This is a genomic window from Sinomonas susongensis, from assembly GCF_005877005.1.
GTDB lineage: Bacteria > Actinomycetota > Actinomycetes > Actinomycetales > Micrococcaceae > Sinomonas > Sinomonas susongensis.
Window position 1 is genome coordinate 127412 of the sequence record NZ_SSNH01000009.1, and the last position, 54055, is coordinate 181466.

Genomic DNA, 54055 nt, shown 5'->3' on the forward strand with positions numbered 1-54055 from the left:
CTCGGCATCGACTTCTCGGACCCCGAATCCCGGCTCGCGCTCCATCTGGCGTGCAGAGCCCTGCTCAGATGACGCCCTGCGGCTCTCATCCGCCCGTCTGATTCCCCCAGGAAGCCGGGGGCAATCGGACGCAGCCGAGGCGCTAGGACCGCGCCCCGCGGAATCTTGAGACGACGCTGCGGGCTGCGCGCCGCAGGGGGTCCGGACTTGAAGGAGACGCGCCGGCGGCATTGTCGCGTTCGGCCCGCAGTTCGCCTTGGAGCCAGTCGACGTGCTGGAGGAGGTTTCCGATGGCGAGCTCATTGCCTGCGTTCAATGGCCCAGCCCAGCCTTCCGAACCAGCGGCCAGCACACCGGACCCGTCCTGCCAGATCGGAGCCTCGGGCAGAGCGGTAGGGCTCGCCGGCTGCCCTCGGAGGGCCGAGGCCGCGGCGTCCCACCAGCGGCCGTGGGCCTCGGCCATCTTCGGGTGCAGTCCGTCGAGGTGGCTGGCGAGCCTCCCCCGGGTCTGGAGAGCCGCCTCGGTCCAGGCATCTTCCTCAGATCCCCCGAGCTGGCGCAGGGAGCGGAGGAGACCCCGGGCGCCCCAGTTCTCGAGCGCGCCGCCGATCCTGACTTCACCGTAGAGGTCCACAGCCACCGGCATGACCGGCACACCGGCCCCCAGGGCGAAGACCACGGGGTGGTACCTCGTCGAGAGGACGAGGGAGGCGTCGACGGTGGCCTGCGAGGTCTCCAGGGCGTTCTTCTGCGACAGGACCTCTGCTTCGACGCCGTCGAGCAGCGCGGCCACGGCCCTGTGGACCTCCGTATCGCCGTCGTCCTGGCCGAAGGTCGAAACGTGCGGGACGAAGAGGGCCGGGAGCCCGGATGCCCGGGCGGCCCGCGTGACGAGCCGCGCCATGGTCTCTATGTAGTCGCTGCGGCCCATGGCTCCGCTCCCGGGGGCCAGGGTGACAGCCAGGTAGCCCCCGTCTTCCGAGCGCTGAGTCAGGAAGGACGCGTCGTCGAGGACCCAGGCCGAGGGCACGCCGAGGTCGTCCAGCAGCTCCTTCGACTCTCGTTCGCGTGCACCCACGAGCCGGGCGTCGGCGAGGACGGGACCAAGATGGGCGGCGTCCGGGGCGGTCAGGACCGGACCCACGGTCTGCCCCGACACCACGACACGTATCCCCTGCTGGGCAGCGAGGTGCATGAAGGCCATCCGCTCGAAGAGCAGTCCTCCGTACTGGGAGGTCAGATTGCCTCCCCCCGCAAGGAGGAGTGCCTCGCACCCTTCGAGGGCTCCGAGGATCGCGGCGCGCAGTGCGCGGGTTCCTTCCGAGGCGCTCCGGCCGGAGGGGTCGAGCAGCTCTTCGAAGGCCCGATGGCGCTCGAACGCGTTCCAGGGGACCTGGGGCCTCAACCGGGCGGGCTTCCCGTATTCACGTTCGGATTCGCTCGGATCCCGGGTCAGGATGACCAGGTCTTCGATTCCGCGGGCCTCGAGCTCGCGGGCTGCTGCGTGCGCCATGGCTTCATCGCCCACGTGGTACTGGGTCTGGCCGACGTCGCCGAGCACTGCCGTCTTCATGCGTTCCTCCCCCGATCAGAGGCCGGAAGGGCGGCTTTCAGGCGGGCTGCCAGGCTGCGGACGGCGCGGTGGCCCCGGCGGAGGCGCCACGTGCCAGGAAGAGTGGACTCCCGGACCATGTCCTTGAGGTCATGCAGCTCTCGCTCGACTCGATCAAGGTGCTCGTGCAGCCGATGCATCTCGAAGCCAAGGAGCTCCCTCTCGTACAGGAGTGGGCCGAGCCCGTTGGCCTGGGCGTGCTCGCGCAGGAGCCGGTCGCGGACCTGGAGCGAGAACGCATGGTGGTCGGCGAGTCCTGCGATCATGCTGTTCGCTTCCGAACCGCTCGCGTCACGGCGCTGGTTCCAGAAGGCGAGGGGCCTTCCCTTGATGAAGCCGACGCGGTGCTGGACGACGAAGCGGAGGTGGAATTCCCAGTCGCCGACGACGGGAAGGCTCTCGTCGAAGCCGCCGAGAGCCTCGTACGCCTCCCGCCGGAACAGGAAGGAGATCGGGACGAACCTGTTGTAGTGCAGCAGGTCCACCAGCGTGATCGCCTGCATGTTCGGCTCCAGCGGGACCCGTTCCTGGACTTCGCGTCCGTTCTCCGTGAGCTGCTCGAAGACGATCTCGGTCTGAACGGTCACCCCGCCGTCCTCGGGGTGGGCGTCGAGATAGGCGACTGTCTCGGCCAGGAACTCCGGCGCCCACTCGTCGTCGTCGTCATGGATGGCGACGTACGCGCCCTCCGAGGCTCGGATTCCCTGATTAGATGCTGCTTCCATGCCGCTGCTGTCCTGATTGTGCAGCACGCGCACCCGCCCGGCGAGCCTGTCCGCGTGCTCGGCGAGGACCTCCTCGACCTTGTTCGGATCACCGCCGTCGTTGACGACGACGAGCGCCCAGTCCCGGAACTCCTGGGCCAGAATGCTTCTGAGCGCGCGCTGCAGCAGGCGCGGCCGGTCTTTCGTCCGGGTGATGATCGCGACGCGCGGCTGACTCTCAGAAGACAAACTTCGACCTCGTAAATGGCAGGGTGAGCGCCCCTCAGAACCAGGGCGCATGACGTGACTGGACCGCCCGAACAGCGGCCAGCTGCTCAGCCATTCTATCGGGACCGGCCCCGGGCTTTTCGGCTACATGGATACCTGCCTGCACCGCCCCATTCTGGCGCGCGCGGCTTTGACGGATCCGTCATGTTTCAGACTGGGGGATGAAAGGGTATGACTGGAAACGGGTTGTCCTGTCAGACTTCAGGAAAGACTGTTCGTGCTCCAGGAAAGTCTGTTCGTGCCGCAGGAAAGCCGCCTCCGCGGTGATTGGCATGCATCAGGAAGAAGGAATGCCGTTGAAGTCCTCTCGTCTGCTCACTTTGCTGCTCGCGAGCGCACTCTTCGTCCTCGGCGCCGTCCCCGCTCCCGCCTCGGCTGCGGAGGTCCCAACGGCGGCGGGGGCAGCAGTTCCAGCCAGCCACGTCGCGACCGGCAAGTCTCCGAATCCCCACGGCGCCCAGGTCCCGGACCAGCTGAAGGGCCATCGGCATGCCAAGGTCTGCCAAGCCCCGAAACCCGGCCGCATGGCCTGCAATGCGGTGGCCGACCTGGACGTCAGCGGACAGGTCGCTCCGAACGCGCTCCCCTACGGCTACTCCCCCGCTGACCTGCAGTCGGCCTATCAGCTGCCCGGGGGCAGCGCTGGTACGGGGCGCACCATAGCGATCGTGGATGCCTACGACCAGCCCAACGCGGAATCAGACCTTGCCACCTACCGGAGCAAGTACGGCCTCCCACCCTGCACCTCGTCGAGCGGCTGCTTCACCAAGCTAGACCAGCGCGGAGGAGCAAAGTTCCCTGCCGCGGACGCGGGCTGGGCTCAGGAGATCTCGCTGGACATGGAGATGGCCGCAGCAGGGTGTCCGAACTGCAGGATCCTGCTCGTCGAGGCGGACAGCGCTTCGATCGACGATCTGGGGACCGCAGTGAACACCGCAGTCGCCCACGGCGCGGACGCGGTGTCCAACAGCTACGGCGCCCCCGAGTTCAGCGGCCAGAACACCTACGACAGCGCGTACTTCGACCATCCTGGGGTCGCTGTCACTGCCAGCAGCGGCGATCAGGGCTACGGCACGGAATACCCGGCGGCCTCGCCGAAGACCATAGCCGTGGGAGGAACGAGCCTGCTACAGGACGCCGCAACCGGCGCGTGGAGCGAGTCGGCCTGGCAGTACGGCGGAAGCGGCTGCTCAGGCTATGAGGGAAAGCCTGCGTGGCAGAAGGACAACGGCTGCGGCGCACGGACAGAGGCGGACCTTGCCGCGGTCGCAGACCCCTCCACCGGAGTAGCTGTCTACGACAGCGTCCCGGGCCCCAACGGCCTGAGCGGCTGGCTCGTCATGGGCGGCACCAGCGCCGCGGCACCTCTCGTCGCCGCCGCCTACGCAATGGCGGGCAAGCCCACCACCGACTATCCCGGCAGCCTCCCCTACTCGGCCCCCACCGGGCTCTTCGACCCTGCTTCGGGGAGCAACGGCACCTGCAGCGTGGCGTACCTCTGCTCGAGCCTGCCGGGCTATGACGCACCCACCGGCAATGGGACCCTCCGGGGGCTCAGGGCCATCGCCCCGCGCCAGTGCGGGTTCACCGATGTCCTGACCGTGGACCAGTTCGCCTCCGATATGTGCTGGATGGCATCGGCAGCAATCTCCACCGGCTACCCCGACGGCACGTACCGGGCCACTGCCCCCGTGACCCGCGACGCCATGGCGGCCTTCCTCTACCGGCTCAAGCACTCCCCCGCGTTCACGCCTCCTGGCACGTCCCCGTTCACGGACATCAGCCCGTCCACCCAGTTCTACAAGGAGATCACCTGGCTGGCCTCGACCGGCATCACCACCGGCTACCCGGACGGGACGTACAGGCCCCTCGCCTCGGTCAACCGTGACGCGATGGCGGCCTTCCTCTACCGTGCCGCCGGATCCCCTGCCTTCACGCCGCCCGCCACGTCTCCGTTCACGGACATCACGCCGTCCACCCAGTTCTACAAGGAGATCACCTGGCTGGCCTCGACCGGCATCTCCACCGGCTACCCGGACGGCACCTTCCGGCCGGGAGCCGCCGTCACCCGTGACGCGATGGCGGCGTTCATGCACCGCTATTCGACTTACCTTGGCTGAGGTCCAACTGCCATGGCTGGGGGCAGACGTCGAAGCCTTCTGTTGCCCGAAACGACTGGCGCTGGCTAGGGTTCAAGAGCCGGTGCCTGAGTGCCGGTTCTCTGGGCGGGTCTTTCCGTCCAACGAGCGGAAGGGCCCGGTGCGATGCTCCGTGGTGTGGTGGCGCGTGTCCTAGTCTGCGCGGCCGTGGTGGTGGCTGGCGTGTTGGGCACCCCCTCGGGCGCCCTGGCCGCAACGCCGGCTGGATCGGCGTCGTCCGTGGCCCGGGCGCTTGCAGTGCCGGCGACGACGCCCACATCGTCCGGCTCCTTCGCGGACGTGCCGTCGGGGTCGCAGTTCTCCACAGAGATCCAGTGGCTTGCGGATCAGGGGATCTCCACCGGCTGGATCATGCCCGACGGCACGAGACAGTATCGGCCGCTGCTGCCGGTGGCCAGGGATGCGATGGCAGCGTTCATGTACCGCCTCGCCGGGTCCCCGGCCTTCACCCCGCCGGCAGATTCCCCGTTCACGGACATCACCCCGAGCGCGCAGTTCTACAAGGAGATCACCTGGCTGGATGCCCAAGGCATCAGCACTGGGTGGCAGATGCCCGACGGGACCAGGCAGTACCGTCCGCTGGAGCCGGTGGGACGGGACGCGATGGCCGCCTTCATGTACCGCCTCGACGCCTCCCCGGCCTTCACCCCGCCAGCAGATTCCCCGTTCGCAGACATCACGCCTGGCACCCAGTTCTACAAGGAGATCACCTGGCTGGCCACCAACGGGATCAGCACCGGATGGACGGAAGCAGACGGGTCCAAGACCTACCGGCCGCTGGACGCCGTGGCGCGGGACGCGATGGCTGCGTTCATGTACCGGTTCTATCAACTCACCCACCCGCAGGCGGCCGTCGTCGGCAACGACGTGTCCTGGCCGCAGTGCGGTGCCACCATGCCGAGCGGACAGGCGTTCGCCGTCGTCGGCGTCAACAATGGCACGGCCTCCAGCACCAACCCGTGCCTGGCCTCAGAGCTGTCCTGGGCGTCCACCTCGGCAGGGGGCACGAGCCAGCCTCGGGTGGCCCTTTACGTGAACACCGCCAATCCGGGCACGGCGGGCTCATGGTGGCCGTCGAGCAACACCTACGCCGGGACCCCTGTGTCCAATCCCTACGGCCTGTGCGCCGGCTTGGAGGACGCGGCCTGCTCCTACATGTACGGCTACGCCAAGGCGTACGACGACGTGACGAGCCGCGGAGTGAGCAGCCCTGCCTCCTACACGTGGTGGCTCGACGTCGAGACCAGCAACAGCTGGTCGACCGACCCTGCGGCGAACACGGCCGACCTCGAAGGCATGGCCTACTACTTCAACAGTATTGGGGCCCGGATCGGGATCTACTCCTCGAGCGCCCAGTGGGCGCAGATCGTCGGGACTGTGCCGTCGACCAGCAGCCTCTACTCCCTCAGCAGCTGGCTCGCAGGGGCATCGACCCCGGCAGCCGCGCAGGCGGGCTGCTCCGCCACCCCGCTCACGGGCGGCGGCAAGGTCGCCCTCACGCAGTACATCTCCGGCGCCTACGACTACGACCACTCCTGCGTCTGAGCCCGCGAGAGGCGAGGCACCGACGAGCGGCGCCGGATGGCCCAGGGCAAAGCCCGATTGCGCGAAATTGCTCGATGCTGTCAAGACAGGACAGCCCCTCGGGATCGAGTTACCGGTAACCTAGAGGGGGCAGACAGTCGAGTCAGGTCAGGGAGAGCATGAGCAATGAGTCGAAGGGCCGACCGCCGACCATCTATGACGTCGCCGCCCTTGCAGGCGTCTCCCATCAGACCGTGTCGCGATTCGTCAAAGGCCATACGAACATTCGCCCGGAAATAAGAGACCGGGTTGAGTCTGCCGTGAAGGCTCTCGACTACAAGCCGAACGGTGCCGCTCGAGCCCTGGCGACGAGCCGGGGAAATCGCATCGGTGCGCTTGTGTACGAACTGATGGAGGTCGGACCGAACAAGATCATCCACGGGGCGAGCATCCGGGCCCGAGAGGCTGGATACCTGTTGGACATCGTGAGCCTAGACCCAAATGACGACGCTGCCATCGTCCAGGCAATAGGCCTGATCAACCAGCACGACCTCGCAGGAGTGATGGTGTTCGCACCCACGGACCGGGTCATTGACGCCGTCGGCAGAGTGCGATTCACCGTTCCCGTGCACGTTGAGTCAGACATGCCGCCGCAAGGTTCCGCGACCCCCGCGGCCAACGAGGTGGGGGCTGGCATGCTGATGGACCACTTGGCAGCACTGGGCCACCGCAGGTTCTTCCAGATCGCCGGCCCCCCGGACTGGCCTTCGGCCCGCGCTCGGGCCGCCGCTTACGACTCGGCACTTGAAAACCTCGCGGACACCACCACCTCCGCAGGTACCGTCCACGGCGACTGGACGGCGGCATCCGGATACCGGGCAGCGATGGAGATGCCCTTGGATGCCGGGGTGACGGCGCTTGTTGTTGGGAACGACCAGATGGCTCTGGGCGCATTGGCTGCTCTCGGCGAACGAGGCGTCCGGGTCCCGAATGAGGTGAGCGTTGTGGGCTTCGACGGCATCCCCGAGTCGGAGTTCTACCGACCCTCCCTCACCACCATCCGCCTAGATCTCGAAGGCCTGGGCGCCTCGGCGATCGACCGTCTCCTCTCCATGGGAGTGGAGGCGGCAGCACCAACGCCCGCTGTGCCCGCTCCTCCTCGGCTGATTGTGGGTCATTCCACGGCAGCCCCGGGAGCCTAGGCCTCCAGAGGCAAAGAAGTCCGCCCCAGACTCTTGTTACCGCTAACACAGAGGCGTAGGGTGATGCCAGCGTTCAAGTTAGCGCTAACACAGACGGCCTCCTGCAGCCCCCGATGGGCAGCCGAGGGGCGGGGCACGGAACTTCGCGGCGGCCGCCTAGTTCTCCACCCGCGCCGGGGCGGGAGTGATCGTCACATCGGAGTGACCGACCATAAGGAAGACCGTTGAAGAGAAATCGACTTGCCTCCGCATCAGCACTGGGCGCGGGGATGCTTGCAGGGGCCATGGTTCTGACAGGCTGCGGAGCGGGAGCGTCGCCTTCGTCGTCCCCGTCAGCCTCTGCCGTGTCACAGGCGGATATCGACAAGGCCATGCAGACCCCCACCACCCTCACTTTCTGGTCATGGACACCGAAGATGCAGGACGAGGTAGACCTGTTCGAGAAGAAGTACCCCGCCATCAAGGTGAACCTGCAGAACGTCGGGCAGGGCGCCCCGCACTACGCCAAGATCCGGACTGCGCTGAAGGCTGGTCAGGGAGCGCCGGATGTGGTGCAAATGGAGTATCAGGAGACGTCGTCCTTCGCCCTGACCGACAGCCTGTTGGACCTGGCCCCGTATGGCGCCGGAGATCTCAAGGGAGACTACGTCCCGTGGGTGTGGAATCAGGTCGACCAGGGCGGGAAGGTCTACGGCATTCCTCAGGATTCGGGCCCCATGGGGAACCTCTACCGCACTGACCTCTTCGCCAAGTCAGGGATTACGAACGCTCCCGCGACCTGGGACGAGTACGCCAAGGACGCGCAGGCCGTGAAGTCCTCCACCGGTGCCTACATGTCAAATCTCGCCCCGAATGACCCCGGGCAGCTGATGGGACTGTTCTGGCAGGCCGGGCTGAAACCATTCGGCTACGACGGGAACAAGACAGTCACAGTCAACGTAGCCAGCCCGCAGGCGAAGAACGTCGCAGCGTACTGGCAGAAACTCATCCAAGGTGGCCTCGTGTCAGTCGACCCCGACTTCACGGACCAGTGGTACCAAGGCTTGGCCAACGGAAAGTACGCAGGATGGCTAACTGCAGCCTGGGGGCCGGTTTTCCTTCAGGGTACAGCCGCCTCGACGGCCGGGAAGTGGAATGCCGCCCAGCTGCCCCAGCAGAACGCCGGCGAGCAGAAGGCGGGCAACTGGGGAGGTTCGGCGGACGCCGTCCTGAAGACGACCAAGAACCCGATCGCGGCGTATGAATTGGCCAAATTCATCAACAACGACGCGACCTCGACAAACCAGCTGGCCACGAAGCAGTTCCTCTTCCCAACGGACACGACCGTGCTGAAGGACCCCTCCTTCGTCGACCAGAAGTCTGACTTCTACGGCGGACAACAGGTCAACAAGCTCTTCGCCGGCATCTCGAACAACGTCGACACGACCTTCCAATGGCTGCCTTACATGGACTACGCCTACTCCAGCTTCAACGACACGGTCGGCAAAGCGATCGCGGACAAGTCGGACATCTCCGCGAGTTTGGACGCGTGGCAGAAAGAGCTGAAGGACTACGGCACCCAGCAGGGATTCACCGTCCAGTAAGACCCCCCAATCCAAACCGGTCCTTGGGAGGGACCCACGGTCCCCCCAAGGGCCCTCACAAGTCCGCCCAGATGCGGGAGCATCACAAGGAGTTGTTATGGCCAGCACGATCGCAGCCCGTCCCCGGTCCAGGACAGGCGACAAGCACCGTCTCCGGCCTGGAAGCACCAGACGCCGACAGCACGCGGCCGCCTACCTGTTCGTCCTTCCCTTCTTCGCCGTGTTCGTGGCCATGCTGATCGTGCCCCTCTTCTACTCGGGCTATCTCAGCTTCTTTCAGACCAGACTCGTGGGCGGGGTCAGCTTCGTCGGATTCGCCAACTACCTCCACGCGTTCACCGACACGGCGTTCTTGGGAGGAGTTGCGAGAATGGCGCTCTTCCTCGTGATCCAAGTCCCGGTCATGCTCGCGCTGGCCCTGTTCTGCGCCCTCGCGCTCGACAGCGGCTGGGTCCGTGGGAGCAAGGTGCTCCGGCTCCTGATGTTCATCCCGTACGCCGTCCCGGGCGTTGTAGCAACGTTGATGTGGGGCTACCTCTACGGCAACGATTTCGGACCCATCGCGCAGACCCTCCGGGCCATCGGGCTAGGCGCCCCGGATCTGCTCTCACCCGAAAACGTCCTCGGTTCCCTGATGAATATCGTCACCTGGGAGTTTGCGGGCTACAACATGATCATCATGTACTCGGCCCTTCGGTCGATCCCCGGGGAGCTCTACGAGGCGGCGGAGATTGACGGCGCCAGCCAATGGCGCATCGCCTGGAGCATCAAAATCCCTGCAATCCGCCCCGCGATCCTCCTGACCATCATCTTCTCGGTCATCGGAACCTTCCAGCTGTTCAACGAGCCGAGCCTGCTCCACAATCTGGCACCCAACGCGATAAGCAACTCCTTCACCCCCAATTTCTACGCGTACAACCTCGCCTTCGTCGACCAAAACGTCAACTACGCCGCCGCAGTGGCGTTCATCCTCGGCATTGTCATCATGATCGTGTCCTACGTGGTGCAGCTGAGCACCCAGAAGCGGGAGAAGAACGCATGAGCGCCATCCCAGCTACCCGCACTCGTGCCGAGCGGCGCACAACGCCCGGTGTCCGAATCGGGAGGCGCAGGAAAGGACGCGAGGAGCGCCGGAGCAGTCTGCTGACGCTCCTGCTGTGGGTTTGCGGCCTCTACTTCGCCTTCCCGCTGGTGTGGCTCGTGGTCGCGTCCACCAAGGACAACGCTGACCTGTTCACAAGCTTCGGACTTTGGTTCGGGAAGAGGTTCAGTCTCTTCGACAACCTCGCCACCGTCTTCAGCACCCAGAACGGCATCTACCTCCACTGGGCGCTCAACACCGTCCTCTACGCAGGAGTCAGCGCAGTCGGCGCGTCCCTGCTGGCCACCATGGCCGGCTACGCCTTCGCCAAATACGACTTTCCGGGAGGGAGGGCGCTCTTCAGCGTGACCCTGGGCGCCATCATGATCCCGCTCACTGCCCTTGCCATCCCCACCTATCTGCTCTTCAGCTCGGCAGGGTTGACGAACACTCCCTCGGCCATAATCCTCCCTTCGCTCGTGAGCCCGTTCGGCGTCTTCCTGATGAGGGTCTACGCCGCGGACGCGATCCCGGACTCGCTCATCGAAGCGGCGAGAATGGACGGAGCTGGCGAGTGGCGAATCTTCTGGCAGGTGGGCCTGCGTCTGCTTGGGCCTGGCGTGGTCACAGTCTTCCTCTTCGCACTGGTGGCGACCTGGAGCAACTATTTCCTTCCCCTGATCATGCTCAACAGCTCGGGCCTCTATCCCCTGACGGTGGGGCTTGCCCAACAGCAGGCGGCCAGTGCTGCCGGTGGCGGAGCCCAAGCCCTGTTCTCCACCGTAATCACGGGATCGGTCGTCTCCGTCGTGCCGCTCATCCTGTGTTTCCTCTACCTCCAGCGCTACTGGCAGACCGGTCTCGCAACCGGCAGCACCAAGGGCTGAGCCGCACCCTCCGTCTCCTGTGCGGATCGATCTCCGCATGCTCCCATCTGAAAGAAGACCATGTCTGCAAGCCCACGCAAAGTACTCTTCGGCGCCGCGTATTACCACGAATACCAGCCTTCGCCCCGGCTCGAGGAAGACCTCGACCTCATGGTCGCGGCCCACATGACCGTCATCCGGGTGGGCGAATCGACTTGGTCCCAGTGGGAGCCCGAAGACGGCCGGTTCGACCTCGAATGGATGACGCCGGTCCTCGACGGCGCCCACCGGCGCGGTATCTCTGTAGTCCTCGGCACCCCAACCTATGCGGTCCCCATGTGGCTGGCCCGCCGCTATCCGGAGATCGCGGCTGAGACCCGCACCGGCAAGCCACTCGGGTGGGGGGCCCGCCAGGAGGTCGACTACACCCATCCAGCCTTCAAATTCCACGCCGAGCGGGCCATTCGCACGATCGTAGGCCGTTTCGCCGGACATCCCGCGGTCATCGGCTTTCAGGTCGACAACGAACCGGGCCTGCTCAGCTTTCACAATCGCGGGGTCTTCGAGCGTTTCAAGGACGAACTGCGCCACCAGTACGGAACCGTCGAGAACCTGAACAAAGAATGGGGCCTGGTCTACTGGTCACACCAGCTTTCCACGTGGGCAGACCTGTGGACTCCAGACAATAACGCCCAGCCCCAGTACGATCTGGCCTGGCGGCGCTTCCAGGCACGCCTCACCACGGAATACCTGGCTTGGCAGACGGCCATCGTGAAGGAATACGCGTCTCCCGAACAATTCGTCACCACGTGCATCGCCTACGACCGCCCCTCTCAGCACGACGAAGAGCTGACTCGCGCATTCGACATCACCGCCGGGAACCCGTACTACGCCATGCAGGAAGCATTTGCAGCGGGCAGGGCGACCACCGAACCACAGGGCTGGGCCACCGCAGGGGCTTGGACGCTCTTCCAGAGCGGGGACAGGATGTACTCCTCCAAGCAGGCTCCCTTCCTGGTCACCGAGACCAACGCCGGGGCGATCGGCGGATCGGCGATGCATTATCCCGCCTTCGACGGGCAATGGCGGCAAGCCGCGTACGCCCTTATTTCCCGTGGAGCCGAGATGATCGAGTACTGGCACTGGGCCACGAACCACTATGGCGCGGAGACCTACTGGGTGGGGGTCCTCCCCCACGATCAGAAGCCCGGACGCGTCTACCGCGAGCTCGCCCGCATCGGCAAGGAACTGGACACGGCTGGCAGCGTCCTGACCGGGCTAGTTCCGGATGCCAGCATCGGGATGGTCTACTCCAACGAGTCGAAATGGGGCCTCGCCTGCCAACCCTGCTTCCACGTCGAGCACCAGCCCATGGAGGGAGACGAGCGCTCCTACCAGAAGATCTTCGAGGCCTTCTACCGCGGGGCCCACAAAGCGGGGGTCCCGGTCAGGATCCTCCACGACACCCAGATCACTTCCCCGGAAGGCGGTCTCGACCCGCAGCAGGTGGCGGAGGAGCTTCCCGTGCTAATCGTGGCCGGCCTCTACATTGCCGACGACGGGCTCCTTGACTGGCTTCAGGCGTACGCCCAAGCGGGCGGTCATCTCGTCTTGGGCATGCGCTCGGCTTACGCTGACCACGAAGCCCGTGCCCGAAGGGAGACCAAGCCGGCTAGGCTCCACGCCGCAGCGGGAATGAGCTACCAGGAGTTCTCCCAGCTCGATGCTCCGCTGGAACTCGTGGCCACCGGGAGCCTCACGCTGTCCGAAAAGGCCCGCGCCACCCGCTGGGCGGAGTACGTCGAACCCGGAGAAGCAACTGTCCTGGCACGCTACGTGCACCCCCAGTTCGGGAGCTATGCCGCTATCACCACGGTCGAGGCGGGCCGCGGACGGATTACGGCGGTTGGGACGCTGCCCGATGACGCCCTTGCCGAGGACATCGTCCGTTGGCTCGTGCCCCCGACCCCAAGCCAGTGGCGGGAACTGCCCAATGCTGTGACCGTATACTCGGCGACGGGCGCCGATGGGACCCGCGTTCATTTCGTGCACAACTGGTCTTGGGAACCTGCCACCGTCGCGGCCCCCGGCCAGATGCGCGACCTCCTCGAACCGACGCATCAGGTGCTCGAAAAGATAGAACTCGGCGCTTGGGACGTCCGCGTCCTCGCCGAAGACCCAGCGAACCTCTAGGACTGCGACGCTGCGACGGCCTCTTGTGGGCCACGCTGGCCCTCCGTCGCCTAGGTTTTCCACGACTCGAAGAACTACAGGCCATATGCGAAAGGGAGGGTCCGGTTTCCCGGACCCTCCCTACCCCAATGAAGCACTCCCGCTCCCCAGCGGGACAAACCGCAGGGCCCCTGACCGGCCCACTCTTCCGATACCCGGCTCTCCCTATCCCAAACTCGCTTCGAAGGAGCTCACGGGCAGTGCGTCAGCCGGAGCGGACACAACCGGCTCCCCTTGGGCCTCCTCGCCCGAAGCCGACGTCTCATCCGTGAGCTCGCATTTTCTCAGCGCTTGACCCAGGAGCTTCGCGGCTTCTGCGGCCACGTGAGGCCGCAGGAGGCCCCTGCCCTGATGGACTTCGCGAAGCAGCGGGATCGATTCCGCCGGACTGCCGGTTGCGCAGAGCCAACGGGCGCGCAGGAGCGCGAGTTCGAGCTGGTCGGCCCGGGGGCAGCCGATGACGGAGAAGCCCATTTCTGCGCGCTTGAGCGCGTCGAGCGTGTCCTGGTCGAGGTTCCCTCCCGCGAGGCGCGTGGACGCGATTTCCTGGTTGAACCGGGACCAGAGCTCTAGGTCGTTGGCGGACGACAGGAACCGCGCAGCTCGCCGGTGCCGCTCGGCGCCCTCGGTGTGGTCTCCCCGGATGAAGGCGACATTGCCGATGGTCCATTCGCTCTCGCCCGTGCTCACCGGGGCAGTCTCGGTCTCGGCCATCAGGTCCGACAGGGAACGGCAGCGTTCCCAAGCCTCATCGAGCCTGCCGCTGTCCGCGAGGGCACGGATGAGCCTTCGGAGTGCCCCGAAGAGGACCTCGGACCTGCCGGGCATCTCGGCGGCAAGACGGACGGCTTCGTGGGCGTGCTCGAGTGCTGCCGCCGTCCTGCCGAGGCCGGTGAAGCTGAGGGAGAGCATTTCGTGGGCTCGGGAGGCCAGCGCTGGCGATTCCGAGAGCGGGTGGGAGAGAAGCCTCCTGACGAGGACGACGCAGTCCTCGAACTTCCTCAGCTTCACGAGGCATTCAGCCCGCAGGCAGGCCATGTCCCACCAGCTGCTGGCCTTCCCCGCCGTCTGGGCGGCTGCGGCGGCGGTCTCGGCGTGCCCGGCCGCGTGCTCGTATTCGCGGAGGTCCCACGCCTGCCGCGCCGCCAAGGCGGACGCGAGGTAAGCGCCGTCGCCGGCTGCGGTCTGCCCACTCCCTCCTTGAAGCCCCCGCGGTGGGTCTTGGAGCCGTCGAGCGAGCTCTCGGACCACGGCGGGACCGGGTTCGCGCCGGCCCGCCTCTATCAGCGAGATGTAGCTGGCGGGGAAGGCCCCCTCCCCCAGCTCGTCCAGCGTGAGTCCCCTGGCCAGCCGTTGGGTGCGCAGGTGCTGGCCGAATCGGATTCCCATTTTCCCTTTCCTTTCCTCGAGCCTTTCCTCGAGCTCCTCGGGCTTGATGAGGCCCGTGACGGTTCAGCCAGTGGTGATAGTTCAGTAGACGAAGTCCTCGTCGATGCGGCGGACCGTGATCTCACCCGCAGCCTCGAGCGCGCGGATCTGCCGGACGATCTGGGCCCGGGCGTCCTGCACCTCGGACGCCCGAACCGGGCCGAGGGCGGCGCTCTCCGCATCCACGAGCTCCCGGTTGCGCTCCGAGATGTTCTCGTGGATCGCTGCGACTACGGGCTGCGGGGCGCCCTTCATGGCAGTGGCCAGCAGCGCTGGGTTCAGCCCGCGCAGGATGTGCTGGATGTCGCGGCGCTCGAACTTGACGATGTCGGCGAAGGTGAGCATCTTGGCTCTGACCTCTTCCGCGAGCGCCGGGTCGAGTTCGTCGAGGCCGTCGAGCACGTCCTGTTCGGTGATCGCGTCCGAGCGGTTGATGATGTCCACGAGCGGTTGTACACCTCCGAGGACCTCGGCCTGCTTCCGCGTTCCGGCTGCGGGCGCGCCCAGACGTGTCCGGAGACCGTCGGCGAGCAGGCCGATTGTCTCCGGTGCGGTGGGGCCCATGGTGGCCAATGCATGGGCGACGTCGGTTGCATGCGGCTGCCCGAGGCCGGCGAGGATCTGGGAAGCCTTCTCCGGGCGCAGGTGTGCCAGGACGACGGCGATGGTCTCGGGCAGTTCGCCGTCGAGGACGGTCAGCAGATGGGCGGGGTCGATGGTCTCCAGGAACTCGAGGGCGTTCCCGGCCATGCTGGCGTTCAGGCGCCCCATGACTCCCTCGGCCCGCTCTGCGCCGAGCGAGGCCTCGAGAAGGCCGGCGGCCAGGGCGCGGCCTCCGCGGACATGACGCCGGCCGTTGACCACGATGTCATGGAATTCGGCAAGCACCCGCTCCGAAACCGCCGGTTCCACCCGGCTCAACCGAACGATCTCGGCGGCGATCGCCTCGGCCTCTGGTTCGCTGAACTGGGCCATGACCTTCACGGCGGCCTCGTTGCTCATCTGCATGAGCACGATGGCGGCCTTCTGGGTGCCGGTCAGGCCCATGGGGCCGGGTGCCGTCGCCGTCACAGCTGATCACCAGGCCGTACCCCTGCATCCTGTGCTGGCGATGCCATCCGCTGGGTGGATGCTGCGCCGCCCATCGGTCGGGGGTCTTCTGATGGGTCGCCCAATTCGGTCATGATCTCCTTCTCTCGAGTGGCGTCGGGCTCTCCTGCTGCGTCGGGATTCGGCGCGGCCGTCGATCCCTCTCCGAAGCGCCCGGGGTCGGGGACGCATCCCCGGTAGCGGTATGTGATCGCCTCGTCCTGGACCACGTAGGTCGTCACCCCGGCCCGGGTCCAGTGCAGGACGAGCAGCCCGTACCGCTCGGCCAGCTTGGCCAATGTGAGGAACGAGGTGACGTCCACGATCGCCCGTCCGGGAGGTGAGGTGAGCGGGTGGACGCGCACCAGCAGGGGGCCGTATCGCCTCCGGATCGCCTCGTCAGGGTCGGCAGGGCGGGCACTTGGGCGCCCCAGCAGGAATGCGACGGCGGCGGCGGCCACGCCCGCCAAGAGCGCGGCGACCACGGCGATCCGAGCGGTGCCGACTGGGAGACGCATCCCCAGGAGGCTGACCGTGTCGCTCTGCCCGGGAGAGGGCTGGCTGGCGGTTGGTGCCGTAGCGGTGAGCGCCTTGGCGTCTCCGTCGAGGGCAAGCTGCTGGGGTGTGAGCCGGAGCTTCAGAGCGGGGGCGAAGTCCTCTCCCGATGTCCTGTGGATGACGGCGGTGAGGGTCACCTCGACCGGGTTTGCCGGCGTTCCCGTCGCGGCTGCGCCAGCCTGGGCTCTGGCGTCGAGTGTGTCCAGGTCCAAGGCGACGGTGCTCTCGTGCCGAGTGCCGGAGAACTGTGCAGGGGCGGAGAGGGGAAGCGTGGTGTGCCAGCCGCCCGAGTTGGACAGCTCGGCCGTGACCGCGATCGTCCCGGGCTGACCGCTGTAGTCCATCCGTACCTCGACGGTGTTGGCCACCTTGCGGAAGATCGGGTCCGGGGAGCTGGCCGTTGGGCCGTCGTAGGCGGGTGTCCGCCCCACGGCGGCGCTGTAGGAGAACTGCATCACGGCACCCTGAAGCGCGCCCGGAGTGGCCGGCTGGGCAACGGGTGTCCACGCTGTCGCTGCCGCGGCTGCCCCGCCGACGAGGAGGATGGCCGCGAGGCCGCCGGCTGCCAGTGATGCTCGGGGGATGTGCCACAGCCCGGTTTTCGGGGAGGTGAGGTGGCGGGACACGGCGGTGCTCCTTCGTGCTCGACGGCGGCGTCGACGGGTCATCGCACCGGTTCCCCCGCCCGCCACGAGGGCGAAGGCGACCAGTGCCAGGACCCAGGGGCTGGTGATGGTGTTGAGGACCGCTCCCCCGTGGGGGATGTGGAGGACGGCGTGGCCGAGGATCTGCTGCGGGGTGGGTTTGACGACGTCGGTGGACTGGTTGTTGTCGCCCTTGATGATGAAGCCGGATTCGGCGTTCCCGCCGATGATCCGGTGCAGGACGACAGTGCCGGAGCCCGGCACTCGGTAGGCGACGATCTCACCGACGCTGTACGCGGGTGCTCGCTGGACGATGACGAGGTCGCCCTGGTAGTACACGGGGTTCATGCTCACCCCGTGGGTGGAGACGGCCGAGAACTGCCCGCTCAGCAGGGCCGCCGCCGCGAGTGCTACGACGGACGCGGCCAGGCCCAGCAGGGCGAGGCCGAAGCGACGGGCGAGGGTCATTCCAGGGCTCCAGAGGGAATGGGGTCAGGAGGGTGGGCGGGCCGCAGCGGTGTCGGCGGCGGCCCGCCACAGCTTCAGGGGATGGCTCTGCTGGGGATCTTCCGGCTAGCTGACCGTCACCGCGACGCTGCTGAGGCCGGTCTGGCTCTGGCCGCTGGCGGGCGTGCAGGTGGACTGGAACGTCGTGCCGTCGATGGCGGTGCAGGTGAAGGCGGTGCCGGTGCCGTTGTTCAGGGAGATCGTGGGGGTCTTTCCGCCCGTGGCATCGGCGAAGTGCAGGGTGACCTCGTTCACGGCCGTGTCGGACGCGTCGGTGAAGCCGTAGCCGATGCTCGAGAGGGTCGCACCGGTCACGGACTGGCTGACCGTACCTCCCAGGAACTGGGTGCTGCCTGCACTGTTGGTCACACCTGTGCCGGTGAAGGCCGAACCGGCCGCGAGGGCAAGGCCGGCTGCGCCGAGGCCGGTGAGGATCTTGACGGATGTACGCATCGAGTGTCTCTTTCGTTTCTCTGGAGCCGCGGGCCGCTGGCCCGCTGCTCGGAGCTTCTTCCGGCCGAAGCCGAGGGCTGAAGATCAGCCACGAAACAACTCAATCGCATTTGTATTTGCTTGATGATCTATCTATCCAAATCTTGCGCTAATCCTTGGACAAGCTACTCGTCATGCAAGCTTTAAGCAGGCCGGAAACGGACAGGTTCGCCAGTTACGATTCTGGAACGGTACAAGATGCTCCGAGCAGATGGGACGACGGCTGGATGACTGCCCAACGGGCAAGTGACGCGCTTCCTTTCATGGACGCCACCCGTGGCCTCCGCCACCTGATCCACATAGGGGAAGACTTCCGGAGGACCAGCGCCAAGCGACTGGGGATCGCGAGCAGCGACTTCGTCGCGCTGGGTCACGTGTACTGGGAAGGGCCGGCCCTTCCCAGGGAGCTGGGTGCTCTGCTCGACATGGGCTCCGGGACGGTGACGGCTGTGCTCGACAGGCTCGAGAAGCGGGGCTACATCACCCGCACCGCCCATCCGACCGACCGGCGCAGCCTGCTGATCGTCATCACCCGAAAGGGCCGCGAGGCGATGGACGTGGTCTACGGCGAGTTCGACGTGGCATTGCGGCAGGCACTGGAAGGCGTCGGTGGCGAGGAGGACGCCGCTGCTCTGGGAAACATGCTCGAACGACTCTCTGACGCCGCCGCCGAAGCTATCGCCGCCAACCTCGCCCCGCGATCAGAGGGGCCGGGCCAAGCAGCCCAGGAGCGTCGGTAAGACTTTTTAATGCCGGTGAGGGCGCTCGCTACCTGGCTGCGGGGCGGTCGTCCGGGTGGACGACGCGTTCGCGGGAGGGGCGGAACCCGTGCTCCAGCGCCCAGAGGATCGCGTTGGAGCGATTCGTCACTCCGATGCGACGGTAGCAGCTTCGGATGTAGGTCTTGACCGAGTTGATCGACAGAAGCGTGCGCTCTGCGAGCTCGGCGTTGCTCAAGCCTTGGGCGATCAGGGCCAGGACTTCGGCTTCACGCTGCGTGAGGCCTTCTTCCCTGCCGGGCCAGTCGCCGCCGACCACTGTCGTGGCGCCCTTGCCCCGAGGGCCCTCGGGCCGGTCGCCACGGTGTACTGCCTGCAGGGCTGCGACCAGCTGCCCAGCCGGCAGCGCCTTGGACAGGTACGCGCTCGCCCCGTTCGCGGTGGCCGCGGAGATCAGGGCCGGGTCGAGGTTCCACGAATAGACGACGACCTTCCCCGCCAAGGGATCCTGGGAGAGCTGATGCACGGCTTCGCTGTCGCCCTGAGTCGCGGCGAAGGTGTCGTACAGGGTGATGTCCACCGGCTCCGCCGGATTCCGGCCCACGTCCAGCTCGACGATCTCCACCTGGTCCCGATAGGAGCGAAGCATCGCGGCCACTCCATGGACCACGATCTCGTAGTCGTTGACCAAGGCGACGCGCATAGGAGACATCTTCGCACCTTTTGGTGCCCCTCTTCACACCCGCAGGGGTGAATACAGCCCTCCCCTGCGCCGGTAGCGTCTTATGTGTGGCCAACCGCGCTGATCTGAAGCACGAGAGAGTCCGGAAGCTGAGCCAGCAGCTGGCCGGCGTCCGTGACGCCTCGCGCTCGGCACCGGCCTGCTGCCCCGATTCGCCGCGGCATGGGGAACGGTGAGCCCTTCGAGCCCGCAGATGCCAGCCCCGAACACAGCCGTAGTTTCGGCTGAGCTCAGTGGACCGCAGAAGGTCATCGCGAGGGGGGTCGGAGGCGAAATCCACGGGTACGCGGTCGAAGCCGACGGCGAGCGGGTTCTCGTGGTGTGGCAGGTGGCATCGGGACGACTCCGGCGACGGCGCGTCCAGGCCAAGGACGTCTTCCTGCCCAGCATCGCTCGTCCCTGGTCGGGACTGGCGATCAGTCTCGACCAGCTCCGCGCCCATTCCCTGGGCCCAGGTTGAGCTTTCGGCACCTCGCGACGGTCAGGACCCCCGGTTGCTGCCCGTTCCTACGGCCTTCTCCCTGGAGCTCCTGTCCCCAGAGACCGGGCCTCCCCAGCCCCCAGCAGAGAGACCTGCCATGAACACCACCGATCCGCCCCCCGCACAAGCCGCCGCAAGCGACGACCGTCAGCTCGGCCGCGTTGCCGATGCCAGCCGTGGTGGCCCCACCATTTCCGAGGAGCTCCGGCAGGCTTCCGAGGAGCTCCGGCAGACGGCCAGCCTCGCTCTGGCCAAGGCGTTACGGAACTACCGGAAATCGGCCGCTCCCGCCCTCACCCTTCGGCCGTCGGCCACCCTCCTCGGGGGTTTCGGGCGGTTCTTCAGTCGCCGGCCTGACGGACGGCCCGTGGCGCAGGAAGCCGAGGACCTCAGTCGAAACGCACTGCGTTCCACTCCAGGATCCGCGGTTCAGCAAATCTCCCGGCAGCGAACGGATCACCTGCAATAAGGCGCTCGGCATCCTCGTGGGAGGAGAAGATCCCGTAGGCCTTGTGCTTTACGCCGACTTCTCGAGGTACTCCTTCGCCTTCGACAGAGCCCCGACCTCGGCGTCCATCGTCTTCTGGACGGGGCCCGACATCACGAGCGACTTCAGCCCGGAGAGCTGGGCGGCGAGGCTGAAGGTGACCCTCGTGCCGCCGTCGACCGTCTCGAAGCGGTACTCGCCCTCGGGACGGACCGGGCCCGATGTGGCCTCGAACGCTACCCGCCTCTCCGGCTCGAACGCCGTGACGCGGACGTTGGCCGAGACACCGCGGCCGCCCGGGCCGGCCACGGTCTGCTCATACTCGGTGCCGACCCCGAGTTCGCCCCGACGACGGATCGATTTCACCCCCGACCGCCACATCGGATCGTTCTCTGCATCCGCGAAGAACCCGAATACTTCGCTGATCGGACGGGCAATCACGACGCTGCCCGCGGCCGCTACACGCTTCGCCATGGCGCACATACTGTCACAGGAAGCTCCAGCAAGCAGCTGTGGACCGGGAAACCAGCGCGGCACCCCGCTCATCCGAAGGTGAACGAGTAGAGCTCGAGTCCGGGACTTGCGGTGACTTCGAGGGTTCCGGCCTGCTCGGCTGCCGTGCTCTCGAGAACGTAGGAGCGGGGCGCGCCCGTCACGTTGAGCGTCTTCTCCCCCTCGGGTCCGCGAACTGTGATTGTCCCGTTTCCGCCGAGCACAGCCTGGACCTCACGTGCGTGGTACTCCAAGCGCACTCGAGAGGCCGGCGCGGGTGAGCCGGGCGAGCCGGCGGGCGTGATGCTCTGGGTGTCGACCTTCCACGGTCCTGCGAGCGCGAAGGAGTCAGGCCGCTGGGCAGGGGGATAGGAGAACGTGGCCGTGCCCGGCGAGTACGGCTGGGCACCGGCGTAGTTCACCTGCTTGGTGACGCCGAGGAAGGTTTCGGGCGTCGTGCTCCCAGGGGTGGGGGCGGTGTCCTTGCCCTCGACCGGCTGCGGGAGCGACAGGTCGGGGTGGGCCTGTCCGAGCAGCTGCCGCAGAAGCGATTCGGTGGTCTGGTAGCCGCCCTCGCCCTGCTGGACGTGCCGCACCGTGCCGTTGGCATCGATGAGGTACTGGGCTGGCCAGAACCTGTTCCGGTACGCGGTCCATGTCCCGTAGGAGTTGTCCATCGCGACCGGATAGTCGATGCCGTGCTCGGCGATCCCCGACTGGACGTTGCGCTGCTCGCGTTCGAATGCGTACTCGGGCGTGTGCACCCCGACGACGACGAGGCCGTCGGACCGGTACGTGTCGTTGAGCTGGATGATGTGGGGCAGGGACCGCTGACAGTTGATGCACGAGTAGGCCCAGAAGTCGATCAGCACGACCTTCCCGCGGAGTTGGGCCAGAGTCAGCGGTTGCGTGCCGAGCCAGGCGGAGACGTCGTGGAAGTCGGGTGCTGGGCCGCAGTCCTGAAGGACGGTGGCGTTTTGAGTGCAGTGGTCGAGGCCGCGATTCTCGTCGGTGACTAGGCCGCCGAGGTTCAGAGGGCTGCCGGCCGAGGGTGCGAGCCTGTCCTGCAGGCCGGCTGTGTAGTCGGGAATGAGGCGCTGTACCGCCGCGGGAAGGTCGAGCGCGAGGCCTGCGGCGAGGGCGATCATGAGCACCCCAGCAGTGATCCGGATGGGGCGCTGGCGGCGCCGGAACGATTTGAGGCGCTCGGCGAGGCGGCGGCCGGCGAGGGCGAAGAACAGGAGTGGGGCCGAGACACCGAACGCGAACGCGAGCGTCAGCGCGATCGTCTCGGGTCCGATCCTCCCTGTGGCCCCCGAGACGGTGATGGCCGCCAGCACGGGCCCGGCGCACGGAACGAACACGGCCCCGAGCGCGAGCCCCAGGCCCAGGCCGCCGCGCCGGGAGTCGACCCGGCGGGCCGGGATCCACGAGAACGGCTTCTCCAGCAGCTCCTCGATCCGCGGGACCATGAGACCGAGCCCGACGGCGGCGAGGACACCGATCCCGGCCCAGCGGAAGAAGTCCTGCGGCAGGCCCAGAATGCCGAGTACGAGTGAGCCGAGCAGGGTGAAGGCGCTGAAGCTCAGCACGAGACCGGCGATCACCTGGTAAGGCCTCCACTTCGAGGTCTTGCGGGTCGGGGCGGACGACGGCGCCCCCTGACGCGCGCTGTCGAGCCCGCCGGAGACGAAGATCACCGGCAGGACAGGCAGGATGCACGGCGAGATGCCGGTGATGAGGCCCCCGAGGAAGCCGATGAGGATGTCTGCGCTCATGCCTCCCCTTCGAAGCGGTCGCGCGGCGCGGATTGGTCGCGGGGCGTTCCAATCCGTTTCCGTACCGGCTCCGAACACTCGGCAATCCCGGCCCCACCGGCGGGGACACCGTTGAACAGGAGTGAAGCCATGAAGAGCATCCAGCGCACCTCGGCCGTCGTCGGCCTCGCCGCCTTCGCAGCCTTGGGCCTTGCCGCCTGCGGAGCGTCCACCGCTTCGGGCGGCTCGTCGTCGTCGGCCATGAGTTCGCCCGCAATGAGTTCGCCAGCGATGAGCAGCCCGACGTCGGCGATGGCCTCCCCGTCGGCCACCACGGACCCGGCGGCCAACCTCGTCGGGCCCGGGTGCGCCGCCTACGCGCAGTCGAACCCGAGCGGACCGGGCTCGGTGCAGGGGATGGCAGCCGACCCTGTGGCAGTCGCCGCTTCGAACAACCCCATGCTGACCACGCTGGTCTCGGCCGTGTCGGGCAAGCTCAACCCGAAGGTCAACCTCGTCGACACGCTCGATTCGAGCCAGTTCACCGTCTTCGCCCCCGTCGACTCCGCCTTCGCCAAGATCGATGCGAGCACCCTCAGCAGCCTCAAGACCGATGATGCGACCCTGAAGAAGATCCTCACGTATCACGTTGTCCCCGGGCAGATCGAGCCCTCGGCGATCAGTGGCGACCACACCACGGTCGAGGGCCAGAAGCTGACGGTCACCGGCTCGGGCAGCAGCCTCAAGGTCAACGGGGCCAACGTGATCTGCGGCGGCGTGCACACGGCAAACGCCACGGTGTACCTCGTCGACTCGGTCCTGATGCCCCCGGCAAACTGACCGACGACAACCCCCGGCCCGGGGGCCGCCCGGACCGGAACCGGGCGGCCCCCGCGCCTGAACCCGGCCGTCCATGGGAGCGCCAGTGACCAGACGTGAGACAGTTGTCTACATGCCGCACCGAGACGCGGGCAGCGTCCCTTCCCCGGACATCGACGCGCTCATGGCACAAGTCGCCCAAGGCGACCAGGAGGCCTTCGGGAGCCTCTACGACTCGCTCGCCCCGCTCGTCCACGGGCTCGTGCTGCGCGTGGTGCGGGACCCTGCGCAGAGCGAAGAGGTCACGCAGGAGATCTTCCTCGAGGTCTGGCAGCAGGCCAAACGCTTCGATGCCGATCGCGGCCACGCCCGGGCCTGGATCACGGTCATGGCCCACCGCCGGGCAGTGGACCGCGTCCGCGCCGCGCAGGCCGCCTCCGATCGGGACCTCCGCGAGGGAGCCAAGGACTTCAAGGAGAGCTACGACGACGTCGAGCACCGCGTCGAGGTGGCCCTCGAGAGCGAGCGGGTGAACAAGGCGCTCGAGTCCCTCACGGAGGTCCAGCGGCAGGCGATCCGCCTCGCCTACTACGGCGGCTACACCTACGGCGAAGTCGCCGACGCCCTGGGGCTGCCCCTGGGCACAGTGAAGACCCGAATCCGTGACGGAATGATCCGTCTGAGAGACCTGTTGGGAGTGAGCCATGGATGACCAGCTGCACCTGCTGACCGGCGTCTATGCGCTCAACGCGCTCGACGGCGCCGAGCGGAGCCGCTTCGAGAGCGGCCTTCCGTTCGGGCATCCCACCGCGCAGGAGGCGCGTGAGCTGAGCGAGACCGCAGCACTGCTGGCCGCGGGGACGACGCCGGTCGCCCCTCCGCCTGCGCTCAAGGCGCGGCTCATGGCCCAGATCGCGGTCACCCCGCAGGCCGAAGTGGCACCGGCTGACGGTGCGCCGGCTGAAGTTGCACCGTCCGACACAGCAGGCGCCGACGCGGCACCGACCGAGGTCGCGCATCCGGCCGCGCGTCCGGCCCCCTCCCAGAGCCCGGAACCGCAGGAGGCGACCGTCGAGCCCTTCGCGGAGCGCCGCCGTCGTGCATTCCCCACAAGCGCTCGGTGGCTCGCCGCCGCTGCAGCCGTGCTCCTCGTCGCGGCAGGAGGCGCAGGGCTATGGGGGTTCGAGCAGCAGCAGCAGCGGGATCAGGCGGTCCGCGCCCTCGCCGCTGAGCAGGGCTCGCGTTCCGCAGTCATGGACCGGATCCTCTCTGCGCCGGACGCCAGGCTGCAGGAAGTTGCGGCGCCCGGGGGCGCGACAATGCTCATCGCGCATTCGAAGGACGCCGCGCTCGCCGGCGTCGTCACGATCGGGATGGCGGCCCCTGCCCCGGGGAAGTCCTATGAGCTCTGGCTCATCGACGCGGCCGGCTCGGCGAAGCCGGCGGGACTTGTCCAGGCTGGCGACGGGTCCACGTGGAATGAACTCCCCGGCGGCCTCGGCAATGCTGCCTATCTGGGGCTGACAATCGAACCTGCTGGAGGCTCACCCCATCCGACCACCAAGCCGATCCTCCTCCAGACCCTCGCGTGACCATAGCCTTCCGTAAGACTCGTGGGCAGCCGCGGCGATTGCAGGGTTAGATTGGGCACCGGGGAGCGACGGCCGGTGCCGCCGTTCCAGCTTGACACCAAGAAGGATCCCGGCCGCGAGGAGGCCTGTGCGTGAGCGATGAAACCCGTCGACGGGAGCTCGGCAGCAACGACGCTCCCGTAGAAGAGGAAATCGAGGAGTCCTTCGACCGGATCGTGGGGGAAGGGGCGCAGCGCCTCCACCGAACGTGGCGATCGGTGCTGATCACCGGCTTCTTCGGAGGTGTCGAAGTCGGCCTCGGCGTCATGGCCTATCTCGCCGTCGAGCACTCCACCGGAAGCAAGCTGCTCGCCGGGCTCGCATTCGGCATCGGGTTCATCGCCCTCCTGCTGGCCAAGAGCGAATTGTTCACGGAGGGCTTCCTGGTGCCGATCGCCGCAGTAGCAGCGCGCCAGGCGCGCGTCCGGCACCTCATCAAACTATGGCTGGGCACCCTCGCGGCAAATCTCGTTGGCGGCTGGTGCTTCATGTGGCTGGTCATGCAGGCCTTTCCCGAATGGGCCCCTACCGTCATCGACTCCGCCCGGCATTTCACCGAGGCGCCGCCGAACCTCCAGTCCCTCTGCCTGGCCACGCTGGGCGGCAGCACCATCACGCTGATGACGCGGATGCAGCAGGGCACGGATTCGGTTCCGGCCAGGATCGTCGCCGCCGTCGCGGGCGGCTTCCTGCTCTCGGGCCTTCCGCTGTTCCACTCGGTGCTCGACTCCCTGCTGATCTTCGGGGCCCTGCATGCTGGGGCACCCTTCGGCTACGGGCAGTGGCTCGGCTGGTTCGCCTACACCGCCGTTTTCAACGTCCTGGGCGGGTTGCTGCTCGTGACTGCGCTCCGGCTCCTTCGCAGCAAGGAGCTGCTGAGCGAACGGCGAGCCGCCTCCTCCTGACCGGGGCCGGGGATGTGTGGCCCTACGGCCGCGGCGGCCTCTGCACCCGCCTGGGCCTTTCAGGAGTCCCGTGACTCCAGGATTGCCCGGAGCCGCCTGAGCTCCCCCGCCGTGGTGCGGCGGACCATGAGTCCCATGAGCGGATCGGCGAGCGCAGCAATTCCCTTCGGGCCGCCCTCGTTCCTCAGGGTCATGAGAGTCCCGCCGCCGGTGTCGAACCACTCGTAGGTAGTGCGCATCGGAAACGGCCCCTCTGCCGTAGCCATGACGAGTCGCTTGCCGGGGACGTACTCCTCGACACGGTAGGTGTAGTTCAAAATCCGCCCCACGAACTTCGCCGTGAAGTCGATCTCGCTGCCCACCGCGAGTTCCGAGGCAGTCCTGCTCGTCGCCCCGATGATGTTCTGGTACCACTCCGGCGCCGTGCGCGGGTCCGATGCGTAGGCCGCAACCTCTGCACGTGGCCGCCGGATGACACAGGCAACAGTCACGTCAACCATGTGCCCAGACTACCGGTGGGTCCGTTCTGCGACCGAAGGGCTGGCTCCGGCCAGGCGAACCGCAGCGGGGTCAGCGCTCTTCCTCGGCGCCGCCGCTGTTCCTCGTGAGTTCAACGGCGCATCACAGGTTCTTCACAGGGACGTAAGGCAATGCCGGAAGGCTTTGAGGGCCGGGATCCGGCCCTCAAAGATCTGACTCCTCTCAAGCCGCTCGACGAGAGCCACCCCGGATTTCAACGCGGAAATATCGCCCGTCGGTGCCAAGGTGCTGCGGGCTGAGAAGAGGAGAACCGCAATGGCCGAACCATCAGAATCCACCCGAAGACTCCCCAAGGCGCTGCATCCCGCCTTCTGGGGCCTGCACCGTCCTTCGGCACCCGAAGACCGCCGGAAGCCGCTGTCGATCGCCGCCGCGAGCTGCGCGCTCCTCCTCGCGGGGGGCGGCATCGCCGCGGCGTCGACCATCCCGCTCGGACAGCAGCAGGTCGGAAGCCAGTACGAGAACGGGGAGCAGATCTCCTCGAACCAGGTCATCAAGCCCATCGGGGACCGCCTGATGACGCCCTTCGGCAAGATCATGGGCTCGACCATCAGCCCGGACGGCCGCTACCTCGTCGGGACCAGCGCCGACCGCTCGGTCGATCTGCAGGTCTTCGATCTCAAGACCTACAAGCCGGTCGCCGCGGCAGGGACTCTTGCGGCGACGTCGTTCGCGGCGGCCGCAAGCAACGCGGGCTACATGAACATGGCCTACCAGCACATCACCGACGGCTCGGTCGGCCAGGAAGGCCCGGTCTTCTCCCCCGACGGCAAGTTCCTCTACGCGCCGGTGGCCACCGGGGTAGTCCGCTATCCGTTCAACGCGGACGGCTCCCTCGGGGCCGGTACGAAGATCAGCATCCCGACGGCCGGCGGCAAGCAGGCCCTGACGGCCGGCATGGCCTTCTCCCCCGACGGTTCGACGCTGTACGCGGCCGTGAACGGCCAGAACACCGTCGTCGCGGTCGACCCCGCTGCAGGCACGGTGAAGCAGACCTTCAGTACCGGCATCGCCCCGCGCCAGCTGAGGTTCGTCGGCACCAAGCTGTACGTCTCCGACGAGGGAGGCCGCCAGGCCGTCGCCGGCGACGCGACAATGGGTTCGTACGGGACGCAGGTCCCCGCCGACACCAATCTCGGCACCTCCACGACCGGCACGCTGAGCGTCATCGACACGGCGAACGCCTCCGCCGCAGTGGCCTCGGTCGACGTCCAGCTGCACCCGACGGCGATGTACCTCGATGGATCCACCCTGTATGTGGCGAACACCAACAGCGACACCGTCTCGGTCGTGGACACCGCGAGCAACAAGGTTGTGCAGACCATCGCGACCCAGCCGTGGGCCTCGTCCCAGGTGGGCTACGAGCCGACGGCGGTGACGATGCAGGGTGACCACCTGCTGGTCTCGCTCGGGCGCGCCAACGCCATCGCGGTCTACAAGGTCAACAAGCTGGACCCGAGGGACCCGGCCAGCTACATCGGCCTCCTGCCGACCGACTACTACCCGGGCAATGTCTCGGCGGTGAACGGCCAGATCGTGGTGACCAACATCCGCGGCATCGACGCTCGCGGCCCCGAGCTGAGCTTCAACAAGGGCCCGGGGACGACCGTTGCGACGGGCCACGGCACGCACTCCACCACGGCCTCGCTCACCAGGTTCACCCTGCCGAGCGACGACCAGATCCAGCAGTACACCGCGACCGTCTTCCAGCAGAACGGCTGGGACGGAAGCTCTGTCAAGCAGGCGACGGCCGCCGATGCGGCCAAGATCCCCGCGGTGGCCGTGCCCAAGCGGATCGGCGACCTGTCGACGATCAAGCACGTGTTCCTGATCGTCAAGGAGAACCGTACCTACGACCAGGTCTACGGCGATATGAAGCAGGGCAACGGGGACGCGTCGCTCGCGCAGTTCGGCGCCAAGGTCACGCCGAACCAGCACGCGCTGGCCACCCAGTTCGGCCTGTACGACAACACGTACGACATCGGCACGAACTCGGCCGAAGGCCACAACTGGATGATGCAGGGCGACAACCCGGCGTACACCGAGACGAGCGCCGGAGAGTACACGCGCTCCTACGACACCGAGGAAGACGTCCTGGGCCACCAGCGCTCAGGCTTCCTCTGGACCTCGGTGCAGTCCGCGGGCAACACGGCGAGGAACTACGGCGAGTTCGAATACCAGGAGGGCAAGCCGGCTGGCGCGACGTGGCAGCAGTACTACTGCGCGGCCACGAGCACGATGAACGGCGGCGACCCCTCGCAGCTCTTCACCCCGGCACTCCAGATGCACGCGGGCTCGGCCATCCCCTCGCTCAACGCGATCGCGGACCCGAACGCGGCGCCCTTCGACACGTCGGTGCCGGACATCTACCGCTACGAGACCTGGAAGCAGGACTTCGAGAAGAACGGCCCGAAGAACTTCCAGATGATGTGGCTCTCGAGCGACCACACTGGTGGCACCGCCGACCCGGAGGCCCAGGTCGCCGACAACGACCTCGCCGTGGGCAAGATCGTCGACGAGATCTCCCACTCGCAGTACTGGAAGGACTCCGCGATCTTCATCGCGGAGGACGACAGCCAGGACGGCGCCGACCACGTCGACGGCCACCGCGCCCCGGTCCAGGTCATCAGCCCGTATGCGGTGCACGGCCAGACTGTCAGCACGTTCTATTCGCAGATCAACATGGTCCGGACCATCCAGCAGATACTCGGTGCCCAGCCGCTGAACCAGAAGGTCGCGGCGGCGACCCCCATGTTCGACGCCTTCACCAACAAGGCCGACATGACGCCGTACACCGCGGTTCCGAACCAGGTGCCGCTGACCGAAGGGGTGAAGACGGCCCCGTCCTGTGGCCTCGATACCCTTGGCCAGAGCGGTTCAGCTGCTGCGGCGGTGAACACTGCCGCTGCCCAGAAGGCGGCCGTCCCGCCCTCGATGCAGGACATCGCCGAACAGTGGGACAACTGGTCGGAGCAGCAGCACCTGACCGGCAACGGTGCGAAGGAAGACTTCGCGAACCCTTACCTGTTCAACCGCTGGACCTGGTACCAGACCCACAACTGGCAGAGCCCGTACCCGGGCGATGCCAAGATCTACGGTCCGAACGACGTGCCCGGCATCCCTGCGGGCTCGACCAACCACGAGGACGGCTGATCGCCCTCTGACCGCCGGTCCGTTTCACCCATAGGGGGTGACGACTGATGGCCCCCTCCCGCCGGAGGGGGCCATCAGTCGCTGCCGAGCCACGCGGACGCACCGACCACGAGGGCTGCCGTCCCGGTGGAGAGGGTCGGCTGGACCACGGGGGCGAAGAGCGGCGAGTGGTTCGCAGGGATGCTGCTCACCGCACCGGCCTCCTCCGCCTTCGCGTAGGTGTCCGGGTCGGTGCCGCCGACGCCCCAATACGTGTACGGGGCCCCCAGCGCGGTCGGCACGTCGCTGAAGTCCTCGCTCGCCGTCTGCCTCCCGTAGTCGCCTACCGCCCCAGCCGGGAAGTGGTCCTCGAACGCGGCCGTGACCGTCGCCGTGGCGCCGGCGTCGTTGTCAGTGAGCGGGTAGCTTCCGTAGACCTCGATGTCTGGTTCCTCGGGGGATCCCGACGCCGCGGTCTCAGCCTTCGCGACCCGTTCGATAGCCGCGAGGAGCTGGTCCCGGATGGCCTTGCTGTAGGTGCGGATGTTGAGCTCGAGGACGGCGTGGTCGTCGATGATGTTGCTCTTGGCGCCCACGGCGATCCTGCCTACCGTGAGGACGGCGAACTCCCCCGGCTGCACTTCCCGCGCGACGATGCCCTGCAGGCGCACGACCACCATCGAGGCGAGGACGGCCGGATCGATCGAGAGGTGCGGCATCGACCCGTGGCTCCCGCGCCCGTAGAGCGTGATACGGACGCTGTCGGCCATCGACAGGAACGGGCCCGGGTGCGTCCCGACGGTGCCGGCGGGGTGGGCGAGCACGTGCTGGCCGAGCACGACGTCGGGCTGCGGCACCACGGCTGCCAAGCCGTCGTCGACCATTCCCCGTGCGCCGTCGCCGAGCTCCTCCGCGGGCTGGAACAGCGCCACGAGTGTGCCGGTCCATGCAGCGCGCTGCTCCGAGAACAGCCTGGCCGCGCCCAGGAGGCAGCTGACGTGGACATCGTGCCCGCACGCGTGCATGACGGGTGTCTGCTTCCCCTCGCCATCGGTGGCGACAGCGGTGCTCGCGTAGTCCAGGCCCGTCGCCTCCTTGACAGGCAGCGCGTCCATGTCTGCGCGGAGCAGGACGGTGGGGCCCTCGCCGTTGGCGAGCACGCCGACGACGCCGGTGCCGCCGATCCGCTGATGGACGTCGTAGCCGAGCCCCCCGAGCTGTTCCGCGACGATCCCGGCCGTGCGCATTTCCTCGTGGCTGAGCTCCGGGTTGAGGTGGAAGTCCCTGTAGAGGGACTCCTGCCAGTCCCTGATGGTCTCCTGGCCCGAGAGGATCCTTCGGGCGGCTTCAGTGGATGCCCTGGTCACCAATCCAGTATTCCTCGGCCAGCGCATTGGCTTAAGCCCGCGTGGAGCGGTTGACCCTCTTCCGGGGGCCGTTGCCGACGTGGGCGTGAGCGGCGTAGTCTCGATTCACCCGGCTGGCTTCATCCGCATGGCCCCTTTGCAGCCGGGCGTGTGACGACCGTGCTATGACCCCCTCCGGGGTGGTCTTCTGTCTAGATCCCGCGCGTGAAGGAGTGCTCATGGTCAATGGAGACCGCCACCTCTCTGTCCGTCGTCCGATCAGGGAAGATCCTTCGCTGGACTTCCAGGACGGCCCGGAGGAGAAGTTCTGGGACGAAGAGGAAGAGGACGGCCTCTTCGACGGCGAGGAGATCGTCGTCTCCTGAAGCTGGTTCCGTCATCTAGTTCGGCTTCCTGGCCTGCTCCTCTATGCGGTGGCGCTCCCGCTCGAGTTCCTTCTCGCCTTCCTCTTCCGCCTCATAGAGCTTGGCGTTACTGATCTGGAGCTCGCGCATTACGGCGTCGAGCTTCAGATGCAGCGCGGCGGTGTCCCGGTTCTGAGTGTTCTGAATGATGAAGACCATGAGGAACGTGACGATCGTCGTGCTGGTGTTGATGACCAGCTGCCATGTGTCTGAGAAACCCAAGAGCGGACCGCTGAGCCCCCAGATGACCAGGACAGCGACAGCCGCGGCGAAGACCCAAGCGTGACCCAGCACCTTTGCCGTCTTGGTGGTGAAGCGAGTGAAGAAATCCTGATTGCCCTTGCTTCGTTCGTTGCTCATACGCAACTATTGCCCGATAGGTCCTCTCATCCAAACCTCGGAATGACGGGAAGCTGCGGGAGTGTGTCCCAGCCCCGGGGTGCGGCGTACCCTAATCGCACACGCAATCGAACAGGAGGCCCCCATGGGGACGACGAAATCTGATGGCAAGGCAACTTTGTCGTCGGCCGAAGCCGCGATCAGGCGCTCGGTCGAGAGGATCGAGTCGAGCCTGGACAGGGTCACGCCGCAGATCAGAGGTCGGCTCGACGAAGTTCTCGACGGACTCCGCCACCGGCTCGAGTCCCTTCCCCCTGTGGGAGAGAGCGTGGGCCAAGCAGCCACGAAGGGCACCCGGAGGGCGGAGACAGCGGCAAGGGCAGCGGCCGCCCGACTGGCCGAGGCCGCCGAGCACTTGGCGGATGCGGTGTCCGACGCCCCCGTGCCAGCTGGCAGGAAGGCTGTCAAGGCCGGGCAGAACGCCATCGCCGTCAGGTCCGCCTCGGGGGAACTCCGGCACGCCTCCGGCAGTGGTCGCCAAGCGGGCACCGTGATCGTCCTCTTCGCCGGAGTCGTCGCAGCCCTGCTGCTCCGACGCGCCATCAAGCGGTCCTGAGCCTTCCAGACCCCGGGCCTTCCAGAGCCACGCGGCTAGGGCACGCGGGGCTTGGAGCCGTTTACCTCGACCTTGCATCCGAAGAACACGAGGTCGTTCCAGCGACTCGGGATCGGCTGCACCGGCTGCACGCCGAGGGCTCCGAGCCATTCGGCCAGTTGACTCGGGTAATCCAGCTCGAAGACCGCGCTTCCATACGTGGCCAGCTCTGACTCCACCGCCTCGGTCCGGCAGACCGCTGCCTTCCATCGCGCTCGGCCTGCACGCCTGACACGTCGAACCTCAAACCAAAGACGCTCATCGGGTTCCAGATCCCCGGCTGCCGCCTCGAGGCGGGCCCGCAGCTCGTCGGCCTTGCGCTTGTCGATCACTGACATCCCCCAACCGCCCTACTCGGCTTCCCCCTCCACCCGTGGTGGGTTCAAGTCCGACGCAGCCCATCGTTGTCTCTGCACAATGAATGCCCCGCACCTGCTGCCCTGAACCGCTCACATGACACTAGGGCCGCGGGAGCCGACGAACGCTGGGACTCCGAACTACGTCGGAGTGACGAAGACAGCCTCGAGGCTCACGCTTGGCCTCCCTGCAGGTTCGCGATTTCAGCCCGGGCCGCGTCGACGAGTTCCGTGTTCGTGTGGGCCCTCCCCCACAGGCCCCAGCCGCCGTCGACCGCCTCGGTGAGAAGAACCCACGTACGGGCCTTGAAGCCTTCATCGCCCGCGGCCTCGGCGATGAGCTGGGTGAACTGCTCGACTACAGCCTGCTGCTTGTCGCGGTCGAGGGCGCCGGCGTTCGTCAGGACCTGGACCCGTACGTAGTTGGAGTCACCGTTGACGTTCGAGATCGCGTCGGGCGCGTGCACGAAAGCGGCGGTGTTGTCCTTGAACATGGGGATGTTCGGGACGCCCTCGATGGCCATGAGGGTCTTGGCGAGGTTCTTCGCGAGAGCGGACGGGTCGGGGAACGTCCCCTTCGTGGCGTAGACATCGATCATCGGCATGGTGTGGCCTCCAATGGAATCGCTATGACGTACGGCATACGTTATGCCTATAGGCTCTGATGGACCTGTTCACGAGCAGCGTCAGACCGCACGAGCATGCGGCCGCTCCCTGAACCGTTCGACGGCGTCTGCCGTCTCGGGCTTGAAAAGGCCGATCAGATTCCCATCCGGGTCGCGGAGGAAGAACACTCGATTGCCCCATGGCATGAGCGCCGGCGCCGTCACCGTTTCCAGACCGAGATCTGTTAGCCTGTCGAACTCGGCGTCGACATCGTCGACGAGGAATTCGAAGATGGCCGAGCGGTTTGCGGCAGCCTCGGCCGCGCCGGGAGCGAATGCGGGAACGGTGCTGACGTCCCCGATTGCGAACGTTGCCGTGGGTGTTATCAGTTCTGCGAACACGGGAGCCGGGCGGCTCGCGGTCACCCCTGTGACGAGTTCGTAGAAGGCGGCCATTCGATCGACATTCTGAGTGATGACGCGGGTGGAGACGAACTGCATGGGATTGTCCTTTCCATTTCGGCGGCTCACCGAGTCGCCTTGTGGGCGACACTAGAAGCAATAGAGGACGGTCGCCGTCCGCTATTGCCGAGAAGGCGGACGGGACTCGGCGAATTCGGCGGAGGGCTCGCGCGTTCGGCGCATACTGATCGCGGAAGGCTCACGCCGGCCTGCACCCGATCCGATCTGGAGGGGGCCCATGGACATGCACCCGATCCGAGCAGAGGACCGGCGGGCATGGCCTGCCCGAGAGCGACGGGCCGGGCAGACCCAGGCCGTAATGGTTCTGGCTCTCCTGTGCCAGTTCCTCCTCGGCATGGCCGTCAACCTCTTCGTCAAGATCCCCGAAGACCACCCCGGCGCAAAGCCACCGGAATACTTCGACGGCGTAGCCCAGAGCGTCACATGGGCCATTGCCGACGGCGGGGTCTGGCTCGCAGCACACGCAGCGTTCGGCCTGGTCCTGGTCCTTGGGGCAGCCTTCGCCGTCGCCCAGGCTGCCAGAAGCGGCAGCAGGGCCCCGCTCACGACCTCAATCGTCGGCTTGGTGGCAGTGCTCGGTGCAGGATTCAACGGCGGAAGCTACCTGAACTACGGCGAGGACTTCAGCTCCATGATCATGGCCTCCCTGTTCGCCGTGGCCACCGCCAGCTACGCGGCCGGTGCGTACCTGACGCGTCCCGCGGAGTGACGGATGGCAACGACGGCGAACACGACCGCGAGCGGGAAGGATACGACGACGGCGCTCAGCCAGGCGCCCATGCCCTGGCCCCCTTGGACGGCGGCGTTCACGGTCTGAAGGCCCGTGGCCGCAGCGGCGAGCAGGAAAGCGGCAGCAGCGAGCGCTGGCACGAAGCCTGCCGGGAGCGGCGCTTCGCGCGGCAGGAACCGCGAGATCAGCAACACCAGAAGGCCGAGTACACCGAGCGCCACTCGGTATTCGACTACCTCGCCCCAGTGATGCTCCGCGGCGGCCCGCGAGCAGTCGAGCCCCGGGTACGGCGCTTGCAGGACGGCGCAGCGGGCAGCGGTGTAGGCCATTCCCGGCAGATCGCCGGCGACGAAGCCCGCGCCCCAGATGCGCCCGAACCATTCCGAGAGGGCACCGGAGAGGCCGACGGCGATCGCCCCGACCGCGGCAAGGCCGACGGCGGGACGCACGAAGGCGCGGAGAGGCATCTTCCCGAGTGCCGTCAGAGGCGGCCGGAGGGCGGGAGTCACGGTCGCGACAGGACCGAAGCGGCGGACCGCTTCACGCTCGGCTTCCTCGGGTTCAAGCCCTTGGGCATGTAGGCGCCGTGCGCTTTCATGGAGGTGAGCCTCGGTCTCGGCGAGGAGCCGGCGGACCGCAGAGGGCTCGCCGTCCCGAATGCTCGCCAGGAGCTCGTCGAGGTAGGCGTCGATCGGTCCTTCCGGCCGGATCGACCGGTCCTCGGCGTTCATGACGCCGTCCCCAGGACTCCGCGGACAGCCGCCGAGAAGCCTTTCCATTCCTCCGCCTTCCGCGCAAGCTCCTCCTGCCCCGCTCTGGTGAGGGCGTAGACGCGGCGTCTGCCGCCGTCGTCGTCCGCCCATCGGCTCTCGACCGAGCCCGAGGCTTCGAGCTTGTGCAGCGCGGGGTAGACGGACCCTTCCTGAAGGTCGAGCCGCCAGCCGCTGCGCTCATGAATGCGCGCAATGAGCCCGTAGCCGTGTGCTTCGCCTGCGCCGAGCGAGGCCAGAAGGAGGAGGTCCAGCTGTCCGTTCACTGCACTGCGTCCTATACCTAGAGAATCTAGGTGTCAAGTGAGGGAAGGGCAAGAGGGCGTCAACGGCCTGCGCAACCGCTAGCCTCCCGCGGCTGCCTACCTCCGATCACCCGCGAGCCGGCTGCGTCGCTCCTCCTCACGCTTTGAGTACGCAGCCGAGCGAATAGCGTCGTCCGACTCCAGGCTGCTGCCGAGGGCACCACCCACGGTCGCTGCCGACGCGACGAACCACGTCAGCACGAAGAGGTCGCCATAGCCGACTGATGAGTGGAGGTAGCGGCCCATCACATTCGGGTCGAGGACAAAGAACGCCCAAGCGAGGTTCACGACATAGAGCGCCAGATAGCAGATCAGCACCCCTACGGTCAGGGTCAGCAGGGTCGAGGTGTTGTAGAGACGCGACCTTTCCCTGGCCTCACGTGAGTTCTGGTCGGGACGGTCCCACAGTCCGCCGTCGATCACAAGCCAGCCGACGACGAGCGCTATGGAGGCGATCGACGCGACCAGAAGGCGCCACCATGACAGCGAGCTGGCCAACAGCCAGATGGTGGCGTTGACCGTGCCGACGGCTCCGGTTGCCAGTGCCGCGACGAGCGCGGATTTGAGCCCGGGCACGAGGAGCCACGGACGATTGGCGAGAACCATTCCGAAGAGCAGCCGGAAGCGGCCACCGAGGCGAGGGAGGGGCACGCGGTGCTCGTCCCTCGAAGCGGGCTCGGCCATGCCGCGGACGAGGGAGCGCACTGCGTGACGGGCGCGTGCGTGCATACGGAGGCCGCCAAGCGCGGGTAGCGACAGGACAGCCGTGCGCCGCTGCGGGTCCGTCTTGGTCAGCAGGTAACGGCCGTCGTCGTCCCGAAGCGGAAGCTCCGTCAGACCGATAAGGATGTCCCATTCGTGCTGGCGGGCCCGGTCCCTCAATCGCGCCAACGCTGTGTTGACGTCCTCGCAGTCTGTGGTGAACGACTCGCTCACGATCTCGATGTCCCAGGCGTCGCGATCCTCCCCGCGCGGCTGGAGGTCGCCCATCCGCCGCGCGACCTCGGTCGGCGAGGCGGGATCGGCCAGGAGGCCAACGTGGATTGGCTGCATGCCCACGAACTACCCAGCGAGCGTAGCGGTAACCTGCTCCCCACTTTTGCTACGGCTCCACACCCGCGCTTTCCCCGCTCAAGCCCGGGAAAGTGCGGCTGTGCATACTGGGAGGGGGCCCGGCGGGTTGGCCGGTAACCAAGGAGGGCTGACGCATGAGCAATTATCTGGTCGAGGCTTGGCGTACCGTCGTCCCGGAGAGAGAGTCACGCCACGGCCCCCTTCCACCGCTTCTCCTCCTCTGCACCGTGGTCAGCGGTCTCGTCGACGCCTTCTCGTACCTCGGGCTCGGTCACGTGTTTGTCGCAAACATGACCGGCAATGTGGTCTTTCTCGGCTTCGCCCTCGCCGGCACGTCGGGTTTCCAGTGGCCGGCGTCCCTGCTGGCAATCGTGTTCTTTTCGCTGGGCGCCTTCCTCGGCGGTTGGATCGGACACCGTTTCACTCATCACCGTGGGCGCATGGCGTTGGCGGCAGGTGCCGTGCAATTGGTGGTCGTCCTCGCCGCATTCATCGTCGCGGTAGCGAGTCGTGCACCGTATCCGACCGCATCGACGGTCGGATTGATCGTTCTGCTGGCCTTTGCGATGGGTCTCCAGAACGCAACCGCGCGCAGACTGGGAGTCCCCGACCTGACGACAACGGTGCTGACGATGACCCTCACGGGGATCACCGCGGACAGCCGTGCGACTGGTGGCGAAGGCAGCCACGCCGGGCGACGCCTGACCTCGGTGCTCTGCATGTTCGTCGGAGCGCTCGTCGGCGCACTCCTCTTCGCAGCGAACCTTCTCCCCTACAGCCTGCTCCTGGCGACGATACTTCTTGCGCTCGTCGTCCTCGGAGGCATCATCACGGCACGCTCCAGCAGACCGTGGATTGCGTCGGCGTGAGACGTTGGGCGTTATCCGGCGGCGATCGATAGCGGCTCATGCAGGATTGAGCGGCGTCTCGTCGTTGCTCGACATCCTTACGGAGCGGTGCTTAGCATTGAGCTCCATCAGGTTGCTCTTCACGCAGAGACCGGCAGCCGAGTTCTTCTCGGACTATCTGCGGTCTCCAAGCCTTTGGCCACCCAACTCCTTCCGCTGGACCACACGGCCCACAATCCTCATCCCCCGCTTCCTCGCTGGCTTGATTCGCGTACCTAGGTAACGTCCGCGCCGCCGTTCTCGGGAAGTTACGACTACTTGGGCACGATCAGTAGGGGCAAGAAAGAAAAGAGCGAAAAGTGAAGGCAGTAGTTTACGCAGGACCGAACGACGTCAACGTCCAGGACGTACCGGATGCAAAAATTGAGCACCCAGCCGACGTGCTCGTGCGGATCACCTCGGCGAACATCTGCGGGTCGGACCTGCACATGTACGAGGGCCGCACCAGCTTCGAACGCGGACGCACCTTCGGGCACGAGAACCTCGGCGAGGTGGTCGAAACCGGCCCCGCGGTGAGGAAGGTGCAGGTGGGCGAGCGCGTAGTCCTTCCATTCAACGTCGCCTGCGGATTCTGCAAGAACTGCGAACGCGGCTTCACGAACTATTGCCTGACCATGCAACCGGAACCCAAGCTTGCCGGCGCGGCCTACGGGTTCGCAGATATGGGCCCGTACCAAGGAGGACAAGCCGAGTACCTGCGCGTGCCGTACGGGGACTTCAACTGTCTTAGATTGGGCGAGGACGCCGAGGAGAAAGAGCTTGACTACGTCATGCTCGCCGACATCTTCCCCACAGGCTGGCACGCCACCGAGCTGGCTGGGGTGTATCCGGGCGACTCTGTCGTCATCTACGGAGCCGGACCCGTTGGCCTCATGGCCGCCTACTCAGCCATTATCAAAGGCGCCGGCAAGGTCATGGTCGTCGATCGCCAAAGCGACCGTCTGAAGCTGGCAGAACAGATCGGCGCCATCCCCGTGGATGATTCGGCAGTGGACCCTGTGGAGTTCGTCAAGGACCAGACCATGGGATTCGGGGCCGACCGGGGCTGCGAATGCGTCGGCTACCAAGCCCACGACACCAACGGAAAGGAGCAGCCCAACCTGACCCTAAACCGGCTCGTGGACTCGGTCCGGTTCGTCGGTGGCCTTGGCGTGGTAGGCGTGTTCCTTCCCCAGGACCCCGGGGCCCCGGACGAACTCGCCCAGCATGGCCAAGTGGCCTTTGACTACGGGAACTACTGGTTCAAGGGGCAGACGATGGGCTCGGGACAGTGTCCGGTCAAGAAATACAACCGGGCACTGCGTGATCTCATTGCCGGCGGAAAGGCCAGCCCTTCCTTCATTGTCAGCCACGAGCTGCCGCTGGATCAGGCACCTGAGGGCTACAGGAACTTCGACAACCGCGAAGACGGCTGGACCAAAGTCGTCCTCCACCCGGTCGGCGCCTGACTGTCCAGCTTGTTCTCTGCGCCCCTCTCGATCAGGCAAATGCCTGATCGAGAGGGGCGCACACGGCTTCAAGCGTCCTGTGCCTGGGTGTTGCCTTCCATGATGGCGTCCGCAAGGAGGTCTGGGCTGTTGAAGATCAGGAAGTGGTCGTCGTCGACGTCGCGCACGTCCTTGATGTTCTGCTTCGCCCACGCTCGTCTGTCGTCGCTGACCAGCTCGTCGCGGGTCCCAATCAGGACGGAGACGGGAAACTCCATCCACGCGGCAGCCGGTATCGGGTCGGTGAGTATCCGGCGCGAAGCGGAGCGGCGCGGGTTGGATTGGATGTGGCGGCGCACCTCTTCGGGGAACGTCGTGCCCTTCTCCTCGTAGACCCACCAGTCGTTGTCGAGGACGAACCTGTCCGGGTCGTCCCAGCGGACCGCCGGGTCGCCGTCCCAGATGGTGGCTTCACGCGGGTGTTCCTGGATGGGCTGGGGGACGGACGATACGTACACGAGTCGGGCCACGTTCTGCTCCCCCGCTGCGACGAGCCCAATGACGTCTCCGCCGTAGGACCACCCGGCGACGACGACGGGGCCGGCGTAGCCCCGGATCGCGGACTTCACTTCCTCAGCGTCCTCCAGCAGGCCCGCGTCTAGGCGATGTGATGGAAGGTCCGGGACGGCGACGTCGAAGCCGTTGGCCTCGAGGATCCGCCGGACCCATTGCCAGTCGCCAGGGTTGCCCCATGTCCCGTGCACGAGGACGGCACTTCGTTGGGACTTGGACTGCGTTGTCTCCATGCGCAGAACATAGCCCCGGCTCGGTCCGCTCTTTTAGGGTCGAAAGGACCTTCCCGGGTCGCAGAACAGGGCTGCTGTGACTCGTTTCAACGTCAACTTCTCAGCGCGCTTCAGGGATCCAGCGCTGGTTGTCTTCGGGGTTCGTAGAGGTCTGAACCGGCACAGGCTTCCCGCCACATTGATTCCAATCAGGAAGGATGCGGATATAGGAAAAGCACGACACGTCGTATCAGGCCGGTCCGTGAGGAAGCTGCAGAGTACTGCTCGGCTAGCGAGGCGTGCTCGGCGGCGAGCTCGCCTCCGAGGATCGACGGTCAGCGTTGGCCTTCTCCCTTGGGGTCCCCGCGGGGATGCCCAAATCGGGTATCGGCCGGGATGGGCAGCTTCGAGAGGATGAACTGTGAAACGAGCGGGTTGCTGACGCGGTAGAAGAGCCGGTCGCCATAGCGTTGAGAACTGACGAAACCGTGGAAGGCGAGCACCGCCAAATGCTCGTGTACCGCCGATGGTGACAACGCCGCGATGTCGGCCAGATGATTCGCAGAAAGCTCGTCGTCCCCCAACGCGAGAATCAGTCGTACGCGGTCCGCTTGCGCCAGCGCGGCGAAGCCTTCGGCTGCGGACGCAAGCCACCGCACATCCGTCGTCTCGGCCAGCGCATCCTCGTTCCCGTCCATGGATGAATCCTGACACCTATTGACCCCGTAAGTAAAGCCACTGTAGAAAGGGTTCTCAGTGGGGCGAAGACCCCGCGAACTAGACGAGGAGGTACTAGATGAAGGTCACAAGTGCTGAGTGGAAGACTGGGGAGCTCACTCCGGAGAACCTGCTTTCAGCTCAGATGAACCTGAAGATCAAGGGTTACGTCGTCATCGAGGACGTGTTCGATGCCGATCAGCTCAGCGCCCTGAAGTCGCGGTTTTCGGAGCTGCTCGACGCGTATGTCGAAAAGACGGACCCCAACCGGGGCGCGAGCAGGTACGGGATGCCCTTGCCGTTCGAGGAGCCGTTCGCGAGCACGACGCTTGTGGCGAACCCGATCATCTTGCAGGTGATTCGGTCGATCCTCGGTGAGGACGTGATCTGCTCGTTCTTCGCCTCGGATACGGCGCTCTCCGGGTCCCAGTACCAGCAGGCGCACTCCGACGTCCCCCCGCTCTTCCCCGAGGATAACCTCAGCCTGCCGCCGTTCTGCTACGTGGTGAACATCCCCCTTGTTGACTTCCGCCCGGACAACGGGCCGACGGAGATCTGGCCGTACGGCACGCATCTTGTCGGTGATCCGCGGGTCGTCCCGGTTCCGGACTTCACCCGAATCCAGGAGCTTCGGGAATCCCCGCTCGGACGCTTCACCGAGGAAGAGATGTCACCCAAGCAGGTGATCACCCCGGCAGGCTCCGTCGTCATCCGGGACATCCGGATGTGGCATCGCGGTACACCAAACCGATCGAACGAGCCGCGGCCGATGATGGCTCTGGTCTACAACCGTCCCTGGTACAACCACGGCGTCGTCGAGATCGACAGTGCCGAGTTCGAGGGGCTCTCGTCCGAGGTCAAGCACGTCTTCCGCAAGGCGGTTCTCCGGTGAACCTCCACTCATTGCGACGACCCCTCCTGGCAGCCGCCGCCGCAGTCGCGGTCGGCCTCGGCGCGGTCGGGTGCTCCGCCGCGAACGACAGCAGCAGTGGCCAGCAGGTCACGATCAACTGGTACGTGCAGCCGCTGAACAGCACCTCCATCTGGCAGGATTTGGTCGCAGCGTTCAACAAGAGCCACCCGAACATCAAGGTGAACCTCACGGTCGGGCCGACGAATGTAGACACAGTTCGCGGCACGCTCTCGACCGAACTCGGCAGCGGCTCGGCCACCCCCGACGTGTATGAAGGCGACGTCACCTGGCCCGCCCAGTTCGCAAAGGCGGGACTAGCCCTCGATCTGACCAAGGAATTCCCGGCAAGCTTCTGGAATCGCTTCTCGCCCGGCGCGGTCAAGCTGGCTCAGTACAACGGCGAGTCGTACAGCGTCCCGTCCTGGACGGAGGCGGCATTCATGTACTATCGCAAGGATCTCCTCGAGCAGGCTGGACTGCCAGTCCCGACCACTTGGGAAGAACTCGTCGCGGACGCCAAGAAGATCCAGGCCACCGGTGCTGTGAAGGACGGGTACACCTGGCAGGGCGCAGGGTACGAAGGGCTCACCTGCGTCTACAGTGAACTCGTCGCCGACGCTGGGGGCAGCATTGTCTCCGGCGACTACACCAAGGCCACGTTGAACACTGCGGCGGGGACGAAGGCCCTTGACTTCCTGAAGGGGACCATCGCCAGCGGTGTCAGCCCGAATGCCACCCCGACCTTCCAGGAGCCGCAGTCTCTGAACGACTTCACGGCGGGCAATGCACTCTTCATGCGGAACTGGTCCTACGCCTGGGCGATCACCCAGGACCCGTCCCAGTCCAAGGTCGTCGGCAAGGTGGGAATGGCCCCCCTTCCCACTTTCGCTGGCCAGCCCGAACCGGGCGCGTCGACCAACGGCGGCGGCGGCATGTTCATCAACCCGCACTCGAAGTACGTCAAGCAGGATGTGGAATTCCTCACCTGGCTTACCGACACGGACGCGCAAAGCATGTTCGCCTCTGTTGGGAAGGTCCTGCCAGCGAACGTGCAGGCGCAGACCCCGCAGGCCCAGCAGGAAGTGGGTCCTGTGGGTCAGGTGCTGGCCAAACTGAAGATCGTCGGTCGCCCGGTGGGCACGCCCGCGTACTCTCAGGTATCCCGCGCCGTATTCCAGAACGTCAATTCCGCCCTCAGCGGCAACGCGAGCGAAAGTCAGGCGCTCTCGGCAGCTGACAGCCAAGTCGCAAGCGCTCTCGGCTCGCAGTAGACGAGCAAAACAACGAGTCGCAGCCGCGAGCCGGGCATCCGTCCGGGGCGGCTGCGACTCGCCAGAACCTTCCAATCAATGGAGATGGGAACCAAATGAGCAGACACGCGAATGGCGCGTCCCTCTTAGTGGACGATGGGAACCAAGCGAGCACAAACTCGAATGGCGCGTCCCTCATCGGATCGGGATCGGGATCGGCACCCCGCTCGGGAACGCTGCGCCGGACTGCCCGGTCTCGCCGGCGGGGGGTGCTGCTCAGCAGTCCGGCCCTCGCCGTTGTCGCCCTCATCACGGTCGTGCCGATCGCCTTCTCGATCTACCTCAGCCTCTGCCGTGTCGACGCGGGCGCCGACGGGTTCGACTACACCTTCATCGGCGTCGGCAACTATGCAACGGCGCTGAGAAGCCCCACGGTCTGGGCGGCGCTCGGATTCACCGCCCTGTACACGGTCATCAGCGTCTCGGTCGAGATGCTGCTGGGCCTCGGCGTCGCGCTGGTGATCGACCGAATGACCAAGGGCACGGGCATCGTGCTCGGATTGCTCCTGGTGCCGTGGGCGATGATCACAGTGGTCTCCGGACAGCTTTGGTCGTACATCTTCAATGGTGTCTACGGCCTCGCCAATTACCTGCTGGTCGTCACGCACATCGTGTCCGCACCCGTGAGCTTCCTGAGCAATCCGGCGGGGGCATTCGTCGCCTTGCTGGTCGCAGACTCGTGGAAGACGGTTCCTTTCGTCGCTCTCATCCTCTTCGGCGGCCTGCGAACGATCGACAGGGAACTGTATGCCGCGGCGAGACTCGACGGTGCCGGCAGCGGGCGCATCCTCACGCACATCACCATCCCGCTCATACGGCAGTCGATCATCACCGCGGTCGTCTTCCGGGTTCTCCAGGCGTTCGGAATCTTCGACCTGCCCTTCGTGCTCACGAACGGCGGTCCCGGCCACGCCACACAATCGATCGCCATGCTCACGTACAACGCGCTCTTCCAGGACCTCAACATCGGTTACGGCGCGGCCATCTCATGCATCACGACGCTGGTCGTGATCATCTTCGCTGTGCTCTTCCTGCGGGCATTTCGAGTGGAGGATTCCGTTGACTAGTCACTTCCCGACGTCACGACGGCGCGCGCGAACCAGAGAGGGGCTTGCGGCCAACACCGTCGGCATTGCCATCGCCGTGATCTTTATGGTGCCCGTTCTCTGGTTGGCAATCTCAGCGTTCAAGCCGGTAAGCGCCCTCGGAGACTTCCCTCCCGAGCTGCTTCCCATCCCGGCGACCCTAGCGAACTTCGACGCCGCATTCGGACCGAGCGACTTCGGGTCGTTCCTCATGAACAGCGTCATCGTCGGCATCCTGAGCACGGTCATCGTGGTGTGCCTGGGGCTGCCCGCGGCATACGGGCTCTCCCGCACCTCAATGCGAGGGCGCGCTGCCACCCTGACAGGATTGCTCGTCATCTCGGTCTTCCCGGTCATCGCCACGATTCCGCCTCTGTACGTCTCTCTTCGTGCACTCGGTTGGCTCAACAGCTACGAAGCGCTCGTCCTGCCGTACGTCGCCTTCAACCTCCCGCTCGCGATCTGGACGATGCGCAACTCGCTGCTCTCCATTTCCCACCAGATGGAGGAAGCGGCCGAGGTCGACGGTGCCTCCACAATGCGGACGATCGTGCAGATCATCGTTCCGCAGGCGCTTCCCGGGATCTTCGTCGCCGCAGTTCTGACCTTCGTTGCATGCTGGCAGGAGTTCCTGATGGCACTCAGCTTCAATTCCAACCCCACATACCAGACTGCGCCGGTCGGAATCGCGCTGTTCGGCGGCGCCTTCCAGCTCCCCTACGGAACGATCTTCGCGGCCTCCCTCGTAGCGCTGCTGCCCATCCTGGTGCTTGTCATCGCGCTCCGGCGCTGGGTGGTCGGCGGACTCAGCACCGGGTCAGTGAAAGGATGAATCAGATCATGAAAATGCACCGGGTCGGAATCGTGGGCGTGTGGCATGTCCATGCGGAGGACTACGTGACCGAGCTGCTCGAGCGCCCCGATGTCGAGATTCACGGCGTCTGGGACAGGGACGAAGCGGCCGCTGCAGCGTTCGCGCAGTCTCACGGGCTGCGGACGGTCCCCGAATTCGAGGAGATGCTGCAGGATCCGTCGGTCGATGCCGTGGTCGTCACGACCGCGACTGCCGATCACGTGGATGTCATCACCCGAGCCCTCGAGGCGGGAAAGCACGTCTTTTCGGAGAAGGTGCTCGCTATCGATCTGGCCGATGCTCAGGCACTGCAGCAGACCGCTCGGCGAGCCCGGCGACTTCTGTTCGTGTCATTCCAGCGCCTTGCCGAACCATGGGTCCGCACTCTGCACGAGGTTGTCGCCTCTGGGGTTCTCGGCCGCATCGTCTCGACCCGGTTCCGCTTCCAGCACGCCGGAGCCGTCGACGGGTGGCTGCATGATGGATTCTTTTCACCATCGGAGGCAGGCGGAGGGGCACTTATCGACTTGGGCGTTCACGGTTTCTATCTGAGCCAGCTCTTCCATTCCGCCTTCCCGTCGAGGGTCACCTGTCGTACAGCACACCACACCGGCCGTGGCGTCGAAGACGACGCGGTTGTGCTGCTCGAGTACCCGGATGACTCGGTCAGCGTGCTTGAGACGAGCCTGAGCGCGGCGCCCGACGACGCGAGATGGGCCTCGATTCACGGTTCCAAGGGCTCGGCAGTGGTCTCTTCCGAAGACCTGACGGTGCGTGTGCGCCTCAACGACGCACCCCACTGGGTCGCCCAACCGTCGCTCGATCCCTGGCAGCGGCCCATCGCCGCCTTCCTGGACTCGATCGACGAAGGCCGCGACGGGGAGGACAACTTGGCTCAGTCGGTCCGGGTTGTGGCTCTGGTGTCCGCAGCCTACCGCGCAGCGGAGGCCGCCGCCGCCATCCAAGTCTCCGACCCGGTGCGCCCCATCGCACCTTTCTCCGTACGTGCGGCGTCGTGCCGGAAGCGGGAACAGTGCAGTAGAGTCGGCCAGTGCTAAACAGGGGACGACTACTCGAAAGGCGCCCTCATGCGCCGGAGGAACTGCCGGGTGGATAGAAATCTTCGAAGTGCCGATGGAAGTCGCGCGCTGGCATTGCGGCTCATCCGTGTGAACGGGACGCTCAGCAGGGTCGAGCTGGCCAGGCAGATGGGACTCACGGTCGCCGCGATGACGAACCTGGTGCGCAGCTTGCTGGCAGAAGGGCTCATCGAAGAAGCCGGAAGCTCGGGCAACACCGGCGGCAAGCCGCGGACGCTCTTTCGGATACGGGAGGACGCCGCATATGCGATCGGCGTGTCGGTAGATCTGCATAAGACGTACTTCGCGATCGTGAACCTCCGCGGCACCATCGTGCACAGGATCGAGCCCGCTGAATCCGGCCAGGGCGTCGTCTCCATCGTGGACGCCATAGTCGCCGGCGTGAATGCCCTCATAGCTGATTCAGATGTTCCCGCCGACCGCATCGTCGGCATCGGAATCGCCGGACAAGGGCCCCACGACCGATCCATGGCGGGTCCAGCCGTGGCTGGCCCCTATGCCGATCAGTGGCTCAGCGCAGAGGTGGGCGACCAGGTGTCCGAACGGCTTCGTATGTCCGTGATGATGCAGAACGATGCAAACGCTGTAGCGAGCGGTGAGTTCAGCATCAGCCCGGACGCCCGGGCGTCGGGCAACTTCGCGTGCATCTATCTCGGCCAGTCAGGGCTCGGCTCCGGCATCTTCGCTGACCGCCAGCTCGTGCTCGGAAGGAACTCGTACGCGGGCGCGATAGCTCACCTGTCGATCAACGTTGATGGCCCGGAGTGCTACTGCGGAAACCGCGGTTGCCTTGAACTGTACGCAGCACCTCCGGCGATCATCGACCGTGTTCGGTCATACGACCGGAGCTCACCGGAGCTGGCGGTCGGTGTGAGCCCGAAGGGCCCGGGAACGGCCGCGGACATCGAACGTGTTTATGCCAGTGCGCGGAGCGGACACGCCTTCGCGGCGGCGCTGATGGCCAAGGTCGCTCAAGACGTCGCAGCTGCCAGCGCCACCATGGCGACACTGCTCGATCTCGACCTCATCGTTTTCAGCGGCGACGGTTTCGCGAGCCTAGAGGATGCATTCCTCGACGCCGCACATGCCGTCTCGGACCGGTTCGCCTCAGCTGGAGCGCGGCCCACTTTTGCGGTTCGAATGACGGTGCTCGGACAAGGAAATGAAGCGGCAGCCGCGGGCGCGGCAATCGGCCTGCTCGACTCCAGCTTCGCTCGTGCTACCGGGATGCCATCTCAGGAAGGCCTGGTCGAGGAGGTCGCGGAACGCTAAGCAGCAGTGGTCGTCCGACGAGGCGGCGCAGACTTCGACTCGCAGCGGACCGGGAGGTTGCGGTTGCCACAATTGAGTCTTCCACCTTGGAGGAAGACAGCCTGTTCGTGAGCGCGTCGAAACGGGACGACGCCTTATGCCGCCCGCAGCCAGAGCCACACCGTCGACGAAAAACCCCTCTCAAATCTGCGTTTTCGCAGGTCGGAGAGGGGTTGTGGAGCCCCCTGCCGGATTCGAACCGGCGACCCTCTGGAGGGTCCGGGCCATTTCGGGGACTGACCGATCGTCTCGGGAAATCGCGGATTCCCTTGTGTTGACAGGGAACCGGGCGGTTCGCGTGGTCCGAGTCTACCCGGTCGTTGGCGGTCCGTCCCGGGCGATTGAGATGGGTATTTGATGAGTCGCAACGCGGGTTCGGATCTTGGGAGGACAGCATCAGTTGTCGGGAACCGCTGATGTCACAGGCCAAGGCTGGAGCGTGCCTGACTGGGGCGGTGCGTCGGTTCCGGCCGCGGCTCATGGCTTCGGCTCAATGCGGTGGCTCGGTCCAGGGCTGCGCGGGCTCGGGAGGCGTCGGTCCTCTGCGCCTCGGTTTCTGCAGATGTCCCGAGGGGTGTGCGTGCGGCGATCCCGTATCGGTCGCGGTAGGCGGCGACAGTTCGGGCGAGGAGCCGCCAGTTCATCGTCGTCCGTTCGTCCCGGGGCGGGGTGCCGAGGGCGGCCGTCCAGCTCTCGCCATCGTTGAGGGCTTGGTCGAGGAGGGCGTCTGCGCGGGCTTCGATGAGGTCGCGGCGCTCGTGGAGTGCCTGCCTCATCTCGGGACTCATGCTGCCGGTCGCTTCGGGGATGAGACCAGCGATCAGCCGCGGTGCCTTGCGCGTACGCCCGGAGCCTGCTGGCCGGGCGGTGGCCCGGGCGAGGCGGTGGTGGAGGACGGCGGCGACGTCATCGGCATCGTTGAACCCACGCGCCCCGACCAGGCGCGGCAGCAGGGCATCGACATCGTGGTGGCTGGCTTCGGCGCGCCGCAGCTCTGCGGTGAGTGCCCCGAACGCATCGGATCTGATTGCGTCGTCGGCCTGTTCTTCGGTGAGGCCGGAGGCTCGGATGAGGGCGGCCCAGCGGTCGTGTTGCGCGGCTGCTGCGAGGGTCTCGTACTCGGCGGCGAGCTGGGCGATCGAGCCCCAGGCGTCCTGCTCGGCGGTGATCGTCTCGTGGGCGGAGAGCTCGGCGCCGACGTGCTGCAGCACCCCGTACAGGACGCTGCGGCCGGTGGCCTCGGTGTTGTCGCCGGCGTGCGGCCCCTCGTGTTCATTGTCGAGATTGTCGGTGGCGACGTAGGCCGTGTTCGACTCCCTGCCCCGGGTCAGGGCGACGTACAGGTTCTCTCTGGTCATGCTCGCGTCGACCAGGAGGTGTGAGGTGTCGACCGTGATTCCCTGGGCGCGGTAGGAGGTGACGGCGTAGCCGAGGTCCAGGTGTTCTGTTGCATAGTCGGATGGGAGCACGACGGTGCCTCCTCGCTTGTGCGCGGCTCGGCGGAGGGTGAGGGAGCCGTCCTCCCTGACGTCGGTGATCGTCCATCTGTCGCCGTTGCGGACCCAGGAGCGGCCGTCGCGCAGGCGGCGGTTGTTGCGGCGGGTGATGACCGTATCGCCGGCCGCGGCGCGGATGCCGTCGTGGAGTTCGACCTCGCGTGGCCCGTGCACGGTGCCGTCGAGGATCAGGTCGGTGCGCGCCCGCTCGTTCAGCGTGGTGACTGCCTCGTTCGAGTCAGCGACCAGGACGGTGGCCCGTCCTGCGAGCTGGTCGGCGCGCCAGGCGGTGTACGCGGCATCCGTCATCGCCTCCGTCTCCCCCTCGAGGACACGGCCATGCTCTATGTAGGCGTCGATGACTTCGGTGCGCCCGTGGCGGAGGCCGAGGGAGGCGGCCTTTTCCCACTCGTTGGCGAAGCGGTGCACGTCCACGAGCTCTGGGGCGTCGTCGCGGTCGTGCACGAGCAGGGAGAACGCTCCGCCGGCGTCGACGGACTGCAGCTGGGCGTGGTCGCCCACCAGGAGCACCTTCGCCCCCGCCGCGGCGGCCAGGCCGGTGATGCGGTCGAGCGAGAGCGTTCCGGCGAGGGAGGCCTCGTCGAGGATGACGAGCTGGCCCTCGCGGAACGACTGCCCGGTGCGCTCGTGGGTGTCCCACCACTTGGCGGTGTTCTCCGTGTCGATGCCGAGGTCTTCGGCGAGGACCTGCGCGGCTGCGGAGGAGGGGGCGAGCCCGACGACCGAGCCGGCCCCGTTCTCGGCCTCCCACGCCCGCCGCAGGGCGCTCATCGCGGTGGTCTTCCCGGCCCCGGCGGGGCCGACGAGGACATCGACCTGCCCACCGGAGGCGGCGACCTTGGCCAGCGCCGCAGCCTGGTCGCCCCCGAGCATCCGGCCCTCCCGGTCAGGCCCGGCGATAATCTTCTCGAGTGTCGCCAGCGAGACGGTCGGGCCGGTGGCGGTGCGGGCGCGCTCGAGGAGGCGGTCTTCGGCAGCCAGCAGCAGCTCGGAGGAGAACACCGTGGAGTGCTTCGGCCGGAACACCGAAGTGCCGTCCGCGCGCTGGAACACCGCAGGGCTGGAGGCGAGCTCGGGCGGCGTCAAACGCAGCGAGGCGGCCTCGGCGGCATCCACGACCAGGCCGACGATGGCCTCCCGGTCCTCGGTGGAGGCGAACCGGTAGCCCATCGTCTGCCGTGCCGCCTCCGCCGTGAGGTTCCACCGCCGCCACGTCGACCTCTTCTCCCCCACCGCCTCCACCACGCTCGCACCGAGCGAGGCGATCACCTCCAGAGGCACGTCGTCGGCGCGCAGCAGCAGAGGCTCCCCGTTCGCGGTGACGGTGCGCGCCCACTCGGTTGCGTCCGCCCCCAGCATGCTGCTGGCGCGCTGCCGCCACTCGGCGGTCAGGTCCGCGAGCGAGCGGACCTCCTTCTCCGGGCGGGTGGCCAGGGTGGCCTGCGCGCGGAGCTTGATGACCGTGGTGTCCGAGGGCTGCCGGCCGTGCCGCGCCACGTACTCCGCGATCAGCCGGTCCTTCTCCACCTCGATATGCCGCGCGCGGGTGGAGAACTCTCCCACGAGCTGCTCGGGGACGCCGGTGATGGCCCAGACGGGGTTTCGGTCGCGGCCGCGATCGCGGACCTCCCACCCGACCCCGAGGGCGCGGGTGAGGAGATCGGCGAAAACGGCTTCGTGGAGTTCGGAGAGCGCAACGGTCGCCGCGTGCATCGGGCGGGAGTCGAGGCTGCGCCACTTGCCATCGAGCACAGTCTGCACCTTGTTGGAGATGACGACGTGCGTGTGCAGGTGCGGATCTCTAGCTCGGGAGTCGAAGTGGTCATACGCGGCCGCGATCAGGCCGGTGACATCGACCTGGGCAACGGCACCATTGCGGCCGGTTGCACCCGCGCGCGTGGCTGCAACATCACGCTCCATGTACGCAACCACCTCGGCAACCGCCGCATGATGCGCCGCCGCGATCCTCTCCTGCATCCCGGCATCGGCGACCGCCCACAATACGGACGCGGACTTCGGGATCGAGAACGTGAAGTCATACCCCGCCACCGCACGCCGCGACGGCGCCGCAGCCTCCTCCGCAGCGATCTGCGCGACCGCCGCCTCCCGTTCGCCGTCGGTCAGGTCCGGGCCGAGCGCCTCCGTGCGCTTCTCGATCCGCTCGGCACGGGTGGCATACACCGGGTACGCGCGGCCCAGCGGATCCCCGCTCAGCGGGTCCCGGCCCATCCCGATCAAGAGCTGAAGCTGCGCCTCGGAAACCTTGTCACCTTCGCGAAGCCGCCCCCCGCCGAGGGCGGTGACGCCGGAGCCGAGCCAGCGTCCGGGCGGGGTTCCTTCGGCGCTGTAGTACCGGGTCAGGGGTGTCGAGAGCGGCCGGTTGCCGTCAGCGGCAGCGACGGTCCGCAGGAGGTACTTGTAGCCCTCTCCCGCCGACATCAACCGCATCGACACCGTCACGCGCCCGCCCCCAGACCTGGTTCATCAGGTCAGGTGCACAGGAGAACCCTCGATCTGCCAGACGCGTGGCACGTGGCTGGTCATGCCGGAGATCCTCGGATAGCTGCATACCGCACTCGGGCCGACGCTCACTGCTGTGTCGGCAGGTGCGACGGATCCGAAGATCTCCGGCTAGCGGACTCGGACGGACAGCACGGAACCGACGGATGAGACGCCAGGCCGGACTGATCCTGGCCCACTGGGCGGTGCAGATCGGGGCAAGGCGGAGGGCGAGCACCCTCAAGATCGCCGACTGACTGTGCTCGATGGCGTGCCGGCCTGGTGGCCGTCCTAGCTAGGCGCCGTAGGCAACCGAAGGCCGAGAGTCCAACTTGGATCAAGAGGGGTTGCCGAAAAAACCTGTACCGCTGCATGCGCAAGCTTCGCTGTTACGAAGCCGCCTCGACGCTCCTCTGATCGACGGGAAGGAGCCGTGCTAGCGCATCAACCTTATGCGCATCCAAGCGTTCTGCTACCAGATCGCGCTTCCCCTCGCGAAGGGCCTCGGCAAGGCCGCGATGCTCGACGACGCGAACAGACTCGTCTTCGTATCGACCGTCAAACCGGTTGAGGCACATTCGCGTCTCGGCGAGCAAGGTTGTGTGCATTCTGGAAAGCCTCGGGCTTCCAGCCATCTCGACAAGCCGTTCGTGGAAAGCGCGGTCAGCCTTTGTCATCGCCGCGGGATCACCTGAGACTCGAGCCTCCTCCATCCGCGCCACGCAACCCAGTAACTCCTCCCCACCATGGAAATAGTCACCGGAGAGGAGCATTCCCGCGGCAGCCTTCTCGATTGCCGTCCGAGCCTCGTAGACATCACGAAGGTCGTCCTCGCCAAACTCGGCTACGAAGACCCCTTTGTTGCGGATGCTCACCAGGATGCCTTCCTGGGTCAGGCGCTGGATCGCCTCGCGTACAGGCCCCCTGCTAACGCCAAGCTCCCTCGCAATGTCCATTTCCACGAGTTGGGCGCCAGGAGCGAGGGTTCCGTTCGAGATATGCCTCCTCAGCTGGGCGGCAATGAGGGATGGAGTGGACTCTTGGGTGATGGGCTGGAGCACCTGACGATTCTTCATGGCGTGCTCAGCGTCGTAGCGATCGCCTCCGTGACCTCCGCTGTCGTCGCCGTCCCGCCGACGTCGCGCGTGAGGTGACCAGCCGCGGTCGCGCTCTCGATGGCCGCCTCGATCCAGCGCGCCTCTTCGTGCAGCCCGAAGTGGTCCAGCATGAGGGCCGCGCTCGCGATCGCGCCGATCGGGTTGCTGATACCTTGGCCGGCGATGTCAGGGGCCGAACCGTGGACCGGCTCGAACATGCTCGGGAAGCGGTGCTCGGGGTTGAGGTTGGCGCTCGCGGCAAGGCCGAGGCTGCCGGCGAGTGCGGAGCCGAGGTCGGAGAGGATGTCCGCGTTGAGGTTGGAGGCGACGACGACGGAGAGATCCTCGGGCTTGAGGATGAACTTCGCGCTCATCGCGTCGACGAGCACGCTCTCGGTCTGCACGTCCGGGTAATCCACAGCGACGCGCTTGAACACCTCATCCCACAGGACCATGCCGTACTGCTGGGCGTTGGACTTCGTGACGCTCGAGACCCTCTTGACCGTGCGGGTGCGGGCCAGGTCGAACGCGAAGCGCATGATGCGCTCGCAGCCCTTCTCGGTGAAGAGCGCCGTCTGGAGCGCGACCTCGTTGCCGGGGCCGCGGCCGCTGAGGTTGCGGCCGCCGAGGCCTGCGTACTCGCCCTCGCTGTTCTCGCGCACGACGATCCAGTCAAGCTCGGCCGAGTCGGCCTTGCGGAGCGGGGACTCGACGCCGGGGAGGAACCTGACCGGGCGGATGTTGGCCCACTGGTCGAAATTCTGGGTAATGTTCAGGCGGAGGCCCCACAGGCTCACGTGGTCGGGGACGTTCTCCCAGCCGACCGCGCCGAAGTAGATCGCGTCGAAGTCCTTGAGCGCGTCGAGGCCCTCCGTGGGCATCATCTCGCCGTGCTTTGCGTAGTAGTCCGAGCCCCACGGGAATTCGGTCCACTCGAAGGCGAACTTGCCGTTGGACTGCGCGGCGAGCGCATCCAGCACCAGGCGGCCCGCGGCGACGACTTCCTTGCCGATACCGTCCCCGGGGATCGAGGCGATGTTGAAAACCTTGGTATCGCTCATGTATGTCTCTCCTGTTCGAGCAATCCCGCCCCGGGGCTTCGCCCGGATGCACAGCCGCTGACCCTCACGTCGCCGGCCAATTAGTCCCAATTGGCGCTCTGCATTTCTCAGAGGCCGCGCCTTGCGTCCTAGATGCGCGCAGTCGAACGGTTCGGCGGGAGTGGCGGACCCTGCTCTGTCCCTCGGGATCCGTCCGGCCGAGTCCAGCCAACTTGGAGTGCCCCGCAGGGCGAGAACCTCGCCAGATGGTTGCCAGCCACTTCCTCGAACTCATCAAGGGCGTAGGTATCGCCCTCGACTGCACGGTAGAGCCCGGCACTTGAGCAGCGCAGTTCGAGCCGGCCCAGCTCGAGTTGAATCCAGCCTTGCCCCGTCGTATCAGACCAGACCCCGCATCCCTGGGACGCCAAGTCGGTCACGAGTTGGCGTCCCCACCTAGCGGGACGCGTGGTTCGCACCAGAGCTGCACTGCGCTGTGTCGTCGTGATTCGTCTTTCCGGCCGACAGGCTGGCCACTCGACGCATTTTGCGTTCATATCTCTTCCCGCTATCCGGTGGGTGCGGCGCGGGGGTTTCCGCGCCGCGCGCCTGTGGGGTTCTAGAAGGTGTGGAGGACGAAGCGGAGGAATTCGGTGGGCTCGATGGCCTCCACGGGCACGGGGCCCTCGTTGGCGAGGAACTCGTAGCCGGTCTCGGGGCCGTACTTCTCC

The 54055-nt window shown here is 66.5% G+C and carries 51 protein-coding genes (1 of these 51 only partly in view); 27 read left to right on the forward strand and 24 right to left on the reverse strand.

Going from position 1 to position 54055, the window contains the following annotated elements; genetic code table 11:
• A protein-coding gene (locus tag E6A21_RS13395) for a PucR family transcriptional regulator (RefSeq protein WP_246036500.1) crosses the window boundary here: on the forward strand, positions 1 to 72 show its 3' end. The gene continues 1443 nt to the left of window position 1, outside the view; 72 of the gene's 1515 nt are visible here — the last part of the coding sequence; its start codon lies off the left edge, out of view; its stop codon occupies positions 70 to 72.
• A 70-nt stretch (positions 73 to 142) separates the two neighbouring features.
• On the opposite strand, the gene E6A21_RS13400 is transcribed toward E6A21_RS13395, so the two are convergent.
• Complete coding sequence (locus E6A21_RS13400) at positions 143 to 1573, reverse strand: polysaccharide pyruvyl transferase family protein (protein WP_138444656.1); 1431 nt, start codon at positions 1571 to 1573, stop codon at positions 143 to 145.
• The gene (locus tag E6A21_RS13405) at positions 1570 to 2565 is read right to left on the reverse strand and encodes a glycosyltransferase family 2 protein (protein ID WP_171041395.1); all 996 of its coding nucleotides are present in this window, start codon (positions 2563 to 2565) and stop codon (positions 1570 to 1572) included. The genes E6A21_RS13400 and E6A21_RS13405 overlap by 4 nt, the downstream gene beginning before the upstream one ends.
• Positions 2566 to 2900: 335 nt before the next feature.
• On the opposite strand from E6A21_RS13405, the gene E6A21_RS18190 reads away from it, so the two are divergent.
• The 7 genes from E6A21_RS18190 (at position 2901) to E6A21_RS13445 (ending at position 13212) form a co-directional block, all read left to right on the forward strand.
• Positions 2901 to 4724, forward strand: coding sequence for an S-layer homology domain-containing protein (locus tag E6A21_RS18190; RefSeq protein ID WP_246036502.1), 1824 nt, complete (start codon positions 2901 to 2903; stop codon positions 4722 to 4724).
• A gap of 144 nt (positions 4725 to 4868) precedes the next feature.
• Positions 4869 to 6308, forward strand: a complete 1440-nt coding sequence (locus tag E6A21_RS13420) for a glycoside hydrolase family 25 domain-containing protein (protein ID WP_138444658.1) — start codon at positions 4869 to 4871, stop codon at positions 6306 to 6308.
• Between the two features lie 158 nt (positions 6309 to 6466).
• Positions 6467 to 7489, forward strand: a complete 1023-nt coding sequence (locus E6A21_RS13425) for a LacI family DNA-binding transcriptional regulator (protein ID WP_138444659.1) — start codon at positions 6467 to 6469, stop codon at positions 7487 to 7489.
• 344 nt (positions 7490 to 7833) lie between these two features.
• Positions 7834 to 9072, forward strand: coding sequence for an ABC transporter substrate-binding protein (locus E6A21_RS13430; protein ID WP_246036503.1), 1239 nt, complete (start codon positions 7834 to 7836; stop codon positions 9070 to 9072).
• A 97-nt stretch (positions 9073 to 9169) separates the two neighbouring features.
• On the forward strand, positions 9170 to 10114 hold the full coding sequence (locus E6A21_RS13435; protein WP_138444660.1) for a carbohydrate ABC transporter permease: 945 nt from the start codon (positions 9170 to 9172) through the stop codon (positions 10112 to 10114).
• Positions 10111 to 11040 (forward strand): carbohydrate ABC transporter permease, encoded by a 930-nt coding sequence (locus E6A21_RS13440; RefSeq protein WP_138444661.1) that lies wholly within the window; start codon positions 10111 to 10113, stop codon positions 11038 to 11040. The genes E6A21_RS13435 and E6A21_RS13440 overlap by 4 nt, the downstream gene beginning before the upstream one ends.
• 60 nt (positions 11041 to 11100) lie before the next feature.
• On the forward strand, positions 11101 to 13212 hold the full coding sequence (locus E6A21_RS13445) for a beta-galactosidase (RefSeq protein WP_138444662.1): 2112 nt from the start codon (positions 11101 to 11103) through the stop codon (positions 13210 to 13212).
• 204 nt (positions 13213 to 13416) lie between these two features.
• Here the strand turns inward: E6A21_RS13445 and E6A21_RS13450 are convergent, their stop codons facing one another.
• The 4 genes from E6A21_RS13450 to E6A21_RS13465 form a co-directional block, all read right to left on the reverse strand.
• Positions 13417 to 14640 (reverse strand): helix-turn-helix domain-containing protein, encoded by a 1224-nt coding sequence (locus tag E6A21_RS13450; RefSeq protein ID WP_138444663.1) that lies wholly within the window; start codon positions 14638 to 14640, stop codon positions 13417 to 13419.
• Between the two features lie 81 nt (positions 14641 to 14721).
• Complete coding sequence (gene fliG / locus E6A21_RS13455) at positions 14722 to 15750, reverse strand: flagellar motor switch protein FliG (protein WP_342777870.1); 1029 nt, start codon at positions 15748 to 15750, stop codon at positions 14722 to 14724.
• Positions 15747 to 17438 carry a signal peptidase I gene (locus E6A21_RS13460; protein WP_138444664.1) on the reverse strand — a complete coding sequence of 564 codons (1692 nt, stop codon included), beginning with the start codon at positions 17436 to 17438 and terminating at the stop codon, positions 15747 to 15749. Before E6A21_RS13460 ends, fliG begins: the two co-directional genes overlap by 4 nt.
• 105 nt (positions 17439 to 17543) lie before the next feature.
• On the reverse strand, positions 17544 to 17930 hold the full coding sequence (locus tag E6A21_RS13465) for a hypothetical protein (protein ID WP_138444665.1): 387 nt from the start codon (positions 17928 to 17930) through the stop codon (positions 17544 to 17546).
• A 302-nt stretch (positions 17931 to 18232) separates the two neighbouring features.
• On the opposite strand from E6A21_RS13465, the gene E6A21_RS13470 reads away from it, so the two are divergent.
• Positions 18233 to 18709: a MarR family winged helix-turn-helix transcriptional regulator gene (locus E6A21_RS13470; RefSeq protein WP_171041396.1), complete on the forward strand. Its 477-nt coding sequence runs from the start codon at positions 18233 to 18235 to the stop codon at positions 18707 to 18709.
• A gap of 28 nt (positions 18710 to 18737) precedes the next feature.
• On the opposite strand, the gene E6A21_RS13475 is transcribed toward E6A21_RS13470, so the two are convergent.
• The gene (locus E6A21_RS13475; protein WP_246036504.1) at positions 18738 to 19391 is read right to left on the reverse strand and encodes a response regulator transcription factor; all 654 of its coding nucleotides are present in this window, start codon (positions 19389 to 19391) and stop codon (positions 18738 to 18740) included.
• Positions 19392 to 19602: 211 nt separating this feature from the next.
• Here E6A21_RS13475 and E6A21_RS13480 point away from each other — a divergent pair, with 211 nt between their 5' ends.
• Together E6A21_RS13480 and E6A21_RS13485 are read left to right on the forward strand one after the other, a co-directional pair.
• On the forward strand, positions 19603 to 19890 hold the full coding sequence (locus E6A21_RS13480) for a hypothetical protein (protein ID WP_138444668.1): 288 nt from the start codon (positions 19603 to 19605) through the stop codon (positions 19888 to 19890).
• 118 nt (positions 19891 to 20008) lie between these two features.
• Positions 20009 to 20380 (forward strand): hypothetical protein, encoded by a 372-nt coding sequence (locus E6A21_RS13485; RefSeq protein WP_138444669.1) that lies wholly within the window; start codon positions 20009 to 20011, stop codon positions 20378 to 20380.
• Positions 20381 to 20428: 48 nt separating this feature from the next.
• Here E6A21_RS13485 and E6A21_RS13490 read toward each other — a convergent pair whose 3' ends face one another.
• Positions 20429 to 20872, reverse strand: coding sequence for an SRPBCC family protein (locus E6A21_RS13490; RefSeq protein ID WP_171041397.1), 444 nt, complete (start codon positions 20870 to 20872; stop codon positions 20429 to 20431).
• A gap of 68 nt (positions 20873 to 20940) precedes the next feature.
• Positions 20941 to 22668 (reverse strand): cytochrome c biogenesis protein DipZ, encoded by a 1728-nt coding sequence (locus E6A21_RS13495; protein ID WP_138444671.1) that lies wholly within the window; start codon positions 22666 to 22668, stop codon positions 20941 to 20943.
• 129 nt (positions 22669 to 22797) lie between these two features.
• Here E6A21_RS13495 and E6A21_RS13500 point away from each other — a divergent pair, with 129 nt between their 5' ends.
• From E6A21_RS13500 to E6A21_RS13515, 4 genes are all read left to right on the forward strand, one after another.
• Positions 22798 to 23487, forward strand: a complete 690-nt coding sequence (locus E6A21_RS13500; RefSeq protein ID WP_138444672.1) for a fasciclin domain-containing protein — start codon at positions 22798 to 22800, stop codon at positions 23485 to 23487.
• Positions 23488 to 23599: 112 nt separating this feature from the next.
• A complete protein-coding gene (sigK, locus tag E6A21_RS13505; RefSeq protein ID WP_138444673.1) occupies positions 23600 to 24178 on the forward strand; it encodes an ECF RNA polymerase sigma factor SigK in 579 nt (192 codons plus the stop codon).
• Positions 24171 to 25058, forward strand: coding sequence for an anti-sigma factor (locus E6A21_RS13510; RefSeq protein ID WP_138444674.1), 888 nt, complete (start codon positions 24171 to 24173; stop codon positions 25056 to 25058). Before sigK ends, E6A21_RS13510 begins: the two co-directional genes overlap by 8 nt.
• A 131-nt stretch (positions 25059 to 25189) precedes the next feature.
• A complete protein-coding gene (locus E6A21_RS13515; protein WP_138444675.1) occupies positions 25190 to 26002 on the forward strand; it encodes a formate/nitrite transporter family protein in 813 nt (270 codons plus the stop codon).
• A gap of 59 nt (positions 26003 to 26061) precedes the next feature.
• On the opposite strand, the gene E6A21_RS13520 is transcribed toward E6A21_RS13515, so the two are convergent.
• Positions 26062 to 26502: an SRPBCC family protein gene (locus E6A21_RS13520; RefSeq protein WP_138444676.1), complete on the reverse strand. Its 441-nt coding sequence runs from the start codon at positions 26500 to 26502 to the stop codon at positions 26062 to 26064.
• Between the two features lie 295 nt (positions 26503 to 26797).
• Between E6A21_RS13520 and E6A21_RS13525 the strand changes: the two genes are divergently transcribed.
• Positions 26798 to 29695, forward strand: a complete 2898-nt coding sequence (locus E6A21_RS13525) for an alkaline phosphatase family protein (RefSeq protein ID WP_138444677.1) — start codon at positions 26798 to 26800, stop codon at positions 29693 to 29695.
• A gap of 74 nt (positions 29696 to 29769) precedes the next feature.
• On the opposite strand, the gene E6A21_RS13530 is transcribed toward E6A21_RS13525, so the two are convergent.
• A complete protein-coding gene (locus E6A21_RS13530; RefSeq protein ID WP_246036505.1) occupies positions 29770 to 31041 on the reverse strand; it encodes an amidohydrolase in 1272 nt (423 codons plus the stop codon).
• A gap of 218 nt (positions 31042 to 31259) precedes the next feature.
• Between E6A21_RS13530 and E6A21_RS17930 the strand changes: the two genes are divergently transcribed.
• Positions 31260 to 31406: a hypothetical protein gene (locus E6A21_RS17930; protein WP_171041398.1), complete on the forward strand. Its 147-nt coding sequence runs from the start codon at positions 31260 to 31262 to the stop codon at positions 31404 to 31406.
• Between the two features lie 15 nt (positions 31407 to 31421).
• Here E6A21_RS17930 and E6A21_RS13535 read toward each other — a convergent pair whose 3' ends face one another.
• Positions 31422 to 31805, reverse strand: coding sequence for a low affinity iron permease family protein (locus E6A21_RS13535; RefSeq protein ID WP_138444679.1), 384 nt, complete (start codon positions 31803 to 31805; stop codon positions 31422 to 31424).
• Positions 31806 to 31929: 124 nt separating this feature from the next.
• Here E6A21_RS13535 and E6A21_RS13540 point away from each other — a divergent pair, with 124 nt between their 5' ends.
• Positions 31930 to 32400: a hypothetical protein gene (locus E6A21_RS13540; RefSeq protein WP_138444680.1), complete on the forward strand. Its 471-nt coding sequence runs from the start codon at positions 31930 to 31932 to the stop codon at positions 32398 to 32400.
• A gap of 35 nt (positions 32401 to 32435) precedes the next feature.
• Here the strand turns inward: E6A21_RS13540 and E6A21_RS13545 are convergent, their stop codons facing one another.
• The 3 genes from E6A21_RS13545 to E6A21_RS13555 form a co-directional block, all read right to left on the reverse strand.
• Positions 32436 to 32771, reverse strand: a complete 336-nt coding sequence (locus E6A21_RS13545) for a hypothetical protein (RefSeq protein ID WP_138444681.1) — start codon at positions 32769 to 32771, stop codon at positions 32436 to 32438.
• A 197-nt stretch (positions 32772 to 32968) separates the two neighbouring features.
• Positions 32969 to 33400 (reverse strand): tautomerase family protein, encoded by a 432-nt coding sequence (locus E6A21_RS13550; protein WP_138444682.1) that lies wholly within the window; start codon positions 33398 to 33400, stop codon positions 32969 to 32971.
• An 81-nt stretch (positions 33401 to 33481) separates the two neighbouring features.
• Complete coding sequence (locus E6A21_RS13555; protein WP_138444683.1) at positions 33482 to 33901, reverse strand: VOC family protein; 420 nt, start codon at positions 33899 to 33901, stop codon at positions 33482 to 33484.
• A 199-nt stretch (positions 33902 to 34100) separates the two neighbouring features.
• Between E6A21_RS13555 and E6A21_RS13560 the strand changes: the two genes are divergently transcribed.
• A complete protein-coding gene (locus E6A21_RS13560) occupies positions 34101 to 34592 on the forward strand; it encodes a hypothetical protein (protein WP_138444684.1) in 492 nt (163 codons plus the stop codon).
• On the opposite strand, the gene E6A21_RS13565 is transcribed toward E6A21_RS13560, so the two are convergent.
• The 3 genes from E6A21_RS13565 to E6A21_RS13575 form a co-directional block, all read right to left on the reverse strand.
• A complete protein-coding gene (locus E6A21_RS13565; RefSeq protein ID WP_138444685.1) occupies positions 34553 to 35344 on the reverse strand; it encodes a permease prefix domain 1-containing protein in 792 nt (263 codons plus the stop codon). The genes E6A21_RS13560 and E6A21_RS13565 overlap by 40 nt on opposite strands.
• A complete protein-coding gene (locus tag E6A21_RS13570; RefSeq protein ID WP_138444686.1) occupies positions 35341 to 35649 on the reverse strand; it encodes a PadR family transcriptional regulator in 309 nt (102 codons plus the stop codon). The genes E6A21_RS13565 and E6A21_RS13570 overlap by 4 nt, the downstream gene beginning before the upstream one ends.
• A gap of 96 nt (positions 35650 to 35745) precedes the next feature.
• Positions 35746 to 36741, reverse strand: a complete 996-nt coding sequence (locus E6A21_RS13575) for a hypothetical protein (protein ID WP_171041405.1) — start codon at positions 36739 to 36741, stop codon at positions 35746 to 35748.
• 155 nt (positions 36742 to 36896) lie between these two features.
• On the opposite strand from E6A21_RS13575, the gene E6A21_RS13580 reads away from it, so the two are divergent.
• Positions 36897 to 37631 carry a YoaK family protein gene (locus E6A21_RS13580; protein WP_138444687.1) on the forward strand — a complete coding sequence of 245 codons (735 nt, stop codon included), beginning with the start codon at positions 36897 to 36899 and terminating at the stop codon, positions 37629 to 37631.
• A 338-nt stretch (positions 37632 to 37969) separates the two neighbouring features.
• Positions 37970 to 39118 (forward strand): glutathione-independent formaldehyde dehydrogenase, encoded by a 1149-nt coding sequence (locus E6A21_RS13585; protein ID WP_138444688.1) that lies wholly within the window; start codon positions 37970 to 37972, stop codon positions 39116 to 39118.
• 68 nt (positions 39119 to 39186) lie between these two features.
• Here E6A21_RS13585 and E6A21_RS13590 read toward each other — a convergent pair whose 3' ends face one another.
• Together E6A21_RS13590 and E6A21_RS13595 are read right to left on the reverse strand one after the other, a co-directional pair.
• Entirely contained in the window at positions 39187 to 39903 is a 717-nt protein-coding gene (locus tag E6A21_RS13590; protein ID WP_138444689.1) for an alpha/beta hydrolase, read from the reverse strand.
• 314 nt (positions 39904 to 40217) lie between these two features.
• A complete protein-coding gene (locus E6A21_RS13595) occupies positions 40218 to 40580 on the reverse strand; it encodes an ArsR/SmtB family transcription factor (RefSeq protein WP_138444690.1) in 363 nt (120 codons plus the stop codon).
• Positions 40581 to 40678: 98 nt separating this feature from the next.
• Here E6A21_RS13595 and E6A21_RS13600 point away from each other — a divergent pair, with 98 nt between their 5' ends.
• From E6A21_RS13600 to E6A21_RS13625, 6 genes are all read left to right on the forward strand, one after another.
• Positions 40679 to 41491 (forward strand): phytanoyl-CoA dioxygenase family protein, encoded by an 813-nt coding sequence (locus tag E6A21_RS13600; protein ID WP_138444691.1) that lies wholly within the window; start codon positions 40679 to 40681, stop codon positions 41489 to 41491.
• Between the two features lie 11 nt (positions 41492 to 41502).
• Positions 41503 to 42783, forward strand: coding sequence for an ABC transporter substrate-binding protein (locus E6A21_RS13605; RefSeq protein WP_171041399.1), 1281 nt, complete (start codon positions 41503 to 41505; stop codon positions 42781 to 42783).
• A 95-nt stretch (positions 42784 to 42878) separates the two neighbouring features.
• Positions 42879 to 43889 carry a carbohydrate ABC transporter permease gene (locus E6A21_RS13610; protein ID WP_138444693.1) on the forward strand — a complete coding sequence of 337 codons (1011 nt, stop codon included), beginning with the start codon at positions 42879 to 42881 and terminating at the stop codon, positions 43887 to 43889.
• Positions 43882 to 44739 carry a carbohydrate ABC transporter permease gene (locus E6A21_RS13615; protein ID WP_246036506.1) on the forward strand — a complete coding sequence of 286 codons (858 nt, stop codon included), beginning with the start codon at positions 43882 to 43884 and terminating at the stop codon, positions 44737 to 44739. Before E6A21_RS13610 ends, E6A21_RS13615 begins: the two co-directional genes overlap by 8 nt.
• 8 nt (positions 44740 to 44747) lie before the next feature.
• Positions 44748 to 45818, forward strand: coding sequence for a Gfo/Idh/MocA family protein (locus tag E6A21_RS13620; RefSeq protein ID WP_171041401.1), 1071 nt, complete (start codon positions 44748 to 44750; stop codon positions 45816 to 45818).
• Positions 45819 to 45848: 30 nt separating this feature from the next.
• Entirely contained in the window at positions 45849 to 47132 is a 1284-nt protein-coding gene (locus E6A21_RS13625) for an ROK family transcriptional regulator (RefSeq protein WP_138444695.1), read from the forward strand.
• A gap of 458 nt (positions 47133 to 47590) precedes the next feature.
• Here the strand turns inward: E6A21_RS13625 and mobF are convergent, their stop codons facing one another.
• The 4 genes from mobF to E6A21_RS18440 form a co-directional block, all read right to left on the reverse strand.
• Positions 47591 to 51136 carry a MobF family relaxase gene (mobF, locus tag E6A21_RS13630; RefSeq protein WP_484385947.1) on the reverse strand — a complete coding sequence of 1182 codons (3546 nt, stop codon included), beginning with the start codon at positions 51134 to 51136 and terminating at the stop codon, positions 47591 to 47593.
• A 440-nt stretch (positions 51137 to 51576) separates the two neighbouring features.
• Positions 51577 to 52248 carry a GntR family transcriptional regulator gene (locus E6A21_RS13635; protein WP_246036508.1) on the reverse strand — a complete coding sequence of 224 codons (672 nt, stop codon included), beginning with the start codon at positions 52246 to 52248 and terminating at the stop codon, positions 51577 to 51579.
• Between the two features lie 11 nt (positions 52249 to 52259).
• Complete coding sequence (locus tag E6A21_RS13640) at positions 52260 to 53345, reverse strand: tartrate dehydrogenase (protein WP_138444698.1); 1086 nt, start codon at positions 53343 to 53345, stop codon at positions 52260 to 52262.
• Between the two features lie 128 nt (positions 53346 to 53473).
• Positions 53474 to 53881 (reverse strand): DUF2218 domain-containing protein, encoded by a 408-nt coding sequence (locus E6A21_RS18440; RefSeq protein ID WP_425471556.1) that lies wholly within the window; start codon positions 53879 to 53881, stop codon positions 53474 to 53476.
• Between the last annotated feature and the right edge of the window lie 174 nt (positions 53882 to 54055).

Bases quoted from the DNA above. Each gene is read 5' to 3' on its own strand.
- E6A21_RS13400 (WP_138444656.1), bottom strand. From the start codon at position 1,573: ATGAAGACGGCAGTGCTCGGCGACGTCGGCCAGACCCAGTACCACGTG.
- E6A21_RS13420 (WP_138444658.1), top strand. From the start codon at position 4,869: ATGCTCCGTGGTGTGGTGGCGCGTGTCCTAGTCTGCGCGGCCGTGGTG.
- E6A21_RS13425 (WP_138444659.1), top strand. From the start codon at position 6,467: ATGAGCAATGAGTCGAAGGGCCGACCGCCGACCATCTATGACGTCGCC.
- E6A21_RS13435 (WP_138444660.1), top strand. From the start codon at position 9,170: ATGGCCAGCACGATCGCAGCCCGTCCCCGGTCCAGGACAGGCGACAAG.
- E6A21_RS13440 (WP_138444661.1), top strand. From the start codon at position 10,111: ATGAGCGCCATCCCAGCTACCCGCACTCGTGCCGAGCGGCGCACAACG.
- E6A21_RS13445 (WP_138444662.1), top strand. From the start codon at position 11,101: ATGTCTGCAAGCCCACGCAAAGTACTCTTCGGCGCCGCGTATTACCAC.
- E6A21_RS13450 (WP_138444663.1), bottom strand. From the start codon at position 14,640: ATGGGAATCCGATTCGGCCAGCACCTGCGCACCCAACGGCTGGCCAGG.
- E6A21_RS13460 (WP_138444664.1), bottom strand. From the start codon at position 17,438: ATGACCCTCGCCCGTCGCTTCGGCCTCGCCCTGCTGGGCCTGGCCGCG.
- E6A21_RS13465 (WP_138444665.1), bottom strand. From the start codon at position 17,930: ATGCGTACATCCGTCAAGATCCTCACCGGCCTCGGCGCAGCCGGCCTT.
- E6A21_RS13470 (WP_171041396.1), top strand. From the start codon at position 18,233: ATGGACGCCACCCGTGGCCTCCGCCACCTGATCCACATAGGGGAAGAC.
- E6A21_RS13475 (WP_246036504.1), bottom strand. From the start codon at position 19,391: ATGCGCGTCGCCTTGGTCAACGACTACGAGATCGTGGTCCATGGAGTG.
- E6A21_RS13485 (WP_138444669.1), top strand. From the start codon at position 20,009: ATGAACACCACCGATCCGCCCCCCGCACAAGCCGCCGCAAGCGACGAC.
- E6A21_RS13490 (WP_171041397.1), bottom strand. From the start codon at position 20,872: ATGGCGAAGCGTGTAGCGGCCGCGGGCAGCGTCGTGATTGCCCGTCCG.
- E6A21_RS13495 (WP_138444671.1), bottom strand. From the start codon at position 22,668: ATGAGCGCAGACATCCTCATCGGCTTCCTCGGGGGCCTCATCACCGGC.
- E6A21_RS13500 (WP_138444672.1), top strand. From the start codon at position 22,798: ATGAAGAGCATCCAGCGCACCTCGGCCGTCGTCGGCCTCGCCGCCTTC.
- sigK (WP_138444673.1), top strand. From the start codon at position 23,600: ATGCCGCACCGAGACGCGGGCAGCGTCCCTTCCCCGGACATCGACGCG.
- E6A21_RS13510 (WP_138444674.1), top strand. From the start codon at position 24,171: ATGGATGACCAGCTGCACCTGCTGACCGGCGTCTATGCGCTCAACGCG.
- E6A21_RS13520 (WP_138444676.1), bottom strand. From the start codon at position 26,502: ATGGTTGACGTGACTGTTGCCTGTGTCATCCGGCGGCCACGTGCAGAG.
- E6A21_RS13525 (WP_138444677.1), top strand. From the start codon at position 26,798: ATGGCCGAACCATCAGAATCCACCCGAAGACTCCCCAAGGCGCTGCAT.
- E6A21_RS17930 (WP_171041398.1), top strand. From the start codon at position 31,260: ATGGTCAATGGAGACCGCCACCTCTCTGTCCGTCGTCCGATCAGGGAA.
- E6A21_RS13535 (WP_138444679.1), bottom strand. From the start codon at position 31,805: ATGAGCAACGAACGAAGCAAGGGCAATCAGGATTTCTTCACTCGCTTC.
- E6A21_RS13540 (WP_138444680.1), top strand. From the start codon at position 31,930: ATGGGGACGACGAAATCTGATGGCAAGGCAACTTTGTCGTCGGCCGAA.
- E6A21_RS13550 (WP_138444682.1), bottom strand. From the start codon at position 33,400: ATGCCGATGATCGATGTCTACGCCACGAAGGGGACGTTCCCCGACCCG.
- E6A21_RS13555 (WP_138444683.1), bottom strand. From the start codon at position 33,901: ATGCAGTTCGTCTCCACCCGCGTCATCACTCAGAATGTCGATCGAATG.
- E6A21_RS13560 (WP_138444684.1), top strand. From the start codon at position 34,101: ATGGACATGCACCCGATCCGAGCAGAGGACCGGCGGGCATGGCCTGCC.
- E6A21_RS13565 (WP_138444685.1), bottom strand. From the start codon at position 35,344: ATGAACGCCGAGGACCGGTCGATCCGGCCGGAAGGACCGATCGACGCC.
- E6A21_RS13575 (WP_171041405.1), bottom strand. From the start codon at position 36,741: ATGCAGCCAATCCACGTTGGCCTCCTGGCCGATCCCGCCTCGCCGACC.
- E6A21_RS13580 (WP_138444687.1), top strand. From the start codon at position 36,897: ATGAGCAATTATCTGGTCGAGGCTTGGCGTACCGTCGTCCCGGAGAGA.
- E6A21_RS13590 (WP_138444689.1), bottom strand. From the start codon at position 39,903: ATGGAGACAACGCAGTCCAAGTCCCAACGAAGTGCCGTCCTCGTGCAC.
- E6A21_RS13595 (WP_138444690.1), bottom strand. From the start codon at position 40,580: ATGGACGGGAACGAGGATGCGCTGGCCGAGACGACGGATGTGCGGTGG.
- E6A21_RS13600 (WP_138444691.1), top strand. From the start codon at position 40,679: ATGAAGGTCACAAGTGCTGAGTGGAAGACTGGGGAGCTCACTCCGGAG.
- E6A21_RS13610 (WP_138444693.1), top strand. From the start codon at position 42,879: ATGAGCAGACACGCGAATGGCGCGTCCCTCTTAGTGGACGATGGGAAC.
- E6A21_RS13620 (WP_171041401.1), top strand. From the start codon at position 44,748: ATGAAAATGCACCGGGTCGGAATCGTGGGCGTGTGGCATGTCCATGCG.
- E6A21_RS13625 (WP_138444695.1), top strand. From the start codon at position 45,849: ATGCGCCGGAGGAACTGCCGGGTGGATAGAAATCTTCGAAGTGCCGAT.
- mobF (WP_484385947.1), bottom strand. From the start codon at position 51,136: ATGCGGTTGATGTCGGCGGGAGAGGGCTACAAGTACCTCCTGCGGACC.
- E6A21_RS13640 (WP_138444698.1), bottom strand. From the start codon at position 53,345: ATGAGCGATACCAAGGTTTTCAACATCGCCTCGATCCCCGGGGACGGT.
- E6A21_RS18440 (WP_425471556.1), bottom strand. From the start codon at position 53,881: ATGAACGCAAAATGCGTCGAGTGGCCAGCCTGTCGGCCGGAAAGACGA.